This window comes from Streptomyces boetiae (genome assembly GCF_031845405.1).
GTDB lineage: Bacteria > Actinomycetota > Actinomycetes > Streptomycetales > Streptomycetaceae > Streptomyces > Streptomyces boetiae.
Genome location: NZ_JAVREN010000015.1, coordinates 1 through 55629 on the forward strand (window position 1 = coordinate 1; position 55629 = coordinate 55629).

Annotated in this window: 54 protein-coding genes, 2 tRNA genes and 1 pseudogene (1 of these 57 only partly in view); 29 read left to right on the forward strand and 28 right to left on the reverse strand. The window is 74.7% G+C overall.

All coding sequences use genetic code 11. The features are described 5' to 3' along the window. Together RM780_RS12425 and RM780_RS12430 are read left to right on the forward strand one after the other, a co-directional pair. Window positions 1–238, forward strand: a 238-nt coding sequence (locus tag RM780_RS12425) for an ArsR/SmtB family transcription factor (RefSeq protein WP_311630719.1), incomplete at its 5' end; no start/stop codon positions are given. A gap of 30 nt (window positions 239–268) precedes the next feature. Beyond that, window positions 269–1051 (forward strand): aquaporin, encoded by a 783-nt coding sequence (locus tag RM780_RS12430; protein WP_311630720.1) that lies wholly within the window; start codon window positions 269–271, stop codon window positions 1049–1051. Between the two features lie 61 nt (window positions 1052–1112). On the opposite strand, the gene RM780_RS12435 is transcribed toward RM780_RS12430, so the two are convergent. Continuing rightward, window positions 1113–3479, reverse strand: coding sequence for a HelD family protein (locus RM780_RS12435; RefSeq protein WP_311630721.1), 2367 nt, complete (start codon window positions 3477–3479; stop codon window positions 1113–1115). Between the two features lie 129 nt (window positions 3480–3608). Between RM780_RS12435 and RM780_RS12440 the strand changes: the two genes are divergently transcribed. The 3 genes from RM780_RS12440 (at window position 3609) to RM780_RS12450 (ending at window position 5810) form a co-directional block, all read left to right on the forward strand. Further along, entirely contained in the window at window positions 3609–4115 is a 507-nt protein-coding gene (locus RM780_RS12440) for an NUDIX domain-containing protein (protein ID WP_311630722.1), read from the forward strand. Between the two features lie 304 nt (window positions 4116–4419). Further along, on the forward strand, window positions 4420–4833 hold the full coding sequence (locus tag RM780_RS12445) for an ATP-binding protein (protein WP_311630723.1): 414 nt from the start codon (window positions 4420–4422) through the stop codon (window positions 4831–4833). Window positions 4834–4871: 38 nt separating this feature from the next. Next, window positions 4872–5810, forward strand: a complete 939-nt coding sequence (locus RM780_RS12450; protein ID WP_311630724.1) for an RNA polymerase sigma factor SigF — start codon at window positions 4872–4874, stop codon at window positions 5808–5810. 342 nt (window positions 5811–6152) lie between these two features. On the opposite strand, the gene RM780_RS12455 is transcribed toward RM780_RS12450, so the two are convergent. Further along, complete coding sequence (locus RM780_RS12455) at window positions 6153–6593, reverse strand: hypothetical protein (protein WP_311630725.1); 441 nt, start codon at window positions 6591–6593, stop codon at window positions 6153–6155. A gap of 63 nt (window positions 6594–6656) precedes the next feature. Here RM780_RS12455 and RM780_RS12460 point away from each other — a divergent pair, with 63 nt between their 5' ends. Next, window positions 6657–7625, forward strand: coding sequence for a diacylglycerol/lipid kinase family protein (locus RM780_RS12460; RefSeq protein WP_311630726.1), 969 nt, complete (start codon window positions 6657–6659; stop codon window positions 7623–7625). A 337-nt stretch (window positions 7626–7962) separates the two neighbouring features. Continuing rightward, window positions 7963–8220, forward strand: coding sequence for a WhiB family transcriptional regulator (locus RM780_RS12465; RefSeq protein ID WP_049571050.1), 258 nt, complete (start codon window positions 7963–7965; stop codon window positions 8218–8220). 172 nt (window positions 8221–8392) lie between these two features. Here the strand turns inward: RM780_RS12465 and RM780_RS12470 are convergent, their stop codons facing one another. Beyond that, window positions 8393–9895 (reverse strand): sensor histidine kinase, encoded by a 1503-nt coding sequence (locus RM780_RS12470; protein ID WP_311630727.1) that lies wholly within the window; start codon window positions 9893–9895, stop codon window positions 8393–8395. Between the two features lie 473 nt (window positions 9896–10368). Continuing rightward, window positions 10369–10962 (reverse strand): annotated as a pseudogene (locus RM780_RS12475) (TetR/AcrR family transcriptional regulator); the annotation flags it as partial. A gap of 86 nt (window positions 10963–11048) precedes the next feature. Between RM780_RS12475 and RM780_RS12480 the strand changes: the two are divergent. Continuing rightward, the gene (locus RM780_RS12480; RefSeq protein ID WP_311630728.1) at window positions 11049–11807 is read left to right on the forward strand and encodes an SDR family oxidoreductase; all 759 of its coding nucleotides are present in this window, start codon (window positions 11049–11051) and stop codon (window positions 11805–11807) included. 87 nt (window positions 11808–11894) lie between these two features. On the opposite strand, the gene RM780_RS12485 is transcribed toward RM780_RS12480, so the two are convergent. The 5 genes from RM780_RS12485 to RM780_RS12505 all read right to left on the reverse strand — a co-directional run bounded on the left by RM780_RS12485 (window position 11895) and on the right by RM780_RS12505 (window position 17935). After that, a complete protein-coding gene (locus tag RM780_RS12485) occupies window positions 11895–12947 on the reverse strand; it encodes an SIS domain-containing protein (RefSeq protein ID WP_311630729.1) in 1053 nt (350 codons plus the stop codon). A gap of 86 nt (window positions 12948–13033) precedes the next feature. Continuing rightward, complete coding sequence (locus RM780_RS12490; protein WP_311630730.1) at window positions 13034–14566, reverse strand: glycoside hydrolase family 3 protein; 1533 nt, start codon at window positions 14564–14566, stop codon at window positions 13034–13036. A gap of 9 nt (window positions 14567–14575) precedes the next feature. Next, window positions 14576–15406 carry a carbohydrate ABC transporter permease gene (locus RM780_RS12495; protein ID WP_311630731.1) on the reverse strand — a complete coding sequence of 277 codons (831 nt, stop codon included), beginning with the start codon at window positions 15404–15406 and terminating at the stop codon, window positions 14576–14578. Next, window positions 15403–16377, reverse strand: coding sequence for a carbohydrate ABC transporter permease (locus RM780_RS12500; protein WP_311630732.1), 975 nt, complete (start codon window positions 16375–16377; stop codon window positions 15403–15405). Before RM780_RS12500 ends, RM780_RS12495 begins: the two co-directional genes overlap by 4 nt. Before the next feature lie 295 nt (window positions 16378–16672). Next, the gene (locus RM780_RS12505; RefSeq protein WP_311630733.1) at window positions 16673–17935 is read right to left on the reverse strand and encodes an extracellular solute-binding protein; all 1263 of its coding nucleotides are present in this window, start codon (window positions 17933–17935) and stop codon (window positions 16673–16675) included. Between the two features lie 238 nt (window positions 17936–18173). Between RM780_RS12505 and RM780_RS12510 the strand changes: the two genes are divergently transcribed. The 5 genes from RM780_RS12510 (at window position 18174) to RM780_RS12530 (ending at window position 23976) form a co-directional block, all read left to right on the forward strand. Further along, window positions 18174–19016: a GntR family transcriptional regulator gene (locus RM780_RS12510; RefSeq protein WP_394812946.1), complete on the forward strand. Its 843-nt coding sequence runs from the start codon at window positions 18174–18176 to the stop codon at window positions 19014–19016. Window positions 19017–19177: 161 nt separating this feature from the next. After that, window positions 19178–21484: a carbon starvation CstA family protein gene (locus tag RM780_RS12515; RefSeq protein WP_394812947.1), complete on the forward strand. Its 2307-nt coding sequence runs from the start codon at window positions 19178–19180 to the stop codon at window positions 21482–21484. Continuing rightward, a complete protein-coding gene (locus RM780_RS12520) occupies window positions 21481–21696 on the forward strand; it encodes a CstA-like transporter-associated (seleno)protein (protein ID WP_394812948.1) in 216 nt (71 codons plus the stop codon). Before RM780_RS12515 ends, RM780_RS12520 begins: the two co-directional genes overlap by 4 nt. A gap of 259 nt (window positions 21697–21955) precedes the next feature. Beyond that, window positions 21956–23401, forward strand: a complete 1446-nt coding sequence (locus RM780_RS12525; protein WP_311630734.1) for a DUF2079 domain-containing protein — start codon at window positions 21956–21958, stop codon at window positions 23399–23401. 38 nt (window positions 23402–23439) lie between these two features. Next, complete coding sequence (locus RM780_RS12530; protein WP_311630735.1) at window positions 23440–23976, forward strand: GNAT family N-acetyltransferase; 537 nt, start codon at window positions 23440–23442, stop codon at window positions 23974–23976. A gap of 42 nt (window positions 23977–24018) precedes the next feature. On the opposite strand, the gene RM780_RS12535 is transcribed toward RM780_RS12530, so the two are convergent. From RM780_RS12535 to RM780_RS12560, 6 genes are all read right to left on the reverse strand, one after another. Further along, window positions 24019–24753 carry a D-Ala-D-Ala carboxypeptidase family metallohydrolase gene (locus RM780_RS12535; RefSeq protein WP_311630736.1) on the reverse strand — a complete coding sequence of 245 codons (735 nt, stop codon included), beginning with the start codon at window positions 24751–24753 and terminating at the stop codon, window positions 24019–24021. A 147-nt stretch (window positions 24754–24900) separates the two neighbouring features. Next, window positions 24901–25533 (reverse strand): peptide deformylase, encoded by a 633-nt coding sequence (def, locus tag RM780_RS12540; protein ID WP_311630737.1) that lies wholly within the window; start codon window positions 25531–25533, stop codon window positions 24901–24903. A gap of 74 nt (window positions 25534–25607) precedes the next feature. Next, complete coding sequence (locus RM780_RS12545; RefSeq protein WP_311630738.1) at window positions 25608–26600, reverse strand: tetratricopeptide repeat protein; 993 nt, start codon at window positions 26598–26600, stop codon at window positions 25608–25610. Between the two features lie 147 nt (window positions 26601–26747). Beyond that, window positions 26748–27035 (reverse strand): mycothiol system anti-sigma-R factor, encoded by a 288-nt coding sequence (rsrA, locus tag RM780_RS12550; RefSeq protein WP_311630739.1) that lies wholly within the window; start codon window positions 27033–27035, stop codon window positions 26748–26750. Then, window positions 27032–27667, reverse strand: coding sequence for a sigma-70 family RNA polymerase sigma factor (locus RM780_RS12555; protein WP_394812953.1), 636 nt, complete (start codon window positions 27665–27667; stop codon window positions 27032–27034). The genes rsrA and RM780_RS12555 overlap by 4 nt, the downstream gene beginning before the upstream one ends. Window positions 27668–27969: 302 nt before the next feature. Continuing rightward, window positions 27970–28782: an SOS response-associated peptidase gene (locus tag RM780_RS12560; RefSeq protein WP_311630741.1), complete on the reverse strand. Its 813-nt coding sequence runs from the start codon at window positions 28780–28782 to the stop codon at window positions 27970–27972. 161 nt (window positions 28783–28943) lie between these two features. On the opposite strand from RM780_RS12560, the gene RM780_RS12565 reads away from it, so the two are divergent. Further along, window positions 28944–30386 carry an SCO2400 family protein gene (locus RM780_RS12565; RefSeq protein ID WP_311630742.1) on the forward strand — a complete coding sequence of 481 codons (1443 nt, stop codon included), beginning with the start codon at window positions 28944–28946 and terminating at the stop codon, window positions 30384–30386. 31 nt (window positions 30387–30417) lie between these two features. Here RM780_RS12565 and RM780_RS12570 read toward each other — a convergent pair whose 3' ends face one another. Both RM780_RS12570 and RM780_RS12575 read right to left on the reverse strand, forming a co-directional pair. After that, entirely contained in the window at window positions 30418–31290 is an 873-nt protein-coding gene (locus RM780_RS12570; protein WP_311630744.1) for a spermidine synthase, read from the reverse strand. 39 nt (window positions 31291–31329) lie between these two features. Then, window positions 31330–31701: a hypothetical protein gene (locus tag RM780_RS12575; RefSeq protein ID WP_311630745.1), complete on the reverse strand. Its 372-nt coding sequence runs from the start codon at window positions 31699–31701 to the stop codon at window positions 31330–31332. Between the two features lie 187 nt (window positions 31702–31888). On the opposite strand from RM780_RS12575, the gene RM780_RS12580 reads away from it, so the two are divergent. Next, complete coding sequence (locus tag RM780_RS12580) at window positions 31889–33235, forward strand: tetratricopeptide repeat protein (protein ID WP_311630746.1); 1347 nt, start codon at window positions 31889–31891, stop codon at window positions 33233–33235. Window positions 33236–33257: 22 nt separating this feature from the next. Here the strand turns inward: RM780_RS12580 and RM780_RS12585 are convergent, their stop codons facing one another. Beyond that, window positions 33258–33866 (reverse strand): histidine phosphatase family protein, encoded by a 609-nt coding sequence (locus RM780_RS12585; RefSeq protein ID WP_311630747.1) that lies wholly within the window; start codon window positions 33864–33866, stop codon window positions 33258–33260. Window positions 33867–34035: 169 nt separating this feature from the next. Here RM780_RS12585 and RM780_RS12590 point away from each other — a divergent pair, with 169 nt between their 5' ends. From RM780_RS12590 to RM780_RS12600, 3 genes are all read left to right on the forward strand, one after another. Further along, the gene (locus RM780_RS12590; RefSeq protein WP_311630748.1) at window positions 34036–35064 is read left to right on the forward strand and encodes a phosphatase PAP2 family protein; all 1029 of its coding nucleotides are present in this window, start codon (window positions 34036–34038) and stop codon (window positions 35062–35064) included. Between the two features lie 39 nt (window positions 35065–35103). Further along, a complete protein-coding gene (locus RM780_RS12595; RefSeq protein ID WP_311630749.1) occupies window positions 35104–35472 on the forward strand; it encodes a hypothetical protein in 369 nt (122 codons plus the stop codon). A 73-nt stretch (window positions 35473–35545) separates the two neighbouring features. Further along, window positions 35546–35619, forward strand: a tRNA-Lys gene (locus tag RM780_RS12600). Between the two features lie 80 nt (window positions 35620–35699). Here the strand turns inward: RM780_RS12600 and RM780_RS12605 are convergent. Beyond that, on the reverse strand, window positions 35700–36917 hold the full coding sequence (locus RM780_RS12605; RefSeq protein WP_311630750.1) for a M6 family metalloprotease domain-containing protein: 1218 nt from the start codon (window positions 36915–36917) through the stop codon (window positions 35700–35702). A gap of 353 nt (window positions 36918–37270) precedes the next feature. On the opposite strand from RM780_RS12605, the gene RM780_RS12610 reads away from it, so the two are divergent. After that, entirely contained in the window at window positions 37271–39040 is a 1770-nt protein-coding gene (locus RM780_RS12610; protein WP_394812949.1) for a putative bifunctional diguanylate cyclase/phosphodiesterase, read from the forward strand. A 70-nt stretch (window positions 39041–39110) separates the two neighbouring features. Next, window positions 39111–39461, forward strand: coding sequence for a hypothetical protein (locus tag RM780_RS12615; protein WP_311630751.1), 351 nt, complete (start codon window positions 39111–39113; stop codon window positions 39459–39461). An 85-nt stretch (window positions 39462–39546) separates the two neighbouring features. Here the strand turns inward: RM780_RS12615 and RM780_RS12620 are convergent, their stop codons facing one another. Beyond that, entirely contained in the window at window positions 39547–40281 is a 735-nt protein-coding gene (locus RM780_RS12620; RefSeq protein ID WP_311630752.1) for a maleate cis-trans isomerase family protein, read from the reverse strand. Beyond that, entirely contained in the window at window positions 40282–41160 is an 879-nt protein-coding gene (locus RM780_RS12625) for a maleate cis-trans isomerase family protein (protein ID WP_311630822.1), read from the reverse strand. Between the two features lie 375 nt (window positions 41161–41535). Here RM780_RS12625 and RM780_RS12630 point away from each other — a divergent pair, with 375 nt between their 5' ends. Both RM780_RS12630 and RM780_RS12635 read left to right on the forward strand, forming a co-directional pair. Continuing rightward, entirely contained in the window at window positions 41536–42522 is a 987-nt protein-coding gene (locus RM780_RS12630; RefSeq protein ID WP_311630753.1) for a D-2-hydroxyacid dehydrogenase, read from the forward strand. Beyond that, a complete protein-coding gene (locus RM780_RS12635) occupies window positions 42522–44018 on the forward strand; it encodes an amidase (RefSeq protein WP_311630754.1) in 1497 nt (498 codons plus the stop codon). Before RM780_RS12630 ends, RM780_RS12635 begins: the two co-directional genes overlap by 1 nt. A 35-nt stretch (window positions 44019–44053) precedes the next feature. Here the strand turns inward: RM780_RS12635 and RM780_RS12640 are convergent, their stop codons facing one another. Next, entirely contained in the window at window positions 44054–44566 is a 513-nt protein-coding gene (locus RM780_RS12640) for a DUF3830 family protein (RefSeq protein WP_311630755.1), read from the reverse strand. Between the two features lie 119 nt (window positions 44567–44685). Between RM780_RS12640 and ehuB the strand changes: the two genes are divergently transcribed. The 5 genes from ehuB (at window position 44686) to RM780_RS12665 (ending at window position 48860) form a co-directional block, all read left to right on the forward strand. Then, window positions 44686–45633, forward strand: a complete 948-nt coding sequence (ehuB, locus tag RM780_RS12645) for an ectoine/hydroxyectoine ABC transporter substrate-binding protein EhuB (protein WP_311630823.1) — start codon at window positions 44686–44688, stop codon at window positions 45631–45633. Continuing rightward, the gene (gene ehuC, locus RM780_RS12650) at window positions 45630–46379 is read left to right on the forward strand and encodes an ectoine/hydroxyectoine ABC transporter permease subunit EhuC (RefSeq protein WP_394812950.1); all 750 of its coding nucleotides are present in this window, start codon (window positions 45630–45632) and stop codon (window positions 46377–46379) included. The genes ehuB and ehuC overlap by 4 nt, the downstream gene beginning before the upstream one ends. Window positions 46380–46488: 109 nt before the next feature. Beyond that, entirely contained in the window at window positions 46489–47142 is a 654-nt protein-coding gene (ehuD, locus tag RM780_RS12655) for an ectoine/hydroxyectoine ABC transporter permease subunit EhuD (RefSeq protein ID WP_311630756.1), read from the forward strand. Next, window positions 47126–47938, forward strand: a complete 813-nt coding sequence (gene ehuA, locus RM780_RS12660) for an ectoine/hydroxyectoine ABC transporter ATP-binding protein EhuA (RefSeq protein WP_311630757.1) — start codon at window positions 47126–47128, stop codon at window positions 47936–47938. The genes ehuD and ehuA overlap by 17 nt, the downstream gene beginning before the upstream one ends. Before the next feature lie 163 nt (window positions 47939–48101). Then, window positions 48102–48860, forward strand: a complete 759-nt coding sequence (locus tag RM780_RS12665; protein ID WP_311630758.1) for an IclR family transcriptional regulator — start codon at window positions 48102–48104, stop codon at window positions 48858–48860. Here RM780_RS12665 and RM780_RS12670 read toward each other — a convergent pair. From RM780_RS12670 to RM780_RS12695, 6 genes are all read right to left on the reverse strand, one after another. Continuing rightward, window positions 48835–49182 (reverse strand): antibiotic biosynthesis monooxygenase family protein, encoded by a 348-nt coding sequence (locus RM780_RS12670; RefSeq protein WP_311630759.1) that lies wholly within the window; start codon window positions 49180–49182, stop codon window positions 48835–48837. The genes RM780_RS12665 and RM780_RS12670 overlap by 26 nt on opposite strands. Window positions 49183–49267: 85 nt before the next feature. Next, window positions 49268–49696, reverse strand: coding sequence for an OsmC family peroxiredoxin (locus RM780_RS12675; RefSeq protein WP_311630760.1), 429 nt, complete (start codon window positions 49694–49696; stop codon window positions 49268–49270). 157 nt (window positions 49697–49853) lie between these two features. Then, window positions 49854–49928: transfer RNA gene (locus RM780_RS12680), tRNA-Leu, on the reverse strand. Between the two features lie 6 nt (window positions 49929–49934). Further along, entirely contained in the window at window positions 49935–50366 is a 432-nt protein-coding gene (locus RM780_RS12685) for an HNH endonuclease signature motif containing protein (protein ID WP_311630761.1), read from the reverse strand. Between the two features lie 426 nt (window positions 50367–50792). Continuing rightward, window positions 50793–51428: an HNH endonuclease signature motif containing protein gene (locus tag RM780_RS12690; protein ID WP_311630762.1), complete on the reverse strand. Its 636-nt coding sequence runs from the start codon at window positions 51426–51428 to the stop codon at window positions 50793–50795. Between the two features lie 107 nt (window positions 51429–51535). Further along, a complete protein-coding gene (locus RM780_RS12695; RefSeq protein ID WP_311630763.1) occupies window positions 51536–52843 on the reverse strand; it encodes a DUF445 domain-containing protein in 1308 nt (435 codons plus the stop codon). Window positions 52844–52947: 104 nt separating this feature from the next. Here RM780_RS12695 and RM780_RS12700 point away from each other — a divergent pair, with 104 nt between their 5' ends. Together RM780_RS12700 and RM780_RS12705 are read left to right on the forward strand one after the other, a co-directional pair. Beyond that, entirely contained in the window at window positions 52948–54300 is a 1353-nt protein-coding gene (locus RM780_RS12700; RefSeq protein WP_394812951.1) for an SGNH/GDSL hydrolase family protein, read from the forward strand. Between the two features lie 173 nt (window positions 54301–54473). After that, window positions 54474–55629, forward strand: partial view of a transglycosylase domain-containing protein gene (locus tag RM780_RS12705; RefSeq protein WP_311630765.1) — the start only. 1181 nt of this gene lie beyond the right edge of the window; 1156 of the gene's 2337 nt are visible here — the first part of the coding sequence; it begins with the start codon at window positions 54474–54476; the stop codon falls past the right edge of the window.

A 55629-nucleotide genomic window follows, 5' to 3' on the forward strand; every position in this document is an offset into this window, starting at 1 on the left:
GCGGGCGCGGGAGCCGCTGTGCCCCACGCACGTGGGGGAGGAGACCGGCGCGAAGCAGACCAACCTCACCACCCCCGTGCGGGTGCTGCGCGCGGCGGGAGTGGGGGAGAGCGAGCCGGGCGGCCGGTTCACCTACTACCGGCTGCGGCCGGAGGTCCTGGAGGGCCTGGCCGGGCAGTTCACCGCCCTGGCCGCCTCCGCCCGCACGCACGCAGACCGCAAACGCCCCTGCCCCTGACCCGCCCGGCCGTCCCCAGGAGCCACCGAGTTGAGCGCCACCCAGGCCCCGCCCGAACCCCTCCCCGAGCCCCGCGCCGCCGCCGCACCGCCGGCCGCGCCCACCCCCGTCCCCACCCCGCCGCTGATCCGGCGCGCGCTGGCCGAACTCCTCGGCACCGCCGCCCTGGTGACCATCGTGGTCGGCTCCGGCATCCAGGCCACCGCACTCACCCAGGATGTCGGCGTACAGCTTCTGGCCAACTCCCTGGCCACCCTCCTCGGCCTCGGCGTGCTGATCGCCCTGCTGGGCCCGGTCTCCGGCGCACACCTCAACCCCGCGGTCACCCTGGCCGCCTGGTGGACCGCCCGCCGCGGCGGCCCCGGCCCCGGCGGACGCGAGGCGGCGGCCTACCTGCCCGCCCAGACCGCCGGGGCCATAGCCGGAGCGGTCCTGGCCAACCTCATGTTCGACCTCCCGGCCGTCGACTGGTCCGCCCACGACCGCTCCGCCGGACACCTGCTGCTGAGCGAAACCGTCGCCACCGCCGGCCTCCTGCTGCTGATCCTCGGCCTGCAACGCACCGGCCGCCTCACCCTCGCCGCCCCGGCCGTCGCCGCGTACATCGGCGCCGCCTACTGGTTCACCTCCTCCACCTCCTTCGCCAACCCCGCCGTCACCGCAGGACGGGCGTTCACCGACACCTTCGCCGGCATCGCCCCCGCCTCCGTCCCCGCCTTCCTCGCCGCCCAACTCCTCGGCACCGCCGCGGGCCTGGCCCTCACCACCCTCGCCTTCGGCCGCGGGAAGGGCGATCGAGCCAAGCCACGCTGAGAGCCGGGCCCGCGGCCGAGGGAACGGTCCGGGCCCCTCGGAGGGGCCGAGCCGGCGTCCCTCAGAGGGGCCGAGCCGGCGGGCCCAGGCGAGTCAGCCCCGCCGGTGGGGTGCCGGCGGGGTCGTCGGGGTGGAGGAGGCCGAGGCGCTGGGTGGGGCGGGTCAGGGCGACGTAGAGGTCGTTGAGGCCGCGGTGCGGCCCGGCCTGGGCCGACGGGGACTCGGCGACGATCGCGGCCGGGTCGACCACGATCACCGCGTCGAACTCCAGCCCCTTGGCCTGCCGCGGGTCGAGCACCGCGACCCCCTCCCCCGCCGCCCGCGCCAGCGCACCGCGCAGCGAGGCCGGGCCGATCAGCGCGACCGACCCCGGCTCCGCTGCGGCCAGCCGCGCGGCCTCCCGCGCGAGCGCCGCCCGGGGCACGGCCAGCCGCCACGGCGCCACCCCCGTGGAGCGGACCGCCCGCGGCGTGCTCCGCCACGGGTCGATGCGGAACAGGACGCCCGCCGCGACCGCCGCGATCTCCGCCGGGAGGCGGTAGTTGACCGTCAGCTCCGCCTGCCGCCACCGGTCCCCGACGTGCGGGGCGAGCACGCGTTCCCAGGAGGCGGCCCCGCCCGGCTCCCCGGTCTGCGCGATATCCCCGACGAGGGTCATCGAACGCCCGGGGCAGCGCCGCATCAGCAGCCGCCACGCCATCGCGGTCAGCTCCTGCGCCTCGTCCACCACCACGTGCCCGAAGGTCCACGTGCGGTCGGCCGCCGCCCGCTCGGCGGCCGTGCGGTGGTCGCCCTCGGCGTAGCGGTCGGCCAGGGCCTGCGCGTCCAGCAGGTCGAAGGCGGAGAGCACCTCCGCCTCCTCGCCGTCCTCCTCGTCGGCGAAGTCGGTGTCCCGCGAGCCGTAGGCGACGTCCAGCGCCTCCTGGGCCAGCGCGAGCCGCTCGCCGTACTCGGCCTCCGCCCGCTGACCGGCGGCGCGTTCGGAGTCGGCGTCGGGACCGAGGAGTTCGGCGGCCTCGTCCAGCAGGGGAACGTCCGCGGCGGTCCAGTCGGCGTGCGCGGGCGCGGGGCGGTGCAGCAGGGCGCGTTCCTCCGCGGTGAGCGCCGGGGCGGCGCGCTCCAGGCGCGCGGTGGAGGAGTAGAGCCCGGCGAGGAGGCGCTGCGGGGTGAGCGCGGGCCAGGCGGCCTCCAGGACGGCGAGGACGGCCGGGTCCCCGGCGAGGTCGGCGCGGATCTCCTCGCGGTCCCCGGCGCTCAGCAGGCTGCCGCCGTCCACGGGGTCGACGGCGAAGCGGCCCGCGACGCGGTCGGCCAGGGAGTCCAGCAGCGCGTCGTGGCACACGGGCCTGGCCTGGTTGTGCGGCAGGCCGGTCTCGCGCGCCAGCCGCCGGGCGCGCAGGAAGGCGTCGCGCTCCAGCAGCACGCGCCGCCCGCCGTGCAGGACGCGCCGGCCCTCCCCTTCCGGCACCCGCTGCCGGTCGGCCACGGCCGCCGCCAGCACCTCGGCCATCGCCGCGCGGCCCTTCAGCTCGGCGGCGGCCGGGGACTCGGCGGCGGTGGGGGTGACGCCGGGGAAGAGGCGGTCCACGGTGGCCAGCAGGACGCCGGTCTCCCCGAGGGAGGGCAGTACCTCCCCGATGTAGCGCAGGAACGCGGGGTTGGGGCCGACGATGAGCACCGCGCTGCGGGCCAGCCGCTCGCGGCGGGTGTAGAGCAGGTAGGCGGCGCGGTGCAGGGCGACGGCGGTCTTGCCCGTGCCGGGGCCGCCCTGGACGACGAGGATCCCGGCGTGCGGGGCGCGGATGATCGCGTCCTGCTCGGCCTGGATGGTGGCGACGATGTCCGTCATCCGGGCGGTGCGGGGGGAGTTGACGGCCGCCAGCAGCGCGGCCTCCGCGGCGTCGCCGCCCGGGCCCGCGCCTTCGGGCCCGGCGCCGAAGAACTCGTCCAGCACGCCGGTCACTTCCCGGCCGCGGGTGGCGATGTGGCGGCGGCGCCGGACGTTCTCCGGGCGGCGGCCGGTGGCCACGTAGAACGGCCGGGCCGCGGGCGCCCGCCAGTCGATCAGCAGCGGCTCGAACTCCCCGCCGTCCTCCAGGATTCCCATGCGCCCGATGTGCCGGGACTCGCCGTCGCGCAGGTCGATGCGGCCGAAGCACAGGCCGTTCTCCACCGCGTCCAACTGGGCGGCGCGGCGGGCGAGTTCGCCGGCCGCGATGTCGCGTTCCGCGAGTCCCTGGTGGCCGAGGCCCCTGGCGGCCAGCACCCCTTCCAGCCGGCCCCTGACCTCGGCGCGGAGGCGGTCGAGGCGGGCGTAGAACTCGCTCACGTGGCGCTGCTCGTCCCCCTGTTCATCCCCCTGTTCGTCGTGCCGGATGTCGTTCCGCTCCCGCTCGCGCTGCCGTTCGTGCACCGGACCGCTTGACATGCCGTCCCCCAACTCACTAAACTATCCTTCGGGATTGGAGACCCTTTTCACTTTTCCCGTCTCCAAATCACGCACTGTAGCGCGGAATTTGCCGCGCGACCAGCGGGCCGGCCGTTTACGCTGAGCCCCATGCCCGCTTCCCTGCCGCCCGCCGTCGCCTCGATGACGTTGCTGGTCGCGGCCGTTCTCGTGCACGACCGGGACACCGACAGCGTTCTCCTCCTCCAGCGCGGCCCTCGGGCCAAGTTCGGGCGCGGCCTGTGGGACCTGCCCGTCGGCAAGTGCGACCCCGGCGAGCCCGTCACCCACGCCGCCGTCCGCGAGCTGCGCGAGGAGACCGGCCTGATCGCCGACCCGAAGGACCTGCGCCTTGCCCACGTGCTGCACGCCCCGCTCGGCGCGGAGTCGCCCAGGGGGCACCGTCCAGCGGTAGCTGGGGGAGGGTTTCTGACCGTCCTGTTCACCACGCACCGCTGGGGCGGGACGCCGCGCAACGCGGAGCCGCATAAGCACGCGGAGGTCCGCTGGTTCCCGCGCACGGCGCTGCCCCAGGAGCTGGTCTTCTCCACGGACCGGCTCGTGGAGCGCTGCCTGGGCGGCGATCCCCCGGCCGTCACGCTGCACGGCTGGCCCTGAGAACCCCAGGGCCGCAACGCCCGGAACGCCCCCGCTCCGGGGCGCGCGGATGCGCGCGTGGTGCGGGGGTGATGCGTGGGACGAGGCAACGAGTCGAAAAATTCCGGGAATTGACAAGCCCGCGCGCGCACCGAGTGCACCGAATGCATTACGATGAGTAATACCGCTGAGGTGGCGGGTGCCGGGGGCGGTTCGCGGGCCAGGCGACAGCACGCCCTGGATCGCGGTAGCGTCGCAAGGCGACCTGGGCATCTCGGCGGTGCCCGGGAGCGCTCAATCAGTGTGAGTCTCTGTGGAGGTGAGGGTGTCCCCCATCCCAGGTGAGCCCGGATCGCAGGACTTCGTGGAAGTCCGGCTGCCGGCGGAGGGTGCCTATCTTTCGGTGCTGCGGACGGCCACGGCCGGCCTCGCGGCCCGGCTGGATTTCACCCTCGACGAGATCGAGGATCTCCGCATCGCGGTGGACGAGGCCTGCGCGATCCTGCTCCAGCAGGCCATCCCCGGCAGCGTGCTCGACTGCGTGTTCACGCTGGTCGGGGACGCCCTGCGGGTCACGGTCTCGGCGCCCACCACGGAGGGGCACGCCCCCGAGCGGGACACCTTCGCCTGGACCGTGCTCACCGCGCTCGCGGGCGAGGTCGAATCGGCCGTCGGACACGACAAGACGGTCAGCATCAGCCTGCACAAGAAGCGCGGCGCCGCCCCCGGGGCGCCGTGACCGGCTCGCAGGGAACGCCACGGGACGAGGGGGCCGAGATGGAAGAGGTGGAACGGACGGCGACAGCACGCCCGGAGCAGGCCGCGGCGGCCATCCCGGGCCAGCCCGAGCCGGCCCCGCAGGGCGGGGCCCCGCCCGCGGCGAGCCCTGCCGCGGTCCCTGCCGCCCCGGCCGGGGGCGCGCGGGCCGGCAGGGGCGCGGGGCGGCGTTCGCTGCCCGACGGACAGGACCGGGGAGCGGCGCGGGATCTCTTCATCGAGCTGCGCAAGCTGCCCGAGGGCTCGCCCGAGCGGGCCGAGCTGCGCAACAGCCTGGTGCGGATGCACCTGCCGCTCGTGGAGCACCTGGCCCGGCGCTTCAGGAACCGCGGGGAGCCGCTGGACGACCTCACGCAGGTCGCCACCATCGGCCTGATCAAGTCGGTCGACCGCTTCGACCCCGAGCGCGGCGTGGAGTTCTCGACGTACGCCACGCCCACGGTCGTCGGCGAGATCAAGCGGCACTTCCGGGACAAGGGCTGGGCGGTGCGGGTCCCGCGGCGGCTCCAGGAGCTGCGGCTCTCGCTGAGCCAGGCGACGGCCGAGCTGTCCCAGCAGCACGGGCGCGCGCCGACGGTGCACGAGCTGGCGCAGCGGCTGAGTATCTCCGAGGAGGACGTGCTGGAGGGCCTGGAGTCGGCGAACGCCTACTCGACGCTCTCCCTCGACGTGCCGGACACGGACGACGAGTCCCCGGCCGTGGCCGACACGCTCGGCGCGGAGGACGACGCGCTGGAGGGCGTGGAGTACCGCGAGTCGCTGAAGCCGCTGCTGGAGGAGCTGCCGCCGCGGGAGAAGAAGATCCTGCTGCTGCGCTTCTTCGGGAACATGACCCAGTCGCAGATCGCCCAGGAGGTCGGCATCTCCCAGATGCACGTCTCCCGCCTCCTGGCCAGAACCCTCGCCCAGCTCCGCGAGAAGCTGCTGGTCGAGGAATAGGCCCCCCTCCGCAAAATCGTTCGTCCATCCGGACGCCCACGGCCCTGCCGCCGGGACGCGTGTCGTCCCGGCGCCTGCGGCCGGGGGCCGGGGCTCCCCCTGCCATCGGCGCCCGCCTGCCCTTGGGCGCGGGCCCTGATGGCCCGCGTGCTGCTCCGGAGGATCGTCCCGGCTGCGCCGGGCGCCGCTGCGGACTCCGGCCGTCGCTACGCCGCGCGGCGGAACCGCTGACCAGGTCCGGCCTACTCACGTGAGTAGGCTGACTACTCGGCGCCGGGCGGCGCCGGGTGCGCCCCGTGGGGCCGGGCGGCGAACCGGCCGCGACCGCCGCAAGCGCAAGCGTTACGCCTCGCGCGGGCCGATGCCCAGGGCCTGTGTGGCCGTGGGGTTGATGAGGCAGGCGAGGACGGCGAGGGCCGTGGCGCCGAGGGCGGTGGCGGCCAGGGGCCAGAGGGCGCCGCTGTTGGCGAGGGTGATCGTGACGGGAACGGCGAGGAGTTGGGTGACCACGGCCGGGCCGCGGCTCCAGCGGCGCAGGCGCCAGAGGCCGTGACCGGCGGCGAGGGGCAGCGCGGCCAGCGCCAGCAGCGTGATCGCGCCGGTGACGGCCTGGGTCACGTCGCCCGGCTCGCCCGCCACGGCCAGGGCCAGGAGCAGGGCGCCGAGCCCGGCGGTCGCGGCGCCCTGAAGGGCGCACAGCAGGGCCGCCGCCGCGACCCTGCGCGGTCGCTCCGTGGCGCTGGGTCGGTCGCCGCCGGCGGGCCCGGTCGTGTTCTCGCTCACGCCGGCCAGGGTATCGCCGGGCGACGGCGCGCTGTCCGGCGCGGCCTGGGTACGCTGCCTGTCATGCGCGCACTTCTCGTGGTCAACCCGGTCGCCACCACCACCAGCGCGCGGACCCGCGACGTGCTCACCCACGCCCTCGCGAGCGACCTCAAGCTGGAGGTGGCCGAGACCGAGTACCGGGGGCACGCGCGGGAGCTGGCCCGGCAGGCGGCGGAGCAGGGCACCGCCGACGTGGTCATCGCGCTGGGCGGCGACGGCACGGTGAACGAGGTCGTCAACGGCCTGCTGCACAACGGCCCCGACACGGGTGAGCTGCCCCGGCTCGCGGTGGTCCCCGGCGGCTCCACCAACGTCTTCGCACGAGCACTCGGGCTGCCCAACGACGCGGTGGAGGCGACCGGCGCGCTGCTGGCCGCGCTGCACGCGGAGTCGGAGCGCGCGGTGGGGCTGGGGCTCGCGGCCGGGACGCCGGGGACGGCGGACGCCGAAGTGCCGCGCCGCTGGTTCACGTTCTGCGCCGGGTACGGCTTCGACGCCGGCGTGGTGGGGCGGGTGGAGTCCCAGCGGGAGCGGGGGAAACGCTCGACGCACGCGCTGTATCTGCGGCAGGCCGTGCGGCACTTCGTGGGCGACCGGCGGCGCACGCGCGGGACGATCTCGCTGATCCGGCCGGGCCAGGACCCTGTCGAAGGGCTGGTGTTGTCGATAGTGTGCAACACCGCGCCGTGGACGTTCCTGCTCAACCGGCCGGTGTACGCGGCGCCGCGGGCGTCGTTCGACACCGCGCTGGACGTGGTCGGGCTCTCCCGGCTGTCCTCGGCCGCGCTGACGCGGTACAGCAGCCAGCTGCTGCGGTCCTCGCCGGAGCGGGGGCTGCACGGCAAGCGCGTGGTGTCGCTTCACGACGAGACGCACCTCACCTTGCAATCGCAGGTGCCACTGCCGTTTCAGTTGGACGGTGACCACCTGGGACTGCGCACGAGCGTGTCCTTCACAGGCGTGCATCGTGCACTGCGTGTGATTGTGTGACCGGAACCTCCGAAAGTCCTTGTAGTCGAACGTTTAGCGCAGCCTCCACCCGAGGGAAGTAGGGCTGTGAGCTAGGCGACACCAAGGATTCAAAAAAAACTTTCCGCAAGGGGTTGTGCGCGCAGCCGAGGTTTGCGAACCTCTTCATGGCGATCGGGACGGCCGAGCCCTCGGCCCCCTTGAGAGCCCGAATCCTCTCCCCCGCTTCGACGGGATCGCGGCGAAGGCCATCTTCTCCAGAAGAAGCTGAGCGACGGCTCGTTCTTTGTGGGGGGATTCGTGAAAGCGTTCACATTCACAAGCAATGTAACTGCAATGTGCAGGAGATGGAGCAGACATGGACTGGCGTCACAGCGCCGTTTGCCGCGAGGAGGACCCGGAGCTCTTCTTCCCCATCGGCAACACCGGTCCTGCGCTGCTGCAGATCGAGGAAGCCAAGGGCGTCTGCCGCCGCTGCCCCGTCATGGAGCAGTGCCTGCAGTGGGCCCTGGAGTCCGGCCAGGACTCCGGCGTGTGGGGCGGAATGAGCGAGGACGAGCGCCGCGCCATGAAGCGCCGCGCCGCGCGCAACCGGGCGCGGAAGGCCACCGCCTGACCCCTGAGCACGTCTCCAGGCCTCCCGCCCGGCGGCCCGCCATCCGTCAGCTGCCCCCGAGCCGCAGCACGCGCAGCACCACGGTGCCTCCGCGACAGCGTTGAGCCCCGGCCCGCGGAACATCCGCGCGGCTCGGGGCTCAATTCGTCGTAGCGCGCAAAGCGTTGGGGGCTCAGCGCTTCTGGAGGCCCAGGGGCAGGTCGAGCACCACGCGGGTGCCGCCCCCGGCGGCGGGGATCATGTCGAAACGGCCGCCCAACTCGCCCTCCACCAGCGTGCGGACGATCTGCAGGCCCAGGCTGCCGTCGGCGTGCGGGTCGAAGCCGTCGGGCAAGCCGCCGCCGTTGTCCTCCACGGTGACCAGCAGGCGTTGGCCGTCCGCTCCCCCCGCCCCGGCCGGGCCGGGGTCGGTGCGCCGGGCGTCCACCTCGATGGTGCCCCGGCCGCCGGCGGGGAAAGCGTGCTCCAGGGCGTTCTGCAGCACCTCCGTGAGGACCATGGACAGGGGCGTGGCGGTCTCCGCGTCGAGGATGCCGAAGCGGCCGACGCGGCGGGCGGCCACCCGGCCGTCCGGGGAGAGTTCGCCGACCATGGCGATCACCCGGTCGGCGATCTCGTCGAACTCCACGCGCTCGTCGAGGTTCTGGGACAGGGTCTCGTGCACGATCGCGATGGAGCCGACGCGGCGCACGGCCTCGTCCAGGGCGGCGCGGGCGCTGGAGTCGCCGGTGGCTCCTATGCGGCGGGACTGGAGGCGCAACAGGGCGGCGACGGTCTGGAGGTTGTTCTTCACCCGGTGGTGGATCTCCCGGATGGTGGCGTCCTTGGTGATCAACTCGCGTTCTCTGCGGCGCAGTTCGGTGACATCGCGCAGCAGTATCAGCGAACCGATGCGCTCCCCCTTGGGCTTGAGCGGGATGGCGCGTAGCTGGACGACGCAGTCCGGGCCCTCGATCTCGGTCTCGCGGGGGGCCCAGCCGCTGGCGAGCTTGACCAGGGACTCGTCGACGGGGCCGCGGGTGGGGGCCAGCTCGGCGGTGGTGGGCCCCAGCGGGAGGCCGACCAGGTCGGTGGCCAGGCCGAGGCGGTGGTAGGCGGAGAGGGCGTTGGGGCTGGCGTACTGGACGACACCCTCGGCGTCCAGGCGGATGAAGCCGTCGCCGACCCGGGGGGCGCGGTCCATCCCGACCTGCTGGCCGGGGAAGGGGAAGGCGCCGCCGGCGATCATCTGCGCGAGGTCGGAGGCGCTCTGGAGGTACGTCAGCTCCAGGCGGCTGGGGGTGCGGACGGTCAGGAGGTTGGTGTTGCGCGCGATCACGCCGAGGACCCGGCCCTCGCGCCGGACGGGGATGGACTCGACGCGGACGGGGACCTCCTCGCGCCACTCGGGGTCGCCCTCGCGCACGATGCGGCCCTCGTCCAGGGCGATGTCCAGCAGCGGCCGGCGTCCGCGGGGGACGAGGTGGCCGACCATGTCGTCCTGGTAAGAGGTGGGGCCGGTGTTCGGCCGCATCTGGGCGACCGAGATGTACCGCGTGCCGTCGCTGGTGGGCAGCCACAGGACCAGGTCCGCGAAGGAGAGGTCGGAGAGGAGCTGCCACTCGGAGACCAGCAGGTGCAGCCACTCCAGGTCGCGGTCCTGGAGGTCGGTGTGCTGGTGCACGAGGTCGTTCATGGAGGGCACACTGGGAGCTTACCGGCGTGCCGGACCAACCCGGGATGAGCGGGAGTGCCCTCAAGAAGCGACGGCTCGGGGCGGTCGGAGGCAGGAAGTCCCTTCAGAGCATGGACACACGGGGGCCGGGCGGTTCAGAATGGAGGGGACCGAATGCTTCTGCTCTCCCCGCACAGGAGAGCAGAGCGGGGCCCAGACGCTTTCTGCCCTGACGGCGTCGCGGGGCCCGTGTCGCTCCGGGCTGCGGTGCCGGGAGGGTTGAGGGTCCCTCTCTGGCGCCGCGGCCCGTGGGTGTTTCCGGGGCCGCCCGGGCGGACGCCTCAGGTCTTCTTCTCTCTCTTCCCGCCCCCCTCCCCTGTCTTCTCGGCCTTGCCGTCCGCCTTCTCGGCCCTGCCGTCGGCGGTCCCGCCGGCCGTCCCCGCGCCGTCGTCCCCGGGCCTCGGGCCCGCCGGGGAGTGGCCCGCGGGGGGACCGGGCCAGGCCCGCATCGCCGTCTCGGCCACGGCCTCCAGGTCCTCCCGGCTGGCGCCGTCGCGGGAGAGCTGGCTCATGCCCTGCATCACCGCGCCGGTGAACGCGGTCAGGGCGGCGGCGTCGGTGCCGGGCGGCAGGAGGCCGGCCGCGATGTCGAACCGGATACGGCTCTCGAACGCGCGGAGGTTCGCCGCGCGCCTGCGGCAGAGGCCGTCGGCGACCTCGGCGGAGGACTCGGGGTAGTTGACCGCGGCGGAGATCACCAGGCAGCCGCGCGGGCGTCCGGGCGCGGTGTACTCGGCGGCGGCCTCGCGGAGGGTGCGGGCGATGGCGTCACGGGCGGTGGGCTCCTCGGCCATGGCGCGGCCGACGAAGCTGCCGTAGCGGCCGACGTAGGAGGCCACCACCTCCTCGAACAGCGTGCGCTTGTCGCCGAAGGCGGCGTAGAGGCTGGGGGCGCCGATGCCCATGGCGCGGGTCAGGTCGGCGATCGAGGTGGTCTCGTAGCCGTGCTGCCAGAAGACCTCGGTGGCCCGCTGGAGGGCGGCCTCCCGGTCGAAGGAGCGGGGGCGCCCGCGTGGTTTCGCCGTCATGCCCATCATTCTATAGCGACCACTCCAGAAGGCGTGCTATGGTCTTTCTGTAGCGACCGCTAGGGAAAGAAGGGTGGGGCGGCGTCATGAGCACGCTCTCCGGCAGGACAGCACTGGTCACGGGCGGCAGCAGGGGCATCGGGCGGGCCGTCGCCGAGCGCCTGGGCAGGGACGGCGCGCGCGTCGGCGTGCACTACGCCCGGGACGAGACGGCGGCCAAGGAGACGGTGGCCACGATCGAGGCGGCGGGAGGCTCGGCCTTCGCCCTGCGGGCGACGCTGGGCGGGCCGGGCGACGCCGAGGCCCTGTGGGCGGCCTTCGACGAGCACGCGGACGGCCTCGACATCCTGGTGAACAACGCGGGAGTCGACAGCCCGCCCACCGGCATCGAGGGCACGGAGCCTGAGGACTTCGACCGCGTCTTCGCGGTGAACGCCCGGGCTCCCTTCTTCGTCAGCCGGCTCGCCCTGGGCCGCCTGCGCGACGGCGGCCGGATCGTCAACGTCTCCACCGGGCTGACGCGCCGGCCGGGGGCGATGCCCCAGCTCGTGGCGTACACGATGTCCAAGGGCGCCCTCGACCAGCTGACGGCGGTGCTCGCCAAGGAGCTGGGCCCCCGCGGCATCACGGTCAACGGCGTGGCCCCCGGCGCCATCGACACGGACATGAACGCCTCCTGGCTTCGGGCCGGCCCCGAGGCGTGGGAGGCCACGGCCTCGTCCTCCCCGCTGGGCCGGGTCGGGCAGCCGGCCGACATAGCCGACGTGGTGGCGTTCCTGGCCTCGGACGACAGCCGCTGGGTCACCGGCCAGTGGCTGGACGCCACGGGCGGCGCCCTCCTGTGACCCGCACGCGCCCCGACGGGACGCGGCGGCGCCCGACCCCGGCCGGCGCGCGCCTCGCCGGGAGTCTCCGGTGGTGTCCGGTGGGCGTCACCGGGTCTCGGTGACCTTGGCCAGCGCCCGGGGGGCGTCGGGGTCCTGGCCGCGGGCCAGGGTTACCTCGTAGGCCAGCCGCTGCAGCGGCAGGATCTGGAGGAGGGGCTGGAGCTCCTCCGGAAGCCCGTCGCCGGGCAGGGCGAAGCCGCCGGACGCGGCGGCCACCCGCTCCCCCGGCCCCACGACCACCAGGTCGGCGCCCCGCTCCCGCAGCCGGTCCAGCACGGGCCGCAGCGCCTCCCCGCCGGGCCCGTCGGTGACGACGGCGATCACGGGCGAGACGTTGTCGACCATGGCCAGCGGGCCGTGCAGGAGGTCCGCGCCGGAGTAGGACAGGGCCGGGATGTAGCTGGTCTCCATCAGCTTCAGCGCCGCCTCCTTGGCGGTGGGATAGCCGTAGCCGCGGGAGGTGAGCACCATGCGCTGGGCGAAGCGGTAGCGGGCGGCGAGCTGCCGGACCTCCGCTTCGCGGGCCAGGACCCGCTCGGCCAAGTCCGGCAGCGGGCGCGCGGCCCGCACGCCGTCGGCGCCGCGCAGGGCCGCCACGAAGAGGTGCAGGGCCAGCAGTTCGGCCGTGTAGGTCTTGGTCGCCGGCAGTGCCCGCTCGGGCCCGGCCAGCACGTCGATGTGGTATTCGGCGGCGGCGGCCAGCGGGGAGGCCGCGTTGTTCGTGACGGCCAGGGTGATCGCCCCGGCCTCGCGGGCGGCCGTGGTGGAGGCGACCAGGTCGGGCGAGCCCCCGGACTGGCTGACGGCGATGACCAGGCAGCCGGCGAGATCCTGGCGGGCCCGGTAGGCGGTGGTGACGGACATCGAGGTCAGGCCGCACGGCTTCCCGGCCTGGATCTCCAGCAGGTACTTGGCGTACAGCGCGGCGTTGTCCGAGGTGCCGCGGGCGGTCAGGAGCACGAAGCGGGGGCCGCGGGCGGCGATCCGCGCGGCGGTCTCCCGGATGGGCCCGGCGCCCTCGTCCAGCAGGCGCCGCAGCACGGCGGGCTGCTCGGCCATCTCGGCGGACATCAGCCGGCCGGGCTGCGTGGCGGACATCGGGTTCCTCCGGAGGTGGGTGTGCGGGCAGGACGGACGGCGGGCGGAGCGGGAGGCGTGGACGGCGGCGGCCGGGGCGCGGGTCCTCAGGCGGCGCGGCGGCCCGCGATGACCTCGGCGGCGGCCCGGCCGCAGACGCGGGCGGCGCCGTGGGTGGCAATGTGCAGGGCGCCGGCGGGCGGGGCGTGCGGCAGGCCCATCTCCACGACGGCGGTCCCGGGGCGGGCGGCGAGCACGGCCGCGAGGGCGGCGGCCATCCACGGGTGGCGGTGGACGTCGCGCACCACGGCCACCACCGGCCGCTGCCCCGCGGCCCGAAGCACCTCGGCGGCCAGGGCCGCGGGGTCGTGTCCGGCGTGCCGCCCGTGGGCGGTGCCGGGCAGGAGGCGGGCCAGCTCGGGGCCCAGGCCCCAGGGGGTCTCCTCCCCGGCGGCCGAGTTGGCGGCCGGGGCGAAGGAGGCGACGTAGGCCGGGGAGGCCGGCGGCGCCCAGGCGGCCTCGCCGGCGGGGTGGCTGACGCGCAGGGCGCGGCGGGCGGCGGTGAGCCCGATCTCCCCGTCGGGCGCGGCTCCCCCGGCCCGCTCGCGGGCCCGCGTCGTCCAGCGGGCGAGGGCGCGGACGCGTTCGGCCGCGTCGTGCAGGCGTTCCTCGGGCAGCTCGCCGGAGCGGACGGCGGCGACGAGGGCGTCCCGCAGCCGCAGCACCTCCGCCTCGTCGGAGGGGGTGCCGCCGACGCACAGGGCGTCGGCGCCCGCGGCCACGGCCAGCACGCTGCCGCCCTCCAGGCCGTAGGCGTCGGCGATGGCGCGCATCTCCAGGGCGTCCGAGACGATCAGGCCCTCGAAGCCGAGGCCGCCCTCGGCGGCGGGGGCGCGCAGCAGGCCGGTGAGGACGGCGCGGCTGAGGGTGCCGGGCCGCTCGGGGTCGAGGGCCGGGAGCAGGATGTGGGCGCTCATCACGGCCCGGGTTCCGGCCCGGACGGCGGCGCGGAAGGGGACGAGTTCCCTGGCGTAAAGGGTGTCGGTGCCGATGTCGATGCGCGGAAGGGCGAGGTGGGAGTCGACGGCGGTGTTGCCGTGCCCGGGGAAGTGCTTGACGCAGGCGGCGACCCCGGCGCTCTGCAGGCCCTCGACGTAGGCGACGGTGTGCCGGGCCACCAGCGCGGGGTCCTCGCCGAAGGAGCGGACCCCGATGACGGGGTTGGCCGGGTCGGAGTTGATGTCGGCGGAGGGCGCCCAGTTGAGGGTGATGCCGGCCGCGGCCAGGCGGCGGCCCAGCTCGGCGGCGACCGCGCGGGTCAGCTCGGGGTCGTCCACGCTGCCCAGGGCGTGGTTGCCGGGGAAGGAGGACCCGCCGCGGACCTCGAGGCGGGTCACGTCGCCGCCCTCCTCGTCCACGGCGACCATGACCTCGGGCCTGACCGCGCGCAGCCGGGCGGTGAGGGCGGCGACCTGCTCGGGCGAGACGACGTTGCGGCCGAAGAGGCCGACGGCGGTGAGGCCGTTCTCCATCTGCCGCGGCAGCCAGTCGGGGAGGGTCGTGGTGCCGGCGAAGGTCGGCTGCAGGACGGCCAGGGCGTCCCGGGCGAGGGTGTCGCGCTCGCTCACGGTGGAGGTCATCTGCGGGCCCTATCCCTTCACGGCACCCGCGGTGAACCCGCCGGTGACCCGTCGCTGGAGGAGGACGAAGACAATCAGCACCGGGATGGTGAAGAGCGAGGACGCCGCCATGGTGGCCCCCCAGTCGTTCCCGAAGTTCGTCTGGAACTGCGTGAGCCACAGCGGGAGCGTGGCCTTGTCCGGCGCCTTGTTCAGCACCAGGACCATGGCGTACTCGTTCCAGGCCATGATGAAGCCGAAGAGCGAGGTGGCCATCAGGCCGGGCGCCAGCAGCGGGAAGATCACGCGCAGGAACGCCTGCCCCCGGCCGCAGCCGTCGATCAGCGCGGACTCCTCCAGCTCCTGCGGCACCGCGGCGATGAAGCCGCGCAGCGTCCAGATCGTGAAGGGCAGGGCCATCACGAAGTAGACCAGGACCAGGGTCCCCAGGCTGTTGAGTGCCGAGAGGTCCCGGGCGTTGAGGTAGACGACGATGATCAGGATCTCCCAGGGCGCCATCTGCGCCATCATCACCACCAGCAGCATCCCCCGCCGCCCCCGGAAGCGGAGCCGGGCGATGGCATAGCTCGCCGCCAGCGCCACGGCCAGCGCCAGCAGCACCGCCCCGATCGTGACGAGGAAGCTGTTGGCGACATACGTCCAGAACAGCTCGACCCCGGTGGCCGTGGAGTAGTGCTCGAAGGTCGGCGCGAAGAAGAAGACGGGATCGCGGGTGAGCACCTGGGAGTTGCTCTTGAAGGACGTGGAGAGCATCCAGTACACGGGGAAGAGGAAGACGGCCGAGAGCACCAGGGCGGTGCCGTTGAGCCAGATCCTCCGCGCCAGGCCGGGCCGCCTCATGACTGCTCCTTCTCCTGCTTGAGGATCAGGCGGAAGTAGAAGGACATCGCGATCAGCAGGATGACCAGGGTGAGCACGGAGATCGCCGCGGCGGCGCCGTACTGGTTCTGGCCCATGCCCTGCACGTAGGCCATCACCGGCAGCGTCTCGGACTCGCCGCCGGGGCCGCCGGCGTTCATCGCGTAGATCTGGGTGAACGCCTTGAACACCCAGATGATCTCCAGGAAGGTGGTGATGAGGAAGAAGGGCCGCATCATCGGGGCGGTGATGGACCAGAACGTCCGCCAGCCGGAGGCTCCGTCCATCCGGGCCGCCTCGTAGATCTCGCCGGAGACGGTGGTCAGCGCCGCGTAGAGGTTGAGCGCGACGAAGGGCACGGAGGCCCAGACGATCAGCACGGTGACGATGGCCAGGGTGGAGAAGCCGCTGGCGAACCAGTTGTGCTGCTCGTAGCCCTCGAAGCCCAGGCCGCGCATCACCCAGTTCGCGACGCCGAACTGCGTGTCGAAGAGCCACTGGAAGACGGTGGTGCTGGCGATGACGGGCATCGCCCAGGCCGCCACCAGGCTCACGGAGAGCAGCAGCCGCATCGTCTTGCCCAGGGCGTTCAGCAGCAGCCCGGCGAGGGTGCCGATGACCATGATCAGCACGACGTTGACGGCGGTGAAGAGGAATGTCCGGGTGACGGAGTCCCAGAAGGCGTCCATCTCCAGGATGGAGCGGTAGTTGTCCCAGCCGGTCCACTCGGTGGTGCGGGAGATGAGCTGGCGGCGGCCGAACCCCTGGAAGGAGATGACGAGGTTGCGGATCAGCGCGTAGCCCAGCACGGCCGCGAGCGCGAGGACGGCGGGGGCGATGAGGAGGTAGGGCAGCAGCCCGGCCGGGAGGCCGCGGCGGCGGCCCGGGCGGGGCGCCTGGGCGGCGGGGACGCGCGGCGTCCGGGGCGGGGCCTGGTCGATCTGCACGGTCATCGGCGGCCCTCCGGGGGAGGGCACCCGCGCGGGGCCGCGGCAGCCGTCTGGGGCATGGACCGGGTTCCTCTCTGCCGGCGTCCGGCCGGCGTCCGTGCGGGACCTCCCCGCGGGGCTCCGCTCGTGGCGGGCCGCCGCCGGGGGCTTTCGTCGATGGTGCGGGGGCCGGGGTGCCCCGGCGCGGAGGCGAGGCGGTGCCGCGCGTCGCGCCGGGCCCCCTCCGCCCGGCGCGGCGCCCGGCACGCGCGGCCCCGGGGGCGCCGCCGTCGCGGGCGGCGCCCCCGGGGCGGGCGGGTCACTCGCGGTTGATGCGCGTGGTGACCTCGGCGTCGGCCTCCTCGGCGGCGGAGGCGTAGTCCTCCCCGTTCAGGACGGCGGTCATCATCTCCTTGATGGGGTTGGGCACGGTCTCGACGTTGGCCCAGCCGGTGGTCAGCGGGGGCAGGAAGCCCACCTCGGCGGAGGCGACCATGGCCTCCGCGAACGACCCGGGCTCGGGTTCGGCCGTCACGTCGGTGCGGTTGGGCACCACGCCGTCGCCGTTGGCGTCCACGTAGCGCTGCGCCCACTCCTGGGAGGTGGCCATCCGCAGCCACTCGCGGGCCATCTCCGGGTTCCCGGCCCGCTCGTTCACCGCGAGGTTGGACCCGCCGAGGAAGACGTGGCCCAGCTCGTCGGCCGTGGGCCCCGGGATGGGGAAGTAGCCGAAGTCGGCCTGCTCCCCGGCCTCCTCGATGGCGGCGACGGCCCCGGCCGCCTCCCAGCCCAGGCCGATCCAGGAGGCGATGTCCTGGTTGGGAACGACCTCGGTGGACTGCTGCGGGGACGCCTCGTCGTTGTCGGTCGGGGAGGAGGAGAAGGCCTGGAGCTGGGCGTAGAAGTCCATGCCGGCCTCGCCCTCGGGGCTCGCCAGCGCGCCGCGCCACTCGTCGCCCTCCTGCACCGCGAAGCTGCCGCCCTCGTCCGCGATGAAGCCGCCGAGCACGTAGTAGCTCTGGCCGGGCAGGTAGATCGGCTCGGCCTCGGTGTTCTCGTCGATCAGCTCCAGGGCCTCGATCCACTCCTCGCGGGTGGTGGGCACCCGGGCGCCGGCCTCCTCCCACAGGCTGCGGTCGTAGATCACGACGCGGTTGGCGCCGTACCAGGGCAGGGCGTACAGCGTGCCGTCCACCTGCCCGGACTCCAGCATGTTCGGCGACCAGGGCTCCTCGGCGAATTCGCCCAGGTCGGCCAGGCCGCCGGTGTTGGCGAAGCCCACGGTCTGGGTGTTGCCGATCTCCAGGACGTCCACCGTGCCGTCCTCCGACAGCGCGGTGGTCAGCCGGTCCTGGATGCCGTCCCACTGCTGGGTCTCGACGTTCACCTCGACGCCGTGCTCCTGCTCGAACGCGGCGTTCAGCTCGTCGATCCACTCCTGGGGAGCCGAGCCGTCCATCAGCCACACGGTGAGGGAGTCGGGATTCCCCCCGCCCGCCGACCCGCTGCCGTCGTCGCCGCAGGCCGCCAGCGCGGCCGTCAGGGCCGCCACACATGTGGCAGCGAAGAGCTTCCGCTTCACGTCACCCTCCTCGGGGAAGGCCGGACCCCTTGCGGTTGCGGCCCGGGGACGGCCGTTATGGTTAATGGTGTAGACAAGAGGTGTAGACCAGTTGACGGGACTCTGGACTAGACCAGCCGGGGGTGTCAAGGGTCCACGAGCGGGCCCGGACCGTCCGTTATCCGACCGACATCTGTGCGGATACGGCCCGACCGGGCGCCCGTGTCAGGATGTGAGCCGCGATCTCTCGGAGGAGTCGGTGACGGCAGAAAAGCACGAGACTGAGGGGGCCGAAGGGCCCGCCACGGCCGGGGAGCCGGGCACCGCCGCGGGGCTCGCGGTCCCGCCCGCCGCCGGCGCCGAGGCCCCGGCCGACCGCCTGCGCGCCGCCCGCGTCCCGAAGTACTACCGTCTCAAGCGGCACCTGCTGCGGATGACCGAGACCCTGCCCCCGGGCACCCCGGTCCCGCCCGAGCGCACGCTGGCCACCGACTTCGACACCTCCCGGACGACCGTGCGGCAGGCGCTCCAGGAGCTGGTGGTCGAGGGCCGCCTGGAGCGCATCCAGGGCAAGGGCACCTTCGTCGCCAAGCCCAAGGTCTCCCAGGCGCTCCAATTGACCTCCTACACGGAGGACATGCGCGCCCAGGGCCTCGAACCCACCTCCCAGCTGCTGGAGATCGGCTACATCACCGCCGACGAGCGGATCGGCGACCTGCTGGACATCCCCGAGGGCGGCCGCGTCCTGCGCATCGAGCGGCTGCGGCTGGCCAGCGGCGAGCCCATGGCGATCGAGACCACGCACCTGTCCCAGGAGCGCTTCCCCGCGCTGCGCCGCAGCCTGGGGCGCCACTCCTCGCTGTACGCCGCGCTCGCCGAGGTCTACGGCGTGCACCTGGCGCGCGCCGAGGAGACCATCGAGACCTCCCTGGCCAGCCCCCGCGAGGCCGGGCTGCTGGGCACCGACGTCGGCCTGCCGATGCTGCTGCTCTCCCGGCACTCCCGCGACACCGCGGGCGAGCCGGTGGAGTGGGTGCGCTCGGTCTACCGCGGCGACCGGTACAAGTTCGTCGCCACCCTCGAACGCCCGCGGCCGGCGTAGCGCACGCCCCGCACGGCAGCGGCACGGCACCCGCCCGGCACCGCGGACCCGGCCGCGCGGGCCGTTACGCACGCCCGCCACCGCGGCCGTTGCGCTCGCGACGGGGTCGCGCGGGGCGTTCGCCCCATGGTCATCGGCCCCGGCCTGCCCTAGATTCCCGCATGTCTATCAGCCAGGACCGGCGGGAGGACACCGTGCACACCCCACCTTCGGCACGCCCAGCACCTCAGGTGCGTCCCCGTTCCATCCGTTCCGTCGCCGCGTGGACGGCGGTCGCCGCCGTGGGCGCGGTGGCCTGGGCCATGCTGGCGCTCTCCCGCGGCGAGGACGTCTCCGCCGCGTGGATGGTCGCCGCCGCGCTCGGCTCGTACGCCATCGCGTACCGCTTCTACGCCCGTTACCTCCTCACCCGCGTGCTCAGAGCGGACCCCACCCGCGCCACCCCGGCCGAACGGCTGGACGACGGCATCGACTTCCACCCCACCGACCGGCGGGTGCTGCTCGGCCACCACTTCGCGGGCATCTCCGGCGCGGGCCCGCTGGTCGGCCCGGTGCTGGCCGCCCAGATGGGATACCTGCCGGGCACGTTCTGGATCATCGTCGGCGTCATCTTCGCCGGCGCCGTCCAGGACATGACCGTGCTCTTCTTCTCCACCCGGCGCGACGGCAAGAGCCTGGGCCAGATCGCCCGCGAGGAGATCGGCCCCGTCGGCGGGGCCGCGGCGGTCGTGGCCATCTTCTCGATCATGATCATCCTGCTGGCGGTGCTGGCGCTGGTCGTGGTGAACGCCCTGGCCGAGTCGCCCTGGGGCGCGTTCTCGGTCGGGATGACCATCCCCATCGCGCTGTTCATGGGCGTCTACCTGCGCTTCCTGCGGCCCGGGCGGGTGGCCGAGGTGACCGTCATCGGCGTGGCCCTGCTGCTGTTCGTCATCGCCGCCGGCCGCTGGGTGGCCAACTCCGGGCTCGCCGAGGCGTTCACCCTCGACCCCAGGACCCTCGTCATCTGGCTGGTGATCTACGGCTTCGCCGCCTCGGTGGTGCCGGTGTGGCTGCTGCTGGTGCCGCGCGACTACCTGTCCACCTTCATGAAGATCGGCACCATCGCGCTGCTCGCGCTGGCCATCGTCGTCACCCTTCCCAGCCTGCGGATGGACGCGGTCACCGACTTCGCCTCGAACGGGGACGGGCCGGTCTTCGCCGGGTCGCTGTTCCCCTTCGTCTTCATCACCATCGCCTGCGGGGCCGTCTCCGGCTTCCACTCCCTCATCTCCTCAGGCACCACCCCGAAGATGATCCAGAAGGAGACGCAGGTGCGCACCATCGGCTACGGCGCGATGCTGATGGAGTCCTCGGTCGCGATCATGGCGCTGACGGCGGCCTGCGTGCTGGACCCGGGCACGTACTTCGCGATGAACGCCCCGCCGGCGGTGATCGGCGACACGCTCCAGACCGCCGCGGACACCATCTCCGGCTGGGGGTTCACCGTCACCCCGGACCAACTGGCCGCCGCGGCGGAGTCGGTGGAGGAGGAATCGCTGCTCTCGCGGACCGGCGGGGCGCCGACGCTGGCCCTGGGGCTGGCCGGGATCCTCTCGGATGTGATCGGCGGCGACTCGATGATGTCGTTCTGGTACCACTTCGCGATCATGTTTGAGGCGCTGTTCATCCTCACCGCGATCGACGCGGGGACCCGGGTGGGCCGCTTCATCCTCCAGGACATGCTGGGCGGCCTGCACCCGCGCCTGGCCCGGCTGCGCTCCAACGCCTGGCTGCCCGGCGTGCTGCTGACCAGCGGCCTCGTGGTCGGCCTGTGGGGCTGGCTGCTGTGGGTCGGGGTCAACGACCCGCTGGGCGGCATCAACACCCTCTATCCCGTCTTCGGGATCTCCAACCAGCTTCTCGCCGCCGTCGCCCTGGCCATCTGCACGGTGCTGCTGGTCAAGTCCGGGCGCCTGCGCTACGCCTGGGTGACGCTGGTCCCGCTGGCCTGGGTCGCGGTCGTCACCCTGACGGCAAGCTGGCAGAAGGTCTTCTCCGGCGACCCGGCCGTCGGCTTCCTGGCCCGCCGCGACCAGTACCAGGACGGCATCGACGCCGGCCAACTTCTCCCCGGCGCCCAGGACATGGGCGACATGCGGACCATCGTCAACAACGCCACGGTGGACGCGGTCATCTCGGCCGTGCTGGCCCTGCTGGTGGTGATCGTCCTGGCGGACGCCCTGCGGGTGTGCGTGCGCGCCGCGCGCGACCCCGGGGCGGAGCGGCTGAACGAGAGCCCGCACGTGGCCTCGCGGCTGATCGCCCCGGCGGGACTGATCCCCACCCGCGAGGAGCGCGCGGATCTGGCCGCCGCGGGGCTGGGCCCCGGCGGCGGGATCCCGGAGGGGTCCGCGCCGGTGCCGACGGCTTCGTCGGGGGCTGCCTCGGGGTCCGCGTCAGGGGCGAATCCCGAGGCGTCCCGGTGAGCCGGCTGACCGCGGCCCCGCGGCGGGCCGCCGCCTGGCTGCGCTGGTACGTCACCGAGCTGACCGGGGAGAACGCCTACGCCCGCTACGTCGAGCGCGCCCGCGCCGCGGACCCGGCCGCGGCGGTGCTCTCCCGCCGGGAGTTCGAACGCCGCCGCACCGACGACCGCTACCGCGACCCGCACAGCGGCCACTACCGCGGCTGCTGCTGAGCGGCGGGCCCCGTCCGGGGCCGCCCCCGTCCGGGGCCGCCGCTTCGGGCCGCCCCCGTGCGGGGGCGGCGGCGATGGACGTGCTCTTCCCGCCCGGGGCGAACGGCCCGGTGCCGCCGCGCGGGCCCGGCGGGGGCGCGCGGCGGGGGCGTTGCGAGCCCGGTCCGGAACCGCTCTTCGGCTCGGGCCGTCACCACCCTAGGGTGGTGACGGCCCGAGCCGGGCGACGATCCGAGACGCACCTTGGGGGACCAGGCCCATGACGACCACCGCGCCGAAGGCCCGAACCCCGCTCGCCCCTGCCCGAATACCCGGGGCGGAGGCCGCCGGCCGCCCGTACCGCGACCCCTGGCTGCTGGCCGCCGGCTTCTTCGTGATCTACGCCACGCTGTCGGTCACCCGCTACCTCCGCCACGAGAACCAGTCCTGGGACCTGGGCATCTTCGAGCAGGTCGTGCGCTCCTACGCGCACCTGCGCGCGCCCGTCTCCGACCTCAAGGGCCCCGACTTCCCTATCCTGGGCGACCACTTCAGCCCGGTCACCGCGCTGATCGCCCCCTTCTACCGCGTCTTCCCCAGTCCCGTCACCCTGCTGATCGTCCAGGCCGCGCTGTTCGCGCTCGCCGTGGTGCCCGTCACCCGGGCCTGCGCGCTGCTGCTGGGCCGGGCCCGGGGCGCCGCCCTCGGCATCGCCTACGGGCTGTCCTGGGGCGTGCAGCGGGCCGTCGACTTCGACTTCCACGAGATCTGCTTCGCCGTCCCCCTGATCGCCTTCGCCCTGGAGGCCGTGCTGCGGGAACGCTGGCGGGCCGCGCTGCTGTGGGCGCTGCCGCTGCTGCTGGTGAAGGAGGATCTGGGCCTGACCGCCGCGGCCATCGCCGTGGTCGTCGCCCTGCGCGCCCGGCACCGCTCCCCCGGCACCGTGGCCCCGGCGCTCGCGGTGGCCGCGGGCTGCGCGGTGGCCTGCGCGCTGATCATCAGCTTCCTGATACCGGCCTTCAACGCGGGCGGCGACTACGACTACTGGACCAAGCTCGGCGAGGACGACGGGGGCGGGGGGCCGCTGGCGCTGCTCGCGCCGCTGGGCGAGGGGACGGGCGAGAAGTTCAGGACCCTGCTGTGGGTGCTGGTGCCCACCACCGGGCTGCTGGCGCTGCGCTCCCCGCTGCTGGTGGTCCTCCTGCCCACCCTGGGCTGGCGGTTCGTCTCCCAGGAGCCCCACTACTGGGGCACCGACTGGCACTACAGCGCCGTGCTGATGCCCGTGGTCACCCTGGCCCTGGCCGACGCCCTGGCGCGCAGCCGGCACTCCTCGCGCCCCTGGCTGCGCCGTTACGCCCACCACCTGCCGGCCGCCGCGCTGGCGTGTGCCGCGGCCCTGTGCACCGCGCTGCCCGTGGCCACGCTGACCAGCGCGGACACCTACCGCCCCGGGCCGGTGGCGCGGGCGGGCGACCGGGTGCTGGCGGCCGTTCCCGACGGCGCCGAGGTGGCCTCCAACGTCCGGCCCATCGCTCATCTCACCGGCCGCTGCCGGGTCTTCTGGATCGGGGACACCGGCGGCGTGACTCCCGAGTACATCGCCTACTTCGACCCGGCGCACACCGAGGTGTCCCTGCTGCGGTACGCGACGGAGCGCTTCCCCGAGGCCCGCTACCGGGTGGTGGCCGAGGAGGCGGGCTACTGGGTGCTCCGGCGGGCGTGACCGGGCCGTTGTCAGACCCCTCCGGCACACTGGGTTCCATGGACATCACCGTGCGGGAGGCAAGGGCCGGGGAGCTGGCAGCGGTCGGCGAGCTGGTCGCGCAGGCGTATCTGGGCGACGGGCTGCTGACGTTCGGCGCCGCCGACCCGTACCTCGCGGAGCTGCGGGACACCGCGCGCCGCGCGCGGCACGCCGAGGTGCTGGTCGCCACCGGGCCGGGGGCGGAGGGGCGCGACCCGCTGCTGGGCAGCGTGACGTTCGTCGGCTCGGGCGGGGAGTTCGCGGACATAGCCGGGCCGGGGGAGGCCGAGTTCCGGATGCTGGCCGTGGCGGCCCGGGCGCGGGGCCGGGGGGCGGGCGAGGCGCTGGTGCGGGGGTGCGTCCGCCGGGCCCGGCGGTTGGGGCACCGGCGGGTGGTCCTCTCCAGCCAGTGGCGGATGCACGCCGCCCACCGGCTCTACGCCCGGCTCGGCTTCGTCCGGGCCCCCGAGCGCGACTGGGAGCCCGTGCCGGGCCTTCCCCTGCGGGTCTTCACGCGGGAGTTGGAGGGGTCGGCCGTCCGCACGGAGGGCTGACGGCGGCCGGGCCGGAGCCCGGCCGCCGCGCGGGGTGCCCCCTCAGATGCCGCAGGACGAGGCGGACCAGGTCTGCGAGGGCTTGTGGGCCAGGTGTGTGTGGTCACCGTGCCCGGGGTAGCCGGGGCCGAGGATCTCGCGCCAGCCGTGGTAGCGCGCCCGCTGCGCCAGCGCGCACAGCGAGGGCGTTCCGGTGAGGTCCACCGCGTCGCCGTAGAGGTGGCGGCTGGTGGAGGAGCCTCCGGCCGCGCTGTTGCAGGCGTAGGAGCGGAAGCCGCTGCTGACCGTGATCGCCCGGTCCCCGAGCGCGTGGCGCAGGGCCTCCAGCTTCCACATGTTGACCAGGGCGTTGGCCCGCGCCTGCGAGGCGCTGACCGCGCCGCCCGACCAGTCGGAGTTGCAGCGGTTCAGCTCCGCGTAGCTGAAGTGGATGGGGGTGCAGTCGTTGTCCTGGAGCGCGTAGATCTGGTTGAACGTCCCACTGCCGGCCACGCCGTCGGCCTGGAGGCCGTAGGCGGACTGGAAGCGCTGGACGGCCGCGGCCGTGGCCGCACCGTAGACGCCGTCGAGGGCGAGCACCGAGCCGTAGCCCGGGTAGCCGGAGACGCGGATCTGGAGCTGGCGCACGTCCTCGCCGGAGGAGCCCTGGCTGAGGGTGCGGCCCCAGGTGTAGCAGCCGTCGGCGTGAGCGGTGCCTGCCATGGCGACCGTTCCGGCAGTCAAGACTGAGGCGAACATGACAATCGACAGGATGAGACGCACCACGCGTCCTGACATTCTTCCTCCGTGGGGGAGAGAGGGAGAGCGAAGGAGCCGATCGGACCGAGCGTGACCCAACTATCAACGCGCGTCAACCGCGTGGGCCCGGGACGTCGAGGGCCGGCCGCGGGACCCGCGGCCGGCCATGGGCTGATCGCCGGGCGCTCAGCCCTCGTTCGGCACCGTCTCGTAGCGCGGGGTGCCCTCGGCCATCATCTTCAGCGCGTTCTTCCGCTCGCGCTTGGAGAGCCGGTCGATGTAGAGGCGGCCGTAGAGGTGGTCCGTCTCGTGCTGCAGACAGCGGGCGAAGTAGCCCGTGCCGCGCACGGCGATGGGCCGGCCCTCCGCGTCCTGCCCGCGCACCACCGCGTAGTCGGGGCGGGGCAGTTCGGCGTAGGCGGTGGGGACGGACAGGCAGCCCTCGTTGTTGTCGTCCAGCACCCGGGCCTCGGCGGGCAGCTCCTCCAGGACGGGGTTGCACACCACGCCGACGTGGCGCACGCCCTCGTCGTCGTTGCAGTCGTAGACGAAGACCTTCAGGTCCACGCCGATCTGGTTCGCGGCCAGGCCGACGCCCTCCGCGGCGCGCTGGCTGGCGAACATGTCGTCGATCAGCCGGGCCAGTTCGTCGTCGAAGATCGTGACGTCCTTGCACTCGCGGTGCAGCATCGGGTGGCCGACCACGGTGATGGGCCGGGCCGTGCCGCGCTCGCGGTGCGCCTGCTCGCGCTCGGCACAGTCCTTCGTGTCGTCGATGAACTCGTCGCTGATGCGCTCATCGGTGTCGTGCTGAGCCATGGTGGGGCCGTATGCCTTTCGGTCCAAACGTCACGAGCCTCGCTCCGGGGCGATCCCCACAGCTTACGGCCGGTTCAGCAAACCTCTTCCAGGTCCCGCCAGTCACGGGTGTCCGGGCTGTCGGCGACCCAGCCGTCCAGCAGGCCGCGCACCAGCGACCCGGGCGCGGCCACCCCGCACTCGCGCTCCGGGGACCACAGGCCGCCGGCGCCCGTGTGCCCCAGCGGGCCCGGCTCGCCCGGGACGCTGTGGTCGTGCGGGTCGTGCTGCGCGAGGCCGTCGCCCTCCTCGCTGGGCATCCGGCTCTCCGAACAGGACCGGCACAGCAGCCGCACCGAGGAGGACCAGTCCTCGGCGGCGTACCCGGCGTCGGCGGCCAGGCGCTCCAGGGCGTCGCGGTCGTCCTCGGTGGCCGCCTCGATCAGCACCACCCAGGTCGGCACCGCCGAGGGCGCCCACAGCTCGATCTCGTCGAAGACCGGGTAGACGGAGGACGGGCCCCCGCTCGTGGTCGTGCGCTCACCGCGCGCCACCCCGTCGTGCAGGACCACCTCGCCCCAGCGGCGGCCGGAGGAGGGCAGCGGGATGCTCTGGATCTCGATGCGCGCCGGGTCCAGACGCCGGCCCCAGACGACCTCGGCCTCGCCCTCGGGGGAGAGCCGCACCGCGGCGCCGCCCAGGTCCATGCCCAGCGGCTCCTCGACCACCGAGGCGGCCCCGGGCACCGGCAGCCCGTACGCCTGCCAGGCGCGGCGGGCCAGCGGCCAGTCCTGGAGGGCGGTGGCCGCGATGCCGAGGTTCCACCAGTCGGGGGCGCCCGTGTCCCGCTCCAGCAGGGCCACGGCCCGCAGCCCCGCCGAACGGGCCTGGTCCCAGTCGTGGCGGAACTTGTGCAGCAGCGCGAGGTTGAACCAGGACTCCGACAGCCAGGGCTCCAGGTCGGCGGCCCGCGTCAGGAGCGCGTCGGCGTCGTCGTAGCGGCCGTCGTCGATGAGGGTGAACGCGCGGTTGGTGGCCAAGCGCCAGTCGGTGGACGGCCGCTGCCGGACCCTGCCGAAGATCCTCACGATGTCCCGCCTGATTCCCGCTTCGTAGCGTGCACTTCACAGTTCTCCTGTCCGTCCCGGAGGGCATCCAACCATGGGCGGACGGGCGCCTGCTCACAGCATGGGTCAGGCGGGGCGCGGGCGCGAGACGGCGGTGGCTGCGGGGGGCTACAGGCCGGGAGTGCCCGGCTCCAGGGGGTCGCCGGCGCGGATGGCGTCGATGCGGCCCAGGACCTTGGCGCGCAGGTCGGACGGCACGTCGTCCTGGCCGCAGCAGCGCTTGACGAGCTTCTTCACCGACTGCTCCAGGCCGTACTTCTCCAGACACGGAGAGCACTCGTCGATGTGCTCCTGGAACTTCTCGCACTCGCCGTCGGGCATCTCGCGGTCGAGGTACTCGTAGAGGCGGTCCAGGACCTCCGAGCAGTCGGTGGGGTTCGACTGGTCGCCGCTCATGATCCCGCGCCTTCCTGACCCTGGGCCCCGGCCGGGACGAGGCCGCGCTCACGCGCGTAGTCCGCGAGCATGTCACGGAGCTGCCGCCGGCCGCGGTGCAGCCGGGACATCACCGTGCCGATGGGAGTACCCATGATGTCGGCGATCTCCTTGTAGGCAAACCCCTCGACATCCGCCAGGTAGACGGCGATCCGGAACTCCTCGGGGATGGCCTGGAGGGCCTCCTTCACGTCGGAGTCGGGCAGGTGGTCCAGCGCCTGGGACTCCGCGGAGCGCAGGCCGGTGGACATGTGCGACTCGGCGCGCGCCAGCTGCCAGTCCTCGATCTCCTCCGCCGCGCTGCGCTGGGGCTCGCGCTGCTTCTTGCGGTAGGAGTTGATGAAGGTGTTGGTGAGGATGCGGTACATCCACGCCTTGAGGTTGGTGCCCTGGCGGAACTGGTGGAACGAGCCGTAGGCCTTGGCGTAGGTCTCCTGCACCAGGTCCTCGGCGTCCGCGGGGTTGCGTGTCATGCGCAGGGCGGCGGAGTACATCTGGTCCAGGTAGCCCAGCGCGTCGCGCTCGAAGCGGGCGTTGCGCTCCGCCTCGGTCTCCTCATGGGTGTCCTCGTCCGTCCCGGTGACCGGACCCACCTCCTCCGCCAGCGTCAGGAGCCCGAGGCCGGGCTCGTCCGCTTCGGAGGATAGACGACGGGTCCCCTCCCCCGCCGGTCGGGACGATCGCCCGGCGGCGAGCCGGAGGGTGGCCCAGTCCACCTCGGCGGCCCGTGCCCGCGAGCCGGCGGCGGCGGGGCGGGGCGGGCAGGCGATGGATCCCATGAGGCGATCTCCCTCTCACAGCGTGCGTGTCGGCTGCGACAACGCGCGCGCGCCCCGGGGCATTCCCGCCCCGTCCGCGCCCCCGTCCGCGCCCCCGGGCGGGGGCGCGGCACGCCTCAGAAGAGGGTCTCCTCCTCGGGCGCCGGCAGCTCGGTGACCAGCTCGGGGCCGTTGTTCCGCACGTTGCTGACGGCGGTGGGGACGGGGTGGGCGCGGAAGTGGCCGGGGGGCGGCGGGGCCAGCAGCGGGCGTATCGCCTCGGGGTCGGTGCGGGCGGGGTCCAGCCAGGCGTCCCAGCGCTCGGGCGTGAGGGCCAGCGGCATCCGGGGGTGGATCTCGGCCAGGGAGGAGGGACCGCCGGGGCGGGCGCCGGGCAGGGGCGTGGCGTCGGCCTCGGTGGTGACCACCGTGCAGGTGGCCCACCAGGCGCGCGGGTGGTCCTCGGGGAGGGTGCGGTCGCGCCAGAACTCGTAGAGCCCGGCGAGGGCGAGCACGGAGCCGTCGGCCGGGGTGACGAAGTACGGCTGCTTGCGGGGGCGCTTGCGCTTCCCCTTCTCCTCCTCCTGCCGCTCCTCGCGGCCCGTCACCCACTCGTAGTACCCGTCGGCGGGGAGCAGGCAGCGGCGGGAGGAGAACGGCCGCCGGTAGGCCGCCTTCTCGTGAACGGTCTCGGCGCGGGCGTTGATCATCTTGACCGCCGCCTCGGGGGACTTGGCCCAGGAGGGCACGAGGCCCCAGCGCAGCGGACGGAGCTGGCGGACCGGCTCGGGCCCGGCGCCGCGCGCCGGGCGGTCGAGCACGGCGTACACCTCCTTGGTGGGGGCGACGTTCCAGTCCGCCGGGAGGGGGTCCTCCGCGTCCCACAGCGCCACGTCGAAGAGCGCGACCAGGTCCTCGGGCCGCCGGCTTGCCGCATACCGTCCGCACATGCGGGCCAGGTTAATCGTCGCCACCGACAGTCCCCGGCGCCGGTCCCGCGCCGGGGCGGTATGGACCGGTTGCCCACCGGCCGGTGGCCGAAACGCCCCCTGCCGCTAGGGTGTTCGCCACCCACCGGCCAACCGCCCACCCTCGAACAGCTCGGGACGCCATGGACTACTGCACCCCTTGTCGACGGCACCTCAACGGCGCGCTGATATGTCCGGGATGCGGCGAGACGACGCACTGGTCCGAGCGCGCGGACGCGGCACGCCGCCCGGCCGACGCGCCGACGCCCGCCCCCACGGACGGCACGGACGGCACGGAGCCCGGGGCCGCCGGCCCGGACCCGGAGCCGGACCCCGCGCCGGGCCCGTGGGCCACGGTCGCGTACGGCTCGACCTCGCCGTACCGCGACGGCCCCACCCGGGGCACGGCCCACCCCCGCGACGGCCGGCAGGCGCCGGGCCGCCGTCGGGGCGGGGAGAGCGCGCCGGGCCCCGCGGGCCTTGGGGGCGACGTCCCCGAATACGGCGAGGCGGTGCGGGGCGTTCCCGGCCACGGCTGGGACGGATCCGCCGCCTCCGGACCGGAAAAGGGCGGCCAGGCCGCGCCGGGCCGCGGCCTGGCGGGGGCGTGGGATGCCGGTGGCGACCGGGGCGGGCACTGGGATGCGGCCGGCCACGGCCCGGACGGGGCGGGCCACCGGCCGGGCGAGCGGGGCGATGCGGGCCCGGGGCCGGAGGGCCCCGCGGCGGAGGGCCCGCGGCACGGGGGGCGGGAGACCGTGGGGCACGCCCCGGGTGGGCCGTTCGCCTTCGGGGAGCCCGGCACGCGGGCGTTGCCCCGCCCGGGCGATGCCTCCACCGGGCAGCGGGAGGTCACGGCCCACCAGGAGCCCGGCACGCGCCCGCTGCCGCGCGTGGATGAGGGGGCCACCGGGGAGCTGCCGGTGGCGGAGGGCGCGGAGGGCGCGGAGACCGAGAGGGACGACAGGGACGAGTCCTGGGCGCCGGCGCCCGAGGCCTGGCCCCCGGCCGTGCCGGGGCGCCGGGCCGCGCTGCGGCAGGCCGCCGCCCGGCGGCGGATGCGCCGCCGTTACGTCATCGCCTGCGTGCTCGGCGTGATCGTGCTGGGCGTGGCCGTGGCCGAGGTCGGCGAGATGGTCATTCCGGCCGGGGGCGCCACCCTCGAGGACGACGGTCCCCAGGCCGCCGCCTCCCCGACCGCCCCCGGCAGCAGCCCGGCGGAGTCGGGGGAGGGCGGGCGGACCGGCCAGGAGACGGACCTGCCCGGGGCGGCCACGGGCGGGCCCGGCACTGAGGACGGCCGGGACCCCGGCGCGAGCGGGGACGCCTCCCCCGGCGCGGACGAGGACGAGGAGCCCGGCGAGGAGACGGAGGAGGCCGCCGACAGCCCGCCCGAGGAGGAGGACGGCGCCGCGCGGACCTCGGCCCCGCCCGAGGACGGTCAGGGCCCCTCGGACGGCGAGGAGCCGCCCAGCTCCTCCGGCGGCCCGACGCAGCCGCCCTCCTCCGGCCCCTCCCCGACAGAGGACGACGGCCAGGGCGGCGGGGACGACGACGAGGACTGCTTCCTCTTCTGGTGCTCCTGACCGCCACGGCGCTCCGGGCCGGAGCGCCGCTTCAGGCGAACGTCCCCGGCGGGGGCGGCGGCGAAGCCGCGGCCGTCGGGTCGGTGACGACCGGGGCCCCGGCCGTGAAGTCCTCCAGCTCGCGCCCCGCCAGCAGCCGGGCCGGCAGCGGGTCCCGCGCGCAGCGCGACGCCAGCTCCGCGACGGGCAGCGGGCCGTCCGAGGCGCACAGCACCCCGTTGCCGAAGCGCCGCCCGCGCAGCGTCCCCGGCTCGGCGGCCAGGGCCACGTGCCCGAACCGGCTGAGCAGCGTGGCGGCCTGACCGCGCAGGTGGGCCAGCGGCGGCCCGTCCGCGACGTTCGCCGCGTACCAGCCGCCGGGCCGCAGCGCGCGGCGCGCCAGGTCCACGAACTCCGCGCTGGTGCAGTGCGCCGGCGTGCGCGCCCCGGCGAAGACGTCCGCGATCACCAGGTCGGCCAGCCCCTCGGGGGCGCGGGCCAGGAACTCCCGCGCGTCCAGGGCCCGGACGCGGATCCGCGCGCCCCCGGGCAGGGGCAGCTCGCGCCGGACGAAGGCGGTGAGCCGGGCGTCGGGCTCGGCGACCTGCTGGGAGGACCGGGGCCGGGTGACGGCCACGTAGCGGGCGAGGGTGAGCCCGCCGCCGCCCAGGTGCAGCACGGTCAGCGGCTGCCGGGGCGGCGCGGCGAGGTCGGCGAGGTGGCCGAGGCGCCGCTGGTACTCGAAGGCGAGCCGGGTGGGCTCGGCGAGGTCCACGTGCGACTGCGGGGCGCCGTCGAGGAGCAGCTCGTAGGCGCGGGAACGCCCGGGGTCGGGCACCAGGCGGGCCTGGCCGCCGTCCACGGCCTCGGTGGGGCCGGCGGCGGCGCGCTGCCGTCCGTTCCGCCGCTCCGGTCTCCTCGCCACGTCCCCAGTGTGACGGGTGCGCCGGGCGCGCGGGGGGCGCTATTGGCAGCGGTCCACGGCGCGCAGCAGGGTGACGGCCTCGCGGAGCGCGGCGCGCAGGCGGTCCGGCTCGGTGGTGTCGCCGGTGGCGCCGCCCGGCGGGACGAGCCAGCCGCTGCCGGAGACGGGGGGCTGCTTGCCGCGCGGCGGGGCGCCGAAGGTCTGGGTACAGGCGCTGCCGGGGAGGTCCCAGCCCTCGGCCGTGCCGGGCGGGACGAGGAAGCCCAGCGTGTCGCCCTCCCGGTCGTGCAGCACCGGGCCGACGCGGTGGCGCAGCCGCAGGATGTCCACGGCCTCCAGTCCCTCCCGCGCGGGCACGGTGACCAGATCGCAGGGCTGCTCGCCGGATGCGGCGTCGTCGCTGGCCGCCATGGGGTCCTCCTTCAGGCTCGGCAGTGGGGCGTGTTGTTCAACGCGCGACCACTGTCAACGGCTACGGCCCGGTTCCGCCGTAACGGGTGGCAGTTCATGGCAAATGTGGGGGTATATGCCGGGCTTATGGAGATATTCCGGTTGATACGGACGTAGCCGCGCGACCACAGCCGGTACCTTCCCGGCCATGGACACGTCCCCCAACGAGGCGTTCCGGCGGCTGCGCGGGCCGCTGTCCCAGGGTGAGTTCGCCGCCGCTGTGCGGCGGGCGGCGCGCGAGATCGGCGAGCGGGTGTGCTGCGACGCGCGGTACATCGGCCGGGTCGAGTCCGGAGAGATCAGGTGCCCTAACTACGCCTATGAACGGGTATTCCTTCATATGTTCCCGGGCCGTTCCCTCGCCGAGCTCGGGTTCCAGCCCCGGCTGGTGGTCCGCCGGCGCCGGCCCCCGCGGCCCGCGCTCCCGCCGCCGGCGCCGGCCAGGAGCACCGACGACCCGGAGGAGGGCGACGTGCTGCGTCGCGCATTGCTGACCGGCGGCCCGGCCGCCGCCGTGTCCCTGACCGCGCTCGGCGCCCTGCCCGCCGCGGCGGCGTCCGGCCGCCCCGGGGCGGCCGAGGCAGACGACTTGCGCCGCGCGGTCCGCGACCTGCGTCTGCTGGACGACCGGTTCGGGGCGGACGCCCTCTACCGGCCGGCCGCCGCCGCGCTGCGCGCCGCGCAGGACCTGCTCGACGCCGGCGCGCGGGAGCGCGCGGTCTCCGAGCGGCTGTACGCGGGCGCGGGCGAGCTGGCCATCTCGGTGGGCTGGCTGGCGCACGACTCGGGCCGCCTGGAGGACGCGCGTTCCCACTACGCCGAGGCGCTGGCCGTCGCGCGGGTCTCGGGCGACGCGGCGCTGGAGGCGCACGCCTTCTGCAACGCGGCCTTCCTCGCGCGGGCCGCGGGCCACCCCCGGGAGGCGGCGCGCGCCGCCCAGGCAGGGGAGCAGGCGGCGCGGCGGCTCGGCTCCCCCGCGCTGCGGGAGCTGCTCGCGCTGCGCGAGGCGGCGGCGCGCGCGGCGCTCGGGGACGCGCGCGGCACGCGGGAGGCGCTGGCGCGCGCCGAGGGGCACCGGGCACAGGGCGCGGGGGCGGGCGTTCCGGAGTGGATGTCGTTCTTCGGGCCCGCCGAGTCCGCGAGCCAGGAGGCGTCCTGCTGGGCGCTGCTGGGCGACTGGGAGCGGGCCGCCCGGCGCTCGGCCGCGGCGGCCGGACTGGCCGCCCGCGACCCGCACTTCGCGCGCAACGGCGCCCTCTACACCGCCGAGCTGGCCTCGCACCTGGCGAAGGGCGGCTCTCCCGAGGAGGCGGCGGCGGCCGGCTCCCGGGCCCTGGCCCTGCTGGGCCAGGTGCGCTCCTCCCGCCTGACCGGCCTGCTCTCCCGCACCGCGCGCCGCCTGGCCCCCGCCCGCGCCGACTCCACGGTCGCCGCCTTCCTGGACCGCGCTGCCGCGCTCCCGGCCCCCTCCCCGGCCGGCCCGGTGCGGGCCTGACCCCCCTGACCCGCCCGACGCCTCAGGCCGTCGGGTCCAGGTGGCCCGTGTCGTTCCAGCGTTCGAGGGCGGGGGCGCCGTAGGCCCAGCCCAGGACGGAGAGGGCGGCGGCGTCCAGGCGGAGGCGCGCGGCGAAGGAGAGGTCCTCGCCGAGCCAGCGGGCGGCGAGGGAACGCAGGATGTGGCCGTGGGCGAAGAGCACCGCGTCCCTGCCCGCGTCCCGGACCCGGGCGATCACCTCGTCGGCGCGGGCGGACAGCCGCTCCCTGCTCTCCCCGCCGGTGACCCCGTCGCGCCAGATGACCCAGTCCCCGCCGCGGGCCGCCGCGATCTCCTCGGTGGTGCGGCCCTCCTGTTCGCCGTAGTCCCACTCGTGCAGGTCCTCCCACACGGCGGCGCGGTCCCCGAACCCGGCCAGCTCGCAGGTGTCCCGGGCCCGGGAGAGCGGGCTGGTGGCCACGAGGGCGCCGGGCAGGCCGTCCCACGGCCGGGCGTGCAGCCGCGCGCCCAGCGCCTTGGCCTGCGCCCTGCCCTCCTCCAGCAGCGGAACGTCCGTGAGGCCGGTGTGTCGCCCGGCCACCGACCAGGAGGTGCGGCCGTGGCGGAGGAGCAGGATGCGGGCGGGGGCCATACGGGTCCTTTCGGTCGTGACGCCGCGCACCGGGCGTCTCGGGCGTCCCTCATCATCGCGCAGGCAACCACGGCGGGCTCCCCCGCGTCTGTTGTTCGTAACTTCGCCGTACGGTGGACCCCGTCGACAACGACGTGACCTACGACGTGAACACATGGAGTCAGACCGCATGCCCCGAGTACGGCCGCGCTGGTGGACCGAGCTGATGGTGATCGTCGTCGTGTACGGGGCGTACGCCGTGGCGCGCCTGATGGCGCGCGGCGACGTGGCCACCGCGGTGGACAACGGGCTGGCCATCCTGCACCTGGAGAGCTCGCTCTGGATGCACCTGGAGGGCCCGCTCAACGACCTGTTCACCCAGGAGAAGTGGCTCGGGGTCCCGTCCTCCTTCGTGTACGCCTCGCTGCACTACATCGTCACCCCGGCGATCCTGGTCTGGCTCTACCGCCGCCGCCCGGTGCACTACCGACTGATGCGGACCTGGCTGCTGACCTCGACGCTGCTGGGCCTGATCGGCTTCACGCTGATGCCCACCAGCCCGCCGCGCCTGCTGCCCGGCGAGTACGGCTTCGTGGACAGCCTCTCGCAGTACGCCGGGTACGGCTGGTGGGCCGACGACGCCAGCGCGCCCAGCGGGATGGGCGACTTCACCAACCAGTACGCGGCCATGCCCAGCCTGCACGTGGGCTGGTCGGTGTGGTGCGGGGTCGCGCTGTGGCACTACGGGTCGCGCACGCCGCTGGTCCGCGCCCTGGCCGTGGGCTACCCGCTGATAACGACGATCGTCGTGATGGGCACCGGGAACCACTACTTCTTCGACGCGCTTGCGGGCGTGGTCGTGATGACGGCCGGCCTGCTGCTGGCCGGGCCGCTGCTGCGGAAGCTGGACCGGATCAAGGACCGGGTGGGGCCCGCGGCGGGCGCGGAGGCCGCGGCGCCCGTTCCCGCCCCGGCGCGGGCACAGGTCTCCGCGCGGGCGCAGGCGCAGGTCTCCGCCCAGGTCCCTGCCCAGGCGCAGGCATCCGCGAACGCCCCGGGCCACGCGCCCCCGCGCCCCGCGGCGGCCGTGGACGGGTCCCGCCTGGTGCACCCGCAGCGCGGCCCAGTGGACGGACCGGCGGGACCGCCCCGCCGCGCCGACGAGCCGGCGCGGCACAATGGAGCGGCGGCCGGCGCCCAGCACGGGCCGTCCGCCTGAAGCCGCGGCCCGTCCACCCCACCCTGGAGGCCCAGTTCCATGGCTGACCCCGGCCCCGCTCCCGACCAGGGCGGCGGCCCCCGGCGCCCGCGCCGGCCCGCCGCGCTGTTCTTCGAGCCGCCCGCGCCGCAGCCGGACGAGGAGCACTTCTTCGCGCTGGAGACGATCACGGACCCCGGGGAGCTGCTCGCCCGCGCGACGGAGCTGGCGCTGGCGTTCCAGGCCGCCGCGGACCGGGCCGTGGAGTTCCAGGCGATGGCCGCGGCGCAGTTGGCCGACCCCTCCCGCTTCGACGCCCTGCCCGCGGCGGCCGTCGGGGACCTGGCCGGGTGGACCGAGGACTACGCCGCGAAGATGGTCGACTACGGCCGGAAGCTGCTGCGCGGGCGGCCCTCGCCCGAGGAATGAGGCCCAGGTCGGGGGCCGTGGATCGGATTTTTGCTCCACGTGGTCCGGGTGCTAAGGTCTACGACGTCAGCAGGCGCCGCTAGCTCAGTTGGTTAGAGCAGCTGACTCTTAATCAGCGGGTCCGGGGTTCGAGTCCCTGGCGGCGCACCGACAAGGCGCCCCACCAGCCGGTTCACGGCGGGTGGGGCGCCTGTCGTTTGCCTTCGCGTGCCCCGGGGGACGGGACCTCAGTCGCGGACGATCTTGATGTCCCAGCCGCCGGTGACCGTACGCTCCCCCACCTCGACGCGGACCCCGGCGGCGGCGTCGTAGTAGCTCTCGCCGGTCTCCAGCGGGGCGTCCGCGAGGCTCGGGTTGACCGAACGCGCGTGGCAGGCGCCGGTGTCCGGGTGGCCGTCGAGGACCTCCACCGGCCCGTCCGCCGAGGCGACGTCGCTGCGCACCCGGTAGAGCAGCACGCCGCGGGTGCAACTGGAGGAGTCGTTGCCGACCGGCGTGCGGGCCTCCGCGACCAGGGCCTCGGCCGGGCCGGTGCGGACCACGGCGAGGCGGGTGTCGGCCTCGGGGCTGCGGCGGTCCAGGGGGGCGCCCAGGGGCTGGAGAGTGTGCAGGGTGGTGCCGGAGCCGCGCACGCAGGCGACGTGGCCGGGACCCAGCCAGCCGAGCTTCCACTTGTGCCAGCCGAACAGCTCGGGGGCCAGGCCGAATTGGCTGCCCATCAGGTCCCAGTCCCCCACGTGCGTGTCCCAGTCGCCGTAGGCGCTCTCGGGCCGGTGGTAGAGGTCGGGCAGGTCGAAGACGTGGCCCGTCTCGTGGGCCAGGACGTTGCGGTCGGGCATGCGGCGTTCGAAGACGGTCACGACCCGGCGGATCTCCGTCTTGCCGACGGGGACCGGGCGGTCGAAGTTGACCACCTTGGTGGCGTCGGAGTCCACGCCGGGCGCGTCCGGGTCCGCGACCAGATAGACCATGTCGTAGCCGGACAGGTCCACCCGCTCGGAGACCAGGCGCAGGGCGTCCCGCAGGTAGGCGGAGCGGCGGCCGGGCTCCCAGTCGCGCCGTATGCCGTAGGAGCGGGAGGGGTGCGGCATCCGCAGCCAGTCGCCGATCACCTCGGCGCGCAGGTCGAGGCGGCCGTAGGAGGCCTGCCGGAAGAAGTCCGAGGTGGCCGGGAAGTAGTCGGAGGCGATCCGCTCGGGGGTCAGGCGGGGGGCGGCGTCGGGGAAGGACAGGAAGAGCATCACGGCGTTCAGCGCGCCCACGGGCTTGGGGTAGTCGCCGTTCCAGGTGTCCAGGCCCTCGGAGTGGTGGACGGGCGCGGCCCGGGGCAGGCTGCACGGCTCGTCGGCCAGGGCCGCGCTGCCGGGGCCCGCGGTCATCGTGCTGCCCAGCAGGGCGGCCAGGGCGGTGAGCACGGCGGCGGGTCTGCGGGGGGCGCGGCGCAACGGGACCTCCGATCGGGCTCGGGGAAACCCCTAGGGAGACCCTGAGGGACCTCAAGGGAATATCGCCCCCACTCTCGCCCCATTTGACCCGACACGCGCCATTTCGCTAGGCCGCCCGAGTCGGCCCAGTATGATTACCCTGCGTATACGCCGGTCGTGAACGGTCCGAAGCCCGACCGTCACCGCGCAGAAACGGTCAGCTTCTCCACGGCCCGCGACGCACCCGCGCGACGGGCCCCCCGACGGGCGCCCGGGCCACTGGATCGGGCCCGCCGCAGCCTCTATGATCGCCACTTCCAGCGCGGATACGCGGGCAGCCGGGGAGCGCCCGAGCACACCATCGGGAGCGATCGGTGAACGGACCCCACAACGCACCGGGCCACGGCCCCGGACCCGCCCTCGGGGCGACCCCGCCCCCCTGCACGGAGGGTGACCACCTCCGGGACTACCGGGCCGCCTTCCAGATCGCCCATCTGCCCATGGCGCTGGTCGGCGCATCCGGGCGCATCCTCTCCGCCAACGCCGCGTTCGGCGCCCTGCTGGGCATCGAGCCGGAGCGGCTGGCCGGGCAGCACGCCGACCGCCTCGCCGGCCTCGGGCTCGACGGCCGCAGCCGCGGCTCCTACCGGGCGGCGCTGCGCGGCCACGGCGAGCGGCTGCGCTGCACCCGCCGCCTCAAGCACGCCGACGGCCACTCCGTGTGGGCCGAGATCACCGTCACCCCCACCGGCTCCCCCGAGGCGGCGGCCCTGCTGACCGTCGTGGACGTCAGCGAGCGGCGCGACCTCCAGCAGCGGCTGCGGCACCTGCGGATGCACGATCCGGTCACCCGCCTGCCCAACCGCACGCTGTTCTTCGAGCGCCTCACCGCCGCGCTCGCTGACTCCGCCACCGGCCGCATCGGACTGTGCTACGTGGACCTGGACGGCTTCAAGGCGGTCAACGACACCCTCGGCCACCGCGTCGGCGACCAGCTCCTGGGCGCCGCCGCCCAGCGCCTGGCCCAGTGCGCCACCGGCGCCGGGGGCCACCTGGTGGCGCGGCTGGGCGGCGACGAGTTCGCCGTGCTGGTCGAGGGCTCCACCGGCACCGAGCAGCTGACCCGGCTGGCCGAGGGCCTGCTGGCCGCGCTGCACCGGCCGTTCGACCTGACCGGCGGGCAGCGGGTCGCGGTCACCGCCAGCATCGGCGTGGTCGAGCGCGAAGCGGCCACCACCACCCCCACCGGGCTGACGCAGGCCGCCGACACCACCCTCTACTGGGCCAAGGCCGACGGCCGCGCCCGCTGGACCCTCTTCGACCCCGAGCGCAACGCCCACCGCGTCACCCGCCAGTCCCTCTCCGCGACGCTGCGCCAGGGCGTGGAGCGCGGAGAGTTCGTGCTGGAGTACCAGCCGATCGTGGGCCTGGCCGACGACGTGGTGCGCGGCGCGGAGGCCCTGGTGCGGTGGCGGCACCCGCAGTTCGGGGTGCTGGGCCCGGACCGCTTCGTCCCCCTGGCCGAGGAGAACGGCGCGATCGTCCCGCTCGGCCGCTGGGTGCTGGCGGAGGCGTGCCGCCAGGCCAGACGCTGGCAGCTCGCACACCCCGGGCCGCCGCGCCCGCCGATGTTCGTCAGCGTCAACGTCGCGGTACGGCAGGTGTGGGACTCCGACCTCGTCCACGACGTGGCCCAGGCCCTGCGGGAGACCGGGCTGCCCTCGGGGCTGCTCCAGCTCGAACTCACCGAGTCCGCCGTGATGGGCTCCACCGGACGCCCGCTGCGGGCGTTGCAGGCCCTCTCCGACATGGGCGTGCGGATCGCCATCGACGACTTCGGCACCGGGTATTCCAACCTCGCCTACCTCAGCCGCCTCCCGGTGCGCGCGCTGAAGCTGGACGGGACCTTCGTGCGCGGCTTCCGCACCGCGCGGCACCTCAACCCGGCCGACGAGACCATCGTCACCTCCCTCGTGCAGCTGGCGCACAAGCTCGGACTGACCGTCACCGCCGAGTGCGTCGAGGGTCCCGCGCAGGCCGAGCGGCTGCGCCGGATCGGCTGCGACACCGGTCAGGGCTGGCACTACGCCCGGCCGATGCCCGCCGACGACCTCGCGGCGCTGGTGGCGGCCGGCCCCTCCTGAGCCCGGTGTGGCGAGAGGTACACGACGCGCGTGTTGTCCGCGCGCCCGCGCGCCGGAATACTCCCGGGCCATGATCGCGGCTGACACCCTGACCGTCGAAGCATTCGAACGGCTCCTCGCGGACGAGTCCGTGCCCGTGGTGCACCGCGCCCTGTGGCTCCTGCTGTGGATCAGCGACAAGAAGGTGCTCGACCTGCTCGCGCTCCAGGTCGCCGACGCGGACGCGGTCCGCCCGCCCCCGGGGAGCCCCTATGCCGAGCGCGCCGACGCCCTCCTGACCGCCCTCGCCGCGGACCGCGCCTCCGGCCCCCTGTTCGCCAACGGCCCCCGCACCCTGACCTGGGACGAGGCGGTCCGCACGGCGGCCTCCAAGGGCGTCGCCCTCCACACCTTCCGCACCAGCGGCAAGCACCACCGCTAGCCGCACGGCGGTTCACGAACGTTCGGGCCAACGCCCGTGGCGGGCGCGGTCGTACGGCGCGCGCCGCCGCGCCACGCGCTCGCGTTCAGGCCGGGGTCGCGAAGAGCGAGCCCAGGGCCGGGCAGGGCGGTGCGTGGCCGAGGAGGCGGAGGCCCTCCCACGCGGTGACCTGGTTGGCCGTCAGGGCGGGCTTGGCGGCGGCCGTTTCCAGGTCCGGGAGCCAGGCGGCGGTGTGCAGGGCCGTGTCCGGCAGGAGCACCGCGTCCGCCTCCGGATGGTCGCCGGCGCGGACCAGGGCCAGGACCTCCTCGCGGCCCCAGGTCCCCACCTCCGCCGCCGTGATGATCCCGCTGCCGCGCAGCGCCACCACCTCCAGGCCCGCCGCCTTCAGGAAGCCGGCGAACAGCGCCGCCACGTCCTCCGGATAGGTCGCCGCCACGGCGACGCGGCGCGCGCCGATCGCGTGTGCGGCCCGCGCGAAGGCGAAGGACGTGGAGGAGGCGGGCAGCCCCGCCGCCGAGGCCAGGCGGCGCACCTGGTCCCCCGCCCCGTCCCAGCCGAAGACGAAGCTGGCGCTGGTGCACGCCCACACCACCGCCTCCGCCTCCCGCGCGGCCAGCTCCCCGAGGCCGGCGGTCAGCCGGTCCACCGAGCCCATCTCCAGCAGGGCGTCCACCCGGTGCGCGTCCGTGCCGATGTCCGTGTGCGCCAGCGGCAGGCGCACGTCCGCGCCCGCGTCGTTCAGCAGCGCCTCCATGCGCGGGAAGTCGTCCTCGGCGGAGTGACCGGGGTAGAGGAACCCCGCGGTGGCGATGGGCATTCAGACCTCCTCGTCGGGGAGCGGCTCGGGAAGGAGCGCGTCGGGAAGGGGCGCCGCCGTCTCGGCGGCCGTCAGGGGCGCGGAGGACTCCACGGAGGTCAGCGGCGCCGGCGCCTCGGCGGCCAGGGAGGCCGGCCCACGCCGGGCCACCGGGTCGAGAAGGGCCTGGTACGGGCCCACCGCTCTCTTGCCGAGGGAGCGCAGCGCGGCCCACAGCGTCACCTGGTTCGCGGAGAGCACCGGCATCCGCAGCTCGGCCTCCAGCTGCGGGATCACGTCGTAGGTCGGCAGGTTGGTGCAGCTGAGGAACAGCGCCTCGGGGGCGTCCGCGACGACCCGGCGGGCCATGTCGACCACGTCGCGGTAGCTCACCCGCCAGATCTCCCGGGTCAGCCCCAGGTAGCTGCGCCCGCACACCTCGATCCCGGCCTCGCGCAGGTAGCCCTCCAGCGCGTCGGTGACCGAGCGGGTGTAGGGCGTGACCACGGCTATCCGGCGCGCGCCCAGCTCGCGCAGCGCCTCAAGCAGCGCGCCCGAGGTGGTCAGCGCCGGCAGGTCGCCGGCCTGCCGCATCGCCGCCGTCATGGCACGCTCCCCCGCCAGACCGCCGACGAAGCTGCCGGAGGTGCAGGCGTAGGCCACCACGCCGGGGGCCACGGCGGTCAGGGCCCGGACCGCCTCGCGCAGCGTCTCGTGCTCGCTCACCAGCCGGGCCAGATCGAGGCTGACCTCGACGGGGACGAAGGGTGTGCGCGTGAGATGGAGCGAGACGTCGTCGGGCACCCACCGCCACAGCTCGCGATCGAGCGCGAAGTCGAAGGGCGCGACGACTCCGATGCCGCGCTGCGGAAGCGGACCGCCGAGAAAGGCGACGTCCAGGGACGGCTCATCCATTCCTCAACCCCCAATCAGGACGGGGCGGACTCCGGGGCGGTGCAGTCGCGCGGCGGGCGCGCGCCGTGCCGCGGGGCACGGGAAACGCCGGGAGCGCGGGTGACGCGATGGAACTGTGGGAACTGTGGGAACTGTGGAACGGTCGTGCGGCACCGCGGCGGCGCGGCGCGGCGGGGGCCGGGGCAAACGTCCCGGGAACGCCCGGAGGGTGCGGGAAGCGGCGTGCGGCCGACGCTCCGTCGGCGGCGCGAGGACGCTTCATTGACGAAGGTAGATACGGTTCCTACGGTGGTCAATTTGTCGGCCCGATCTTCCGCACGTCATCCGAACACCACCGCGTTGCGAAACGGTTTCCCCGATATGTCCGAAACTCACGTCCTGGTCCTCGACGACGATCCCCCGCCCCGTCTCGACCGGCTGGCCGGGCGGGCCACGGTCTCCCACTGCGACGCGAAATCCCTGGCCGCGCGGCTGCCGGAGGCCGACGTGCTGCTGGTGTGGGACTTCACCTCCGACGCCGTCCGGGACGCCTGGCCCGAGCCGGGCCCCGGCGTACGCCACCCGGCGTGGGTGCACACGGCGAGCGCCGGCGTGGACCGGCTGCTCTTTCCCGCCCTGACCGCCTCCGAGGCGGTGGTGACCAACGCCCGGGGCGTCTTCGACCGGCCCATCGCGGAGTACGTGGCCGGGCTGGTCCTCGCGATGGCGAAGGACTTCCCGCGCACCTGGGAGCTCCAGCGGCGCCGGCGCTGGGAGCACCGGGACGCGCAGAAGGTCTCCGGCTCGCTGGCCGTGGTCGTCGGCTCGGGGCCGATCGGGCGGCGCATCGGGGTCACGCTGCGCGCGCTGGGCGTGGAAACCGAGCTGGTGGGGCGCCGGGCGCGCGACGGCGACCCGGACTTCGGGCGGGTGCACGCGGTGGACGAGATGGAACGCCTGCTGCCGGACGCGGACTGGGTGGTGTGCGCCGCGCCGCTGACGGCGGAGACCACCGGGATGTTCGACGCGGCGGCGTTCTCCCTGATGAAGCCCACGGCGCGGTTCATCAACGTCGGCCGCGGGCAGCACGTCGTGGAGAGCGACCTGGCCGAGGCGCTGCGCTCGGGGCGGCTGGCCGGGGCGGCGCTCGACGTCTTCGCGAGCGAGCCGCTGCCGGGCGACAGCGCCCTGTGGGAGCTGCCGGGCCTGATCGTCTCGCCGCACATGAGCGGGGACACGGCCGGGTGGCGCGACGACCTGTCCGAGCAGTTCTGCGACAACTTCGACCGATGGGTGGCGGGCCGGCCGATGATCAACGTGGTGGACAAGCGGCTGGGGTACGTCCCGACCGGCCAGGCGGACGCCTGATGGCGGCGGCCCCAGCCGGGCGCCCGGGACCGGCTCAGGGCGCGCCCGGCGACGCGCAGGCCGGCGGCGGGCTCACCGCCCTGAGCGCCACCGAGCTGACCGAGCGCTACGCCTCCGGAGAGCTGTCGCCCGTGGCCGTCACCGAGGCGGCCCTGGCCGCCGCCGAGGCCGCGCAGCGGGCGGTCAACGCCTTCGTCCTCATCGACGCCGAGGGCGCGCTCGCCCAGGCGCGCGCCTCCGAGGAGCGCTGGCGCCGCCGCCGTCCCGCCGGTCCCGTGGACGGCGTGCCGACGACCGTGAAGGACATCCTGCTCCAGCGCGGCCACCCCACCCGCCGGGGCGTGGCGGCCGTTCCGCCAGGACCGGGCCCCTGGGAGGAGGACGCCCCCTCGGTGGCCCGGCTGCGGGAGGCGGGCGCGGTCCTGCTGGGCAAGACCACCACGCCCGAGTACGGCTGGAAGGGCGTGACCGACTCCCCGCTCAGCGGGGTCACCGGCAACCCCTACGCCCCCTCCCGCACCGCCGGCGGCTCCAGCGGCGGCAGTGCGGCGGCGGTCGCCCTGGGGGCCGGGCCGCTCAGCCTGGGCACGGACGGCGGCGGCTCGGTGCGCATCCCGGCCGCCTTCTGCGGGATCTTCGCGCTCAAGCCCACCTACGGCCGGGTGCCGCTGTACCCGGCCAGCGCCTTCGGCACCCTCGCCCACGTCGGCCCGATGACCCGCGACGCGCGCGACGCGGCGCTGCTGATGGACGTCATCGCCCGCCCCGACCCGCGCGACTGGTCGGCGCTCGCGCCGGTGCACGGGGGCTTCCGGGCGGCGCTCACGCGGGGGATCGAGCGCCTGCGGGGCCTGCGGGTGGCGTTCTCCCCGTCCCTGGGCGGCCAGGTCCGGGTGGACCCGGCCGTGGAGGCGGCGGTGCGGCACGCGGCCGGCGGGCTGGCCGCGCTCGGCGCGGAGGTCACGGAGGCCGACCCGCCGCTGCCGCCGCTCGACCACCTGCGGGAGGCGTTCCACGCGCTGTGGTTCAGCGGCGCCGCCCGCGTCACCGAGCACCTGGACGCCGCGCAGCAGGCCGCCCTCGACCCGGGCCTGGCCGAGATCCGCGCGGCCGGGGCGCGGCTGAGCGCGCTGGACTACCTGGCCGCCGTGGACGTGCGGATGGCCGCCGGGCGCCTGATGGGCGGCTTTCACGAGCGCTTCGACCTGCTGCTGACGCCCTCCCTGCCGCTGACGGCCTTCGGCGCCGGGCGCGAGGTCCCCGAGGGCTCGGGATTGCGGCGGTGGACGGAGTGGACGCCGTTCACCTATCCGTTCAACCTCACGCAGCAGCCCGCCGCGTCCCTGCCCTGCGGCACGGACGCCGGCGGGCTGCCCGTCGGCCTGCAGCTCGTGGGGGCCCGGCACGCCGACGCGCTGGTGCTGCGCGCCGCGCACGCCCTGTACGCGGCGGGCCTGGCGGGCGTTCCCGCGCCGCCCGCGCCCCCGGCGCGCTGAGCCCCGCTCGCGCCCCCGTCCACGCTCCCGGCGCGCTAGGCCCGGCGGAAGCTGAGCGTTTCCCCCAGCGCCCCGGCCCGCCACAGGTCCTGGCAGGCGTCCGCCATCCGCTCCAGGCCGTCCACCACCGAGCCCCACACGATGCCGGGCACCCACCCGACGTCGCCGTTGATCAGCAGGTTGTTCCGCTCGTAGAACAGCGCCAGGTCCACCACCGTGGCCCGCCCCCGGTGCGCCGCGCCGCTGCCGTAGCCGTAGGAGGCCGTGGAGAGCTGGGTGTCGGTGAAGGTGAAGTAGCACAGGTCGCCGGGGATCGGCGTGACCGTGGCGTTCTCCAGCGGCGGCTCCTGCGGCGCGAAGGGCTCGATCAGGGCGTAGATCTCGTTGCGCGCGTACTTGGCGTGGTACACGTCCCCGCCGAGCGGCAGGGCGTTCCACACCGCCTCGCAGGTGACCGGCGCGCGGTCGTCGAGCAGGCGCGCGGTGCAACTGACCCCGCGCTTGTCCAGGGACACGGTGACGAACCTCTCGTCGCTGCTGCCGGGCATCGGGTCCTCGCCTCCAGTCGTTCCGCCGGTGTGTCGCGGCCACGATGCCACGGACGGCCCCCGCACGCGCCGCGAAGATCGTGTGCATGGATCTGGAAAGCCTGGGTAGCCGCGCGGCCATGGCTCCCCCGGAGAGAGAACGCGCGACACCGACCCGCCCTCGAAGAGACGGCCCCCGCCCCGCGCCGGGCCTGGGACGCCGCTCCCTGCTCACCGGCCTCACCGGCTCGGTCGCGCTCGGGGCCCTCGGCGCCCTGGGAACGGCCGGGTGCAGCCGGGTGGCCGCCGACGGCCGCGTGGAGGGCGGCAGCCTCCTGGACCGGCTGCGGGACAGCGGCCGGGTGAAGATCGGCATCGCCAACGAGCCGCCCTTCGGCTACATCGACGACCAGGGCGAGCCCACCGGCGAGGCCCCCGAGGTCGCCAAGGTCATCTTCCGGCGCCTGGGCGTGGAAGACGTCACCCCCGTGCCCGTCGAGTTCAGCGCCCTCATCCCGGGCCTTAAGGCGCGGCAGTTCGACGTCGTCTCCGCCGGGATGTACATCAACCCCACGCGCTGCGCCCAGGTCCTCTTCTCCGACCCCGACTACCTGATGCTCGACGCGATGATCGTCCCGCGCGGCAACCCCGAGAACATCCGCACCTACGAGGACATCGCCGCGCGCGGCCTGCGCCTGGCCACCGGGCAGGCGTACGCGCAGCTCGACTACGCCCTGGCCGCCGGGGTGAGGAACCCGCTGATCCTGCCCGACCAGGTCGCCGGCCGCGACGCCGTCGCCCAGGGCCGGGTGCACGCGTTCGCCGGCACCAACGTCACCGTCACCGGCGTCGTCGAGGGCGACGGCCGCGTGGAGGCCACCGAGCCCTTCCAGCCCGAGATCGACGGGGAGCCCGCCCTCGGCGCCGGGGGCTTCGCGTTCCGCCTCACCGAGGCCAACCTCCGCAACGCCTTCAACGAGGAGTTGCACCGCCTCAAGGACAGCGGCCAACTCCTGGAGATCGTCAGCCCCTTCGGCTTCACCGAGGCGGAGATGACCGATCTGACGGCAGAGGAGCTGTGCGGATGATGACCGAGGGCATGTTCGACAACTACTTCCTGCCCGGCATCTGGATCACCGTGCAGGTCACCCTCTACAGCGCCGCGCTCGCCGCCGCCGTCGCCTTTCTCGTCGGAACGCTGCGCACCTCCCGGCTGTGGATCGTCCGCTTCCTCGCGGGCTGCTACTTCGAGATCTTCCGCGGCATGTCGGCACTGGTCCTGATGTTCTGGCTGGTCTTCTCCGTGCCACTGATGCTGCGCTGGCAGTTCGTGCCCCTGTATGCCGGCGTCCTCGCCCTCGGCCTCACCTACGGCGCCTACGGCTCCGAGGTCGTGCGCGGCGCGCTGGCCGCCGTGCCCACCGCGCAGCGCGAGGCGGGCGTGGCACTGGGCTTCACGCGCCTCCAGCGGCTGCGGCGCATCGAACTCCCGCAGGCGTGGCCGGAGATGCTGCCGACGTTCAACAACCTCCTCATCGAGCTGATGAAGGGCACCGCGATGGTCTCCACGATCATGGTCGCGGACCTCACCTACGCGGGTAACCTCGTCCGGATCGGCAGCAACGACAGCGCCCCGGTCTACACCCTGCTGCTGGTCCTCTACTTCGTCTTCGCCTTCGTCCTCACCCGCGGGATGCGCGTGCTGGAGCGCCACGCCAAGGCCGGCGTCGGCCAGGCCCCGCCGCGCGGGCGCCGCCGCCTCGGCCGCCTCGCCCTGCGCGAGGACGCGGGCGAGGGCACGGGCGCGCTGACGGCGGGGGGTGCCGCACGATGAGCGTCGGACACCCGGCCGCCCGGCCGCGGATCACTGACTGCACGCACTTGAGCCAGGTGGCCGGAGTTGGGGGCGCCCCCAGGCGGAGCCTGGGGGGGGAGGTAAGAGGATGACCTGGGACTGGGAGGTGGCCGGGGACTTCCTGCCCCGCTTCTGGGACGGCGTGCTCGTCACGCTCCAGGCGCTGGCCCTCGGCAGCCTCATCGCCTTCAGCCTCGGCCTGGTGTGGGCCATGGCCCAGCGCTCGGGCCACCGCGCGGTGCGCTGGCCCGTGAGCGCGTTCACCGAGTTCGTGCGCAACACCCCGCTGCTGGTGCAGCTCTTCTTCCTCTTCTACGTGGTCCCCGAGTGGGGCCCCTCCCTCTCCCCGCTGACCACCGGCATCATCGGCCTGGGCCTGCACTACTCCACCTACACGGCCGAGGTCTACCGCGCCGGCATCGGCGGCGTCCCCGCCGGCCAGTGGGAGGCCGCCACCGCGCTGAGCCTCCCGCGCGTCCGCACCTGGCGCGCGGTGATCCTGCCGCAGGCCATCCGCCGCGTGCTGCCCGCGCTGGGCAACTACGTCATCGCCATGCTCAAGGACTCCCCCATGATCGGGATCATCGGGGCCCTGGAGATGTTCGGCGAGGCCGAGGGCTTCAGCAACGAGACCTTCACCACCGAGGCGTACACCATCGTCGGCCTCGCCTTCATCCTCATCGCCTACCCCGCCTCCCTCCTGATCCGCCTCCTGGAGCGCCGCCTTGCCCTCACCAGCTGACACCCACGAGAACGCCGCCAGCCGCGCCACCGGCACCGAGCTGGTCCGCTTCGAGAACGTCACCAAGCGCTTCGGGGGCACCACCGTCCTCGACCGGCTGGACTTCTCCGTGGCCACCGGGAAGCACGTCACCCTCATCGGCCCCTCCGGCTCCGGCAAGACCACGATCCTGCGGCTGCTGATGACCCTGGTGAAGCCCGACGAGGGCGTCATCACCGTCGACGGCGACCGCCTCACCCACGAGGAGCGCAACGGGCGCCTCGTCCCGGCCGGCGAGCGGCACGTCCGCGAGGTGCGCAAGAAGATCGGCATGGTCTTCCAGCACTTCAACCTCTTCCCCAACATGAAGGTGCTGCGCAACGTCACCGAGGCCCCCGTGCACGTCCTGGGGCTCTCCAAGGACGAGGCCGAGCAGCGCGCCCGCGAACTCATCGAGCTGGTCGGCCTGTCCGAGCAGCTCGACAAGTACCCCAGCCAGCTCTCCGGCGGCCAGCAGCAGCGCGTGGCCATCGCCCGCGCCCTCGCCATGCGCCCCCAGGTGCTGCTGCTGGACGAGGTCACCTCCGCCCTCGACCCCGAACTCGTCGCCGGAGTCCTCGACGTGCTGCGCGACATCGCGCAATCCACCGACATCACCCTGCTCGTCGTCACGCACGAGATGAGCTTCGCCCGCGACATCTCCGACGCCGTGCTGATGTTCGACAAGGGGCGCATCGTAGAGTCCGGGACCCCCGAGAAGATCTTCAGCGACCCCGAGCACGAGCGCACCAGGGAGTTCCTCAGCACCGTCCTGTGACAGCACCGTCCTGTGACTCGCGCCACCGCCCCGTGGCCCGCGCGCCGCCGCGGCGCCCCCGGCCGTTGCCCCGGCCGTTCCCCCAACGCGCCGCCGGGGGCCCGCGTTCGTCGCTACCCTGGGAGAACCCGCTGATACGCACGGCGCAGGCAGGAGGCCACGGGTGGCGACCACCTCGGGTCACAGGGCACCCTTCGAGACCGTCCGGGACGCCCTGCGCATCCTCGAAGCACTGGCGGCCCGCCCCGGCGGCCTCCCCGCCCACGAGCTGGCCACCCGCACCGGCCTGGCCCCCGGCACCCTCCCCGGCCTGCTGCGCTGGCTCACCGGCGAGGGCTACGTCCGCCGCCTCCCCGACGGCGGCTACGCCCCCGGCGCCCCCCTGCTCCTGCTCGGCAGCGGCGCCCAGCGCAGGCGCCTGCGCCGCGAGAAGCTCCAGCAGGCCCTCGACGCGCTGCGCGACTCCCTCGGCGCCGCCGTCTACTTCGCCCGCTACGCCGACGGCGAGCTGGAGGTGACCGCCACCTCCCAGGCCCCGCAGGCCCCTTCCGTCCACGAGTGGGTCGACTTCCGCGCCGCCGCGCACGCCACCGCCATCGGCAAGTGCCTGCTCAGCCAGCTCGACCACGACGGCCGCCGCGACCACCTCTCCCGGCACCGCGCCGCCCGGCTGACCTCCCGCACCATCACCGACGCGCACGCCCTGCTCGGCGCGCTGGAGCGGCAGCCCGCCACGATGCCGGTCCTCGACCTCCAGGAGTACGCCGTCGGCACGCTGTGCGCGGCCGTCCCCGTCACCGCCGGGTCCACCGCGGCCTGCCTGGCCCTCTCCCTCCCGCTGGGCGAGGGCCACCGCCTGCGCTCGGCGGCCGAGTCCCTCAACCGCCAGGCCGCGCCTACCCTGCTGTCCCTGGCGCTGTAGCCCCCTCCCCGGACGCCGCCGGCCCCGCCTGCTGCACCACCTCGAACGACCACAGCTCGGCACCCGCGGCGGCCGGCCGCTGCCCGCCGCCGCCCTGGTGGGCCTCCCGCATCCGGCCGTTCATCCAGTTCTCGAAGTCCGCCTCGCTGCGCCACCGCGTGTACACCAGGTACGTGTCCGTCCCGGCCACGGGCCGCAGCAGCTCGAACCACTCGAAGCCGTCCTCGCCCTCCACCAGCCCCGCTCGCGCGGCGAACCGCTTCTCCAGGACCTCGCGCTGCTCCGCCGGCACCGTCAGCACATTGATCTTCACCACACTCATGCGCCCATTATCGGCCGCGCACGCGACGGCGCCCCGGCGGGGAGTCCCCGCCGGGGCGCCGCGTCCGGCCGTCCGGCCGCCGGGCTCAGGCCAGCAGCTCGGCCTCCAGGGAGATCGGCGCGCCCGCCAGCGCCTTGCTCACCGGGCAGTTCTCCTTCGCGGTCTGCGCCGCGGCCTGGAAGTCCTCCGCCGAGATCCCCGGCACGCGGGCCTTGACGCTCAGCACGATCCCGGTGATCCCCTCGCCGGGCTGGAAGGTCACGCTCGCCTGCGTCTCCACCGACTCCGGCGGCGTGCCGGCCCCGGCGAGCCCGTGCGAGAGCGCCATCGAGAAGCAGGAGGAGTGCGCCGCGGCGATCAGTTCCTCCGGGCTGGTGCGCCCGTTCGCCTCCTGCGACCGGGAGGCCCAGGTGACGTCGAACTTCCCGACCCCCGAGGAGTTCAGCTCGACGGCCCCCGAGCCCTCCAGCAGCGAGCCGGCCCAGTTCGTCGTCGCGATACGCGTGGTAGCCATGGTCGTTCCTCCCGGCGAAACCGAAACCTTGCGATACACGTCACCGGACCCGAGCCCGGCACACGTCGGTACGCGCCCACGCTATCGCTGCCCCGCTCGGGGCCGGCGCAGGGCAGCCGTCCACCATGGACGGGCCCGCCCACGCGGAGGGGAGAAGTAGGCCCGGCGGGACTCGAACCCGCGACACACCGGACCTAAACCGGCGCTCTCTAGCCAGCTGGAGTACGGGCCCGCTGCCCTACTGTACCGGCCACCCGTCACGCGGGCCGGGGGCGCCCGCCGCGTCTCCGGCCGGCCTGGCCTGGCTGTGGCAGGAGGGGCAGAGGTAACGGAGATTGGCGAGGCGGTTGTCCAGGCGGTCGCCGTTGACATGGTCGATCTCCAGCACGAGCGGCTTCCCGCGCCAGCGGTTCCCGGTGCCGCACTCCGCGCAGACCTCGGCCACGCCCTTCTCCTTCAGGGCCCGGTCCGGCAGGGCGCGCTTGACACGCGGGGAGCCCGGCTCGCGCACGGTGAGGATCAGATCGGCGGGAAGACGGTTCGCGGCCGGGCGGCCCCGGCGGTGGGCCTGCCCCAGCAGGCGCGGGGCGGAAGTCCCGCGCTCGCGCAGGGCTTCGTAGACCTGGGCCCTGTTCCGCCGGGTGTCGGGCAGATCCAGGGCAGCCAGCACGCCGGAGACGCTGCGCGCGCCGGCCGCGGCCCGGCCGATGGCCGCGGGCGAGGGCGGGCCTGGAAGTGTGAGGTGTCGATACCGAGCGGTCCAGCCGCCGGGCGAGGTGGGCGGGCAGGCCGCCGTAGGGAACGGCGCCCAGGTGCGCGGCCAGCTCGGGCAGGGAGCGCGACCGCGCCGCGGCGTCGGCGAGCGCGTCGCGGCTGGACGTCAGCCGGGGGCGTTCGGGCAGTGCCTCGTCTGCTAAGTGGCCGGTGTCGATGCCGTAGTGGGCCAGGCGCCCGCGCACGTAGCGCAAGGTGCCGCGGGTGAGCGGCAGGCCCAGGCGACGCAGCAGGGTCACCGGGCCGGCGCTTCCGGCGGCTTCCGCGGCGAGCACCTCACGGGTGAGGCGGGCGCGGCCCGGGGGCGCGGGGGCCGTCACCTTTAGGTCCCTGAGGGGTCCGCCGGGCGACGCCGGCCTCGGTGGGTGTCGGTGACGGCGTGACAATTGGGGCAAAGCAGACGGAGGTTGGCGGGCCGGTTGTCCCACCAGCGGCCGTCCACGTGGTCCACCTCCAGCCGCAGCGGCCTGCCGTTCCACTCGGGGCCGGTACCGCACTCGGCGCACGCCTCGGGAACGCCCGCGCGCAGGAGCGCCCGCCGCAGCCGCGCCCCCCGGCACGCGGCCGTCCTCCGGGACACGAGGACCAAGGGGTTGCGGCGGGGCGGAGCGGAGGAGCGGGGCCCGCCCGCCGCGAAGTGGGACCTGTCCAGCCCCAGGGCGGCGATGCGGCGGCCGATGTGGGCGTGGTCGCCGCCGACGGGGCTGACGCCGAGTCGCCGGACCACCTCGGCGGTGCTGGACGAGGCCCGGACCGCGGCGTCAAGGCGCGCGCGGGTGTGCCGGGTGCCCTCCCGGTCCAGGTGCGAGACGTCGATCCCCCAACCGCGCAGCAGGGCGCGCAGGTAGGACCGCGACCCGCCGGCGGCCCGACCGCCGTGGCGGGTGATGACCTCGTTCAGGGAGCCCGCGGCCTCCACCGCGGCGGCAACGGACTCCCGGGTGCAGCGAACGGGCATCGGAGCCTCCCCTCCTCGGTGCTGCCCGGCGCCGGACGGGCGCGGCGGCGCGGGCCGCCCGCGCTTCCGTCCGTGTCACCCGGGTCAACGACCGTCCCCGGCGGGCGTCACCCGCCCGCCACCCTGGTGAGGGCGTGGATGAGGAGGCCGGCCAGGGAGCCGATGACCGTGCCGTTGAGGCGGATGAACTGGAGGTCGCGGCCGATGTGCAGCTCGATCTTGCGGGAGGTGGAGCGGGCGTCCCAGGAGGCGATCGTGTCGCTGATCAGGGAGGTGATCTCCCGGCGGTAGCCGGTGACGACGTGGAGGGCGGCGTCGGTGACCCAGCCGTCGAGCTTGGCGCGCAGGCGGTCGTCGGCCGTCAGGCGGGTGCCGAGGGAGAGGACGGCGGCGCGGGCGCGGGCGCGCAGGGCGCTGTGCTCGTCCTCGGCGGCGGTGAGGACCATGGCGCGAACGGCCGCCCAGGCGGAGGCGATCAGCTCCTGCACCTCGGGGCGGGCCAGGGACTCCGTCTTCAGGCGCTCCATGCGGGCGCGGGTGGCCTCGTCGTGCTGGAGCTTGTCCGCGAAGTCCGCGAGGAAGCGGTCCAGGGCCTCGCGCGCGGGGTGCTCACGGGAGGCGCGCATCTCCTGGACGAAGCGCAGCAGTTCGCGGTGGACGCGGTCCCCGACGCGGCGGTCCACGAAGCGCGGGGTCCAGCCGGGGGCCCCGCCCTCGACCGCGGCGAGCACGGCCTCGCGGTGCTTGACCAGCCAGTCCTGAGCCTGGGCCAGTACCAGGTCCACGAAGCGCCGGTGGCCGCCGTCCGCGACGGTCCTGGCCAGCAGGCGGCCCAGCGGCGGGGAGATCTCGGTGGCCTCGGCGCGCCGGGTGATGGCCTCGGCGAGGACGGCCTGCACGTCGGCGTCGCGCAGCACGGTCAGGCCGCCGCGGACGGCGGTGGCGAGTTCGGCGGTGACGCGGTCGGCGTGCTCGGGGCTGGAGAGCCAGGCGGCGGCGCGGCGGGAGAGGCCGAGGGAGGCGAGTTTGTCCGTGACGACCTGTTCGGAGAGGAAGTTCTCCCCGACGAAGTCGCCCAGGGACTCGCCGAGTTGGTCCTTCTTGGTCGGGATGATCGCGGTGTGCGGGATGGGCAGGCCCAGCGGGCGGCGGAAGAGGGCGGTGACGGCGAACCAGTCCGCCAGCGCGCCGACCATCCCGGCCTCCGCGGCGGCGGCGACGTACCCGGCCCAGGGTCCTGCGCCGCCGTGTTCGGCGGCGGTGGCCAGCGCGTACACGATGGCCACGGCGGCGAGCAGGCCGGTGGCGAGGGCCTTCATCCGCCGCAGCCCGCGCTGCTTCGCGGCGTCGGCCTCCGTGAGACGGGCCACGGTCGGCGCGGGCGGGGAGCCGGCTGCGTTCGTCATGCGTCCCATTGTCCGGGGGACCCGGAGTATCGCTCCGGGACGGGGAGGAGCGGGTGGCAGGCCGCGGCCCGCTGGGCCGCCCGGGTGAGCCCGGGTACTCCGGTCGTGGGATCATGGGGCGCGTGGGAGTGGTGAGGGTGCGGCGGGGATTTTATGCGCTGCTGGCGGGGCTGATGGCCGTGCTGGTGGGAGTCGTGGTGGCCATCGGCACGGGCCGCCAGGGCGAGCGCGAGGTCACGGCGGCGCCGACGGCTCCCGCGGAGGCGGAGGAGGGGCGCGAGGACGCCGAGCCGGTGACCCCGGCCGCGCGCAGCGCGTGGGTGGGCACGTGGTCGGCCTCGCCGACGGGTGCGGAGCCCGCGACGGTGGACGGCCTGCCGGACCGTTCGCTGCGGAACGTCCTGCGCGCCTCGGTGGGCGGCAGCAGCGTGCGCGTGGAGCTGTCGAATCGTTACGGCACGCGGCCGGTGACGTTCACGCGCGTCACGGTGGCGCTCTCGGCGTACGGCGGCCCGGCGGCGCGGCCGGACACGATGCGGGAGCTGACGTTCGGCGGCGGCGCGACGGTGATCGTGCCGGCCGGCGGCTCGGTGCTCAGCGACCCGGTGTCCCTGAAGGTGCCCACGGCGGCCGACGTGCTGGTCACGGTGTACGCGCCGGAGCCCTCGGGCCCGGTGACCTACCACCGCATGGCCCGGCAGACGAGCTACGCGGCGCCCGGGGACGTGGCCGCCGACACGACGGGCGGGCCGTACCAGGAGACGGTCGACTCGTGGCGTTATGTGACCGCGCTGCACGTGCTGAGCGCGCAGGCCGCGGGCTCGGTGGTGGTGCTGGGCGACTCGCTGACGGACGGCGCGGGCTCGACGCCGGGCGCGAACCACCGCTGGACGGACTTCCTGGCCGCGCGCCTGCGGGACGAGCCGGGCGCCCCGGCCCTGTCGGTGCTCAACCAGGGCGTCAGCGGGAACCGCCTGCTGGTGGACGCGGCGCCCGAGCGCCCGTCGAACGGGGCGAGCGGCCTGCGCCGCCTGGGCTCGGACGTGCTGCAGCAGCCGCGCGTGCGGACGCTGGTGATCCAGCTCGGGGTGAACGACATCCTGTTCGAGCCGGGGCACGAGGATCCGTGGGCGGTGGTGGACGGCCTGCGCCGCCTGGCCGACGAGGCGCGGGCGGCGGGCCTGCACGTGGTGGGCGTGACGCTGGCGCCCTTCGGCACGCACGAACGGTTCTCCCCGGAGACGGAGCGCATCCGGCAGCAGGTGAACGCCGAGATCCGCGCGGGGAGGGTCTTCGACGAGGTGGTGGACTTCGACCGGGCGCTGCGCGACCCGGCGGCCCCGCAGCGGCTGCTGCCGGCGTACGACAGCGGCGACGGGCTGCACCCCAACGACGCGGGCTTCCAGGCGATGGCGGGGGCCGTCGACCTGGGCCTGCTGATGGCCGAGCCCGACCCGACGCTCTGACGACCCGAGCCGGACGAGCCCGCCCGCGCGCCCCAGCCGGGTGACCCCCCGCCTCCGTCCGGGGGACTGCCCTCGCCCTGCCGGTCCACCACCGGTGCGGCCGTCGTTGGGCACGGTGCGACAGTGACCCCGAGGGGGCCCCGCGTCGGACAGTGAGGACGGGCGACCACACCGTGAGCGAGGAGCGAGGCGCGCGCCGGGGCGCGCACGGCGGCGGATGGGAGCCGGGCGCGGACCGCTGGCCGGGGTGGGAGCCGCGGGGCACGGCCGGGAGGCGGCGGGCCCCGCGCCGGGGCTGGCGCCGGCTGCTGCCCCGCTGGCGCACGGCGCTCGCGGCGCTGCTGCTGGGCACGGTGGCGCTGATGGCCGCGCTGGTCGCGGGCTACCTGCTGGTGGAGATCCCCGAGCCGAAGACGGCCGCCGCGGCGCAGAGCAACGTCTACCTGTACGCCGACGGCTCCCAGCTGGCCCGCGTGGGCGAGGTGAACCGGGAGAACGTCCCCCTGTCCGAGGTCCCCTCCCACGTGCGGCGCGCGGTGCTGGCGGCCGAGGACCGGGACTTCTACCACGATCCGGCCGTGGACGTGACGGCGATGGTGCGCGCGGCGTGGAACATGGCGCGCGGCGAGGGCCGCCAGTCGGGCTCCACGATCACCCAGCAGTACGTCAAGAACTACTACCTGGACCAGCGGCAGACGGTCACCCGCAAGGTCAAGGAGATGTTCATCGCGGTGAAGCTGGGCCGCGAGGTGAGCAAGGACGACATCCTCCAGGGCTACCTGAACACCAGCTACTTCGGCCGCAACGCCTACGGCATCCAGTCCGCCGCCCAGGCCTACTACGGCAAGGACGCCGCGGAGCTGAGCACGGCCGAGGGCGCCTACCTCGCGGCCCTGCTGAACGCCCCCAACGCCTACGACGTGCGGGTCAACCCGCAGAACCGCGCCGCGGCCGAGGACCGCTGGGACTACGTGCTGAACGGCATGGTCTCGGAGGGCTGGCTGGCCGAACGGCGCCGTGCGGACATGGAGTTCCCCGAGCCCGACCCGGTGACGCCCACACCGGGCCTGTCCGGGGAGCGCGGCTACCTGGTGGAGGCGGTCAAGGCGTACCTGGAGGAGCACGGCATCGTGGACGCCGACCGGCTCGCGGAGGGCGGCCTGCGCATCACCACCACGATCGACCCGGACCACCAGGAGGCGCTGACCCGGGCCGTCGACGAGCAGTTGGAGAGCGCGCTGGACCCGGAGCGCGAGCCGGACGCGTGGGTGCGGGCGGGGGCGACCTCGGTGGAGGCGGAGACCGGGCGGGTGGTGGCGATGTACGGGG

Bases quoted from the DNA above. Each gene is read 5' to 3' on its own strand.
- RM780_RS12435 (WP_311630721.1), bottom strand. From the start codon at position 3,479: ATGTCAAGCGGTCCGGTGCACGAACGGCAGCGCGAGCGGGAGCGGAAC.
- RM780_RS12440 (WP_311630722.1), top strand. From the start codon at position 3,609: ATGCCCGCTTCCCTGCCGCCCGCCGTCGCCTCGATGACGTTGCTGGTC.
- RM780_RS12450 (WP_311630724.1), top strand. From the start codon at position 4,872: ATGGAAGAGGTGGAACGGACGGCGACAGCACGCCCGGAGCAGGCCGCG.
- RM780_RS12460 (WP_311630726.1), top strand. From the start codon at position 6,657: ATGCGCGCACTTCTCGTGGTCAACCCGGTCGCCACCACCACCAGCGCG.
- RM780_RS12465 (WP_049571050.1), top strand. From the start codon at position 7,963: ATGGACTGGCGTCACAGCGCCGTTTGCCGCGAGGAGGACCCGGAGCTC.
- RM780_RS12470 (WP_311630727.1), bottom strand. From the start codon at position 9,895: ATGAACGACCTCGTGCACCAGCACACCGACCTCCAGGACCGCGACCTG.
- RM780_RS12480 (WP_311630728.1), top strand. From the start codon at position 11,049: ATGAGCACGCTCTCCGGCAGGACAGCACTGGTCACGGGCGGCAGCAGG.
- RM780_RS12485 (WP_311630729.1), bottom strand. From the start codon at position 12,947: ATGTCCGCCACGCAGCCCGGCCGGCTGATGTCCGCCGAGATGGCCGAG.
- RM780_RS12490 (WP_311630730.1), bottom strand. From the start codon at position 14,566: ATGACCTCCACCGTGAGCGAGCGCGACACCCTCGCCCGGGACGCCCTG.
- RM780_RS12495 (WP_311630731.1), bottom strand. From the start codon at position 15,406: ATGAGGCGGCCCGGCCTGGCGCGGAGGATCTGGCTCAACGGCACCGCC.
- RM780_RS12500 (WP_311630732.1), bottom strand. From the start codon at position 16,377: ATGACCGTGCAGATCGACCAGGCCCCGCCCCGGACGCCGCGCGTCCCC.
- RM780_RS12515 (WP_394812947.1), top strand. From the start codon at position 19,178: ATGTCTATCAGCCAGGACCGGCGGGAGGACACCGTGCACACCCCACCT.
- RM780_RS12525 (WP_311630734.1), top strand. From the start codon at position 21,956: ATGACGACCACCGCGCCGAAGGCCCGAACCCCGCTCGCCCCTGCCCGA.
- RM780_RS12530 (WP_311630735.1), top strand. From the start codon at position 23,440: ATGGACATCACCGTGCGGGAGGCAAGGGCCGGGGAGCTGGCAGCGGTC.
- RM780_RS12535 (WP_311630736.1), bottom strand. From the start codon at position 24,753: ATGTCAGGACGCGTGGTGCGTCTCATCCTGTCGATTGTCATGTTCGCC.
- def (WP_311630737.1), bottom strand. From the start codon at position 25,533: ATGGCTCAGCACGACACCGATGAGCGCATCAGCGACGAGTTCATCGAC.
- rsrA (WP_311630739.1), bottom strand. From the start codon at position 27,035: ATGAGCGGCGACCAGTCGAACCCCACCGACTGCTCGGAGGTCCTGGAC.
- RM780_RS12560 (WP_311630741.1), bottom strand. From the start codon at position 28,782: ATGTGCGGACGGTATGCGGCAAGCCGGCGGCCCGAGGACCTGGTCGCG.
- RM780_RS12565 (WP_311630742.1), top strand. From the start codon at position 28,944: ATGGACTACTGCACCCCTTGTCGACGGCACCTCAACGGCGCGCTGATA.
- RM780_RS12575 (WP_311630745.1), bottom strand. From the start codon at position 31,701: ATGGCGGCCAGCGACGACGCCGCATCCGGCGAGCAGCCCTGCGATCTG.
- RM780_RS12580 (WP_311630746.1), top strand. From the start codon at position 31,889: ATGGACACGTCCCCCAACGAGGCGTTCCGGCGGCTGCGCGGGCCGCTG.
- RM780_RS12585 (WP_311630747.1), bottom strand. From the start codon at position 33,866: ATGGCCCCCGCCCGCATCCTGCTCCTCCGCCACGGCCGCACCTCCTGG.
- RM780_RS12590 (WP_311630748.1), top strand. From the start codon at position 34,036: ATGCCCCGAGTACGGCCGCGCTGGTGGACCGAGCTGATGGTGATCGTC.
- RM780_RS12595 (WP_311630749.1), top strand. From the start codon at position 35,104: ATGGCTGACCCCGGCCCCGCTCCCGACCAGGGCGGCGGCCCCCGGCGC.
- RM780_RS12615 (WP_311630751.1), top strand. From the start codon at position 39,111: ATGATCGCGGCTGACACCCTGACCGTCGAAGCATTCGAACGGCTCCTC.
- RM780_RS12620 (WP_311630752.1), bottom strand. From the start codon at position 40,281: ATGCCCATCGCCACCGCGGGGTTCCTCTACCCCGGTCACTCCGCCGAG.
- RM780_RS12630 (WP_311630753.1), top strand. From the start codon at position 41,536: ATGTCCGAAACTCACGTCCTGGTCCTCGACGACGATCCCCCGCCCCGT.
- RM780_RS12635 (WP_311630754.1), top strand. From the start codon at position 42,522: ATGGCGGCGGCCCCAGCCGGGCGCCCGGGACCGGCTCAGGGCGCGCCC.
- RM780_RS12640 (WP_311630755.1), bottom strand. From the start codon at position 44,566: ATGCCCGGCAGCAGCGACGAGAGGTTCGTCACCGTGTCCCTGGACAAG.
- ehuB (WP_311630823.1), top strand. From the start codon at position 44,686: ATGGCTCCCCCGGAGAGAGAACGCGCGACACCGACCCGCCCTCGAAGA.
- ehuC (WP_394812950.1), top strand. From the start codon at position 45,630: ATGATGACCGAGGGCATGTTCGACAACTACTTCCTGCCCGGCATCTGG.
- ehuD (WP_311630756.1), top strand. From the start codon at position 46,489: ATGACCTGGGACTGGGAGGTGGCCGGGGACTTCCTGCCCCGCTTCTGG.
- RM780_RS12670 (WP_311630759.1), bottom strand. From the start codon at position 49,182: ATGAGTGTGGTGAAGATCAATGTGCTGACGGTGCCGGCGGAGCAGCGC.
- RM780_RS12675 (WP_311630760.1), bottom strand. From the start codon at position 49,696: ATGGCTACCACGCGTATCGCGACGACGAACTGGGCCGGCTCGCTGCTG.
- RM780_RS12690 (WP_311630762.1), bottom strand. From the start codon at position 51,428: ATGCCCGTTCGCTGCACCCGGGAGTCCGTTGCCGCCGCGGTGGAGGCC.
- RM780_RS12695 (WP_311630763.1), bottom strand. From the start codon at position 52,843: ATGGGACGCATGACGAACGCAGCCGGCTCCCCGCCCGCGCCGACCGTG.
- RM780_RS12700 (WP_394812951.1), top strand. From the start codon at position 52,948: ATGGGGCGCGTGGGAGTGGTGAGGGTGCGGCGGGGATTTTATGCGCTG.